Annotated in this window: 53 protein-coding genes (1 of these 53 only partly in view); 35 read left to right on the top strand and 18 right to left on the bottom strand. The window is 71.9% G+C overall.

Going from position 1 to position 56,820, the window contains the following annotated elements; all coding sequences use genetic code 11:
* Positions 1-22: 22 nt before the first annotated feature.
* Positions 23-640 carry an ATP/GTP-binding protein gene (locus ACLWS4_RS13245; RefSeq protein WP_416874262.1) on the top strand — a complete coding sequence of 206 codons (618 nt, stop codon included), beginning with the start codon at positions 23-25 and terminating at the stop codon, positions 638-640.
* Positions 637-1,830, top strand: a complete 1,194-nt coding sequence (locus ACLWS4_RS13250) for a cytochrome P450 (RefSeq protein ID WP_049649594.1) — start codon at positions 637-639, stop codon at positions 1,828-1,830. Before ACLWS4_RS13245 ends, ACLWS4_RS13250 begins: the two co-directional genes overlap by 4 nt.
* Positions 1,831-1,903: 73 nt before the next feature.
* Here the strand turns inward: ACLWS4_RS13250 and msrB are convergent, their stop codons facing one another.
* The 4 genes from msrB to ACLWS4_RS13270 form a co-directional block, all read right to left on the bottom strand.
* Positions 1,904-2,308 carry a peptide-methionine (R)-S-oxide reductase MsrB gene (gene msrB, locus ACLWS4_RS13255; RefSeq protein WP_049649595.1) on the bottom strand — a complete coding sequence of 135 codons (405 nt, stop codon included), beginning with the start codon at positions 2,306-2,308 and terminating at the stop codon, positions 1,904-1,906.
* A 40-nt stretch (positions 2,309-2,348) separates the two neighbouring features.
* The gene (gene murC, locus ACLWS4_RS13260) at positions 2,349-3,758 is read right to left on the bottom strand and encodes a UDP-N-acetylmuramate--L-alanine ligase (RefSeq protein WP_416874214.1); all 1,410 of its coding nucleotides are present in this window, start codon (positions 3,756-3,758) and stop codon (positions 2,349-2,351) included.
* A gap of 120 nt (positions 3,759-3,878) precedes the next feature.
* Positions 3,879-4,340 (bottom strand): indole-3-glycerol phosphate synthase, encoded by a 462-nt coding sequence (locus ACLWS4_RS13265; RefSeq protein WP_107086353.1) that lies wholly within the window; start codon positions 4,338-4,340, stop codon positions 3,879-3,881.
* 57 nt (positions 4,341-4,397) lie between these two features.
* The gene (locus ACLWS4_RS13270; RefSeq protein ID WP_074001682.1) at positions 4,398-5,183 is read right to left on the bottom strand and encodes a pyrimidine reductase family protein; all 786 of its coding nucleotides are present in this window, start codon (positions 5,181-5,183) and stop codon (positions 4,398-4,400) included.
* Between the two features lie 126 nt (positions 5,184-5,309).
* On the opposite strand from ACLWS4_RS13270, the gene zapE reads away from it, so the two are divergent.
* The 6 genes from zapE to ACLWS4_RS13300 all read left to right on the top strand — a co-directional run bounded on the left by zapE (position 5,310) and on the right by ACLWS4_RS13300 (position 11,288).
* On the top strand, positions 5,310-6,356 hold the full coding sequence (zapE, locus tag ACLWS4_RS13275; protein WP_234348208.1) for a cell division protein ZapE: 1,047 nt from the start codon (positions 5,310-5,312) through the stop codon (positions 6,354-6,356).
* 58 nt (positions 6,357-6,414) lie between these two features.
* Positions 6,415-6,792: a type II toxin-antitoxin system RelE/ParE family toxin gene (locus ACLWS4_RS13280; protein ID WP_049649600.1), complete on the top strand. Its 378-nt coding sequence runs from the start codon at positions 6,415-6,417 to the stop codon at positions 6,790-6,792.
* Positions 6,789-7,097 carry a helix-turn-helix domain-containing protein gene (locus ACLWS4_RS13285; protein WP_049649601.1) on the top strand — a complete coding sequence of 103 codons (309 nt, stop codon included), beginning with the start codon at positions 6,789-6,791 and terminating at the stop codon, positions 7,095-7,097. The genes ACLWS4_RS13280 and ACLWS4_RS13285 overlap by 4 nt, the downstream gene beginning before the upstream one ends.
* A 44-nt stretch (positions 7,098-7,141) precedes the next feature.
* A complete protein-coding gene (gene uvrB / locus ACLWS4_RS13290) occupies positions 7,142-9,232 on the top strand; it encodes an excinuclease ABC subunit UvrB (RefSeq protein WP_049649602.1) in 2,091 nt (696 codons plus the stop codon).
* 281 nt (positions 9,233-9,513) lie between these two features.
* On the top strand, positions 9,514-10,092 hold the full coding sequence (locus tag ACLWS4_RS13295; RefSeq protein ID WP_049649603.1) for a TerD family protein: 579 nt from the start codon (positions 9,514-9,516) through the stop codon (positions 10,090-10,092).
* 215 nt (positions 10,093-10,307) lie between these two features.
* Positions 10,308-11,288, top strand: coding sequence for a TerC family protein (locus ACLWS4_RS13300; RefSeq protein WP_049649604.1), 981 nt, complete (start codon positions 10,308-10,310; stop codon positions 11,286-11,288).
* Between the two features lie 110 nt (positions 11,289-11,398).
* On the opposite strand, the gene ACLWS4_RS13305 is transcribed toward ACLWS4_RS13300, so the two are convergent.
* Both ACLWS4_RS13305 and ACLWS4_RS13310 read right to left on the bottom strand, forming a co-directional pair.
* Positions 11,399-12,052, bottom strand: a complete 654-nt coding sequence (locus tag ACLWS4_RS13305; RefSeq protein WP_049649605.1) for an MBL fold metallo-hydrolase — start codon at positions 12,050-12,052, stop codon at positions 11,399-11,401.
* Positions 12,053-12,100: 48 nt separating this feature from the next.
* Positions 12,101-12,829 (bottom strand): maleylpyruvate isomerase family mycothiol-dependent enzyme, encoded by a 729-nt coding sequence (locus ACLWS4_RS13310; protein ID WP_416874215.1) that lies wholly within the window; start codon positions 12,827-12,829, stop codon positions 12,101-12,103.
* Between the two features lie 279 nt (positions 12,830-13,108).
* Here ACLWS4_RS13310 and uvrA point away from each other — a divergent pair, with 279 nt between their 5' ends.
* The 11 genes from uvrA to ACLWS4_RS13365 all read left to right on the top strand — a co-directional run bounded on the left by uvrA (position 13,109) and on the right by ACLWS4_RS13365 (position 26,111).
* Positions 13,109-16,021: an excinuclease ABC subunit UvrA gene (gene uvrA / locus ACLWS4_RS13315; RefSeq protein ID WP_049649607.1), complete on the top strand. Its 2,913-nt coding sequence runs from the start codon at positions 13,109-13,111 to the stop codon at positions 16,019-16,021.
* 107 nt (positions 16,022-16,128) lie between these two features.
* Positions 16,129-16,563: a Rieske (2Fe-2S) protein gene (locus ACLWS4_RS13320; RefSeq protein ID WP_049649608.1), complete on the top strand. Its 435-nt coding sequence runs from the start codon at positions 16,129-16,131 to the stop codon at positions 16,561-16,563.
* An 84-nt stretch (positions 16,564-16,647) separates the two neighbouring features.
* Positions 16,648-18,687 carry an excinuclease ABC subunit UvrC gene (uvrC, locus tag ACLWS4_RS13325; protein ID WP_416874216.1) on the top strand — a complete coding sequence of 680 codons (2,040 nt, stop codon included), beginning with the start codon at positions 16,648-16,650 and terminating at the stop codon, positions 18,685-18,687.
* Positions 18,688-18,805: 118 nt separating this feature from the next.
* On the top strand, positions 18,806-19,690 hold the full coding sequence (rapZ, locus tag ACLWS4_RS13330) for an RNase adapter RapZ (protein WP_234348205.1): 885 nt from the start codon (positions 18,806-18,808) through the stop codon (positions 19,688-19,690).
* Positions 19,691-19,753: 63 nt separating this feature from the next.
* On the top strand, positions 19,754-20,851 hold the full coding sequence (locus tag ACLWS4_RS13335; RefSeq protein WP_079271949.1) for a gluconeogenesis factor YvcK family protein: 1,098 nt from the start codon (positions 19,754-19,756) through the stop codon (positions 20,849-20,851).
* Positions 20,842-21,822 (top strand): DNA-binding protein WhiA, encoded by a 981-nt coding sequence (whiA, locus tag ACLWS4_RS13340; RefSeq protein ID WP_049649611.1) that lies wholly within the window; start codon positions 20,842-20,844, stop codon positions 21,820-21,822. Before ACLWS4_RS13335 ends, whiA begins: the two co-directional genes overlap by 10 nt.
* A 306-nt stretch (positions 21,823-22,128) precedes the next feature.
* A complete protein-coding gene (gap, locus tag ACLWS4_RS13345) occupies positions 22,129-23,136 on the top strand; it encodes a type I glyceraldehyde-3-phosphate dehydrogenase (RefSeq protein WP_049649612.1) in 1,008 nt (335 codons plus the stop codon).
* A gap of 154 nt (positions 23,137-23,290) precedes the next feature.
* Positions 23,291-24,502 carry a phosphoglycerate kinase gene (locus tag ACLWS4_RS13350; protein ID WP_049649613.1) on the top strand — a complete coding sequence of 404 codons (1,212 nt, stop codon included), beginning with the start codon at positions 23,291-23,293 and terminating at the stop codon, positions 24,500-24,502.
* 6 nt (positions 24,503-24,508) lie between these two features.
* Positions 24,509-25,294, top strand: a complete 786-nt coding sequence (gene tpiA, locus ACLWS4_RS13355) for a triose-phosphate isomerase (RefSeq protein WP_049649614.1) — start codon at positions 24,509-24,511, stop codon at positions 25,292-25,294.
* Between the two features lie 87 nt (positions 25,295-25,381).
* Positions 25,382-25,618 carry a preprotein translocase subunit SecG gene (secG, locus tag ACLWS4_RS13360; RefSeq protein WP_049649615.1) on the top strand — a complete coding sequence of 79 codons (237 nt, stop codon included), beginning with the start codon at positions 25,382-25,384 and terminating at the stop codon, positions 25,616-25,618.
* Between the two features lie 205 nt (positions 25,619-25,823).
* On the top strand, positions 25,824-26,111 hold the full coding sequence (locus ACLWS4_RS13365) for an RNA polymerase-binding protein RbpA (RefSeq protein ID WP_030238413.1): 288 nt from the start codon (positions 25,824-25,826) through the stop codon (positions 26,109-26,111).
* A 96-nt stretch (positions 26,112-26,207) separates the two neighbouring features.
* On the opposite strand, the gene pgl is transcribed toward ACLWS4_RS13365, so the two are convergent.
* From pgl to tkt, 5 genes are all read right to left on the bottom strand, one after another.
* Complete coding sequence (pgl, locus tag ACLWS4_RS13370; RefSeq protein ID WP_049649616.1) at positions 26,208-26,996, bottom strand: 6-phosphogluconolactonase; 789 nt, start codon at positions 26,994-26,996, stop codon at positions 26,208-26,210.
* Positions 26,993-28,105 carry a glucose-6-phosphate dehydrogenase assembly protein OpcA gene (gene opcA, locus ACLWS4_RS13375; protein ID WP_049649617.1) on the bottom strand — a complete coding sequence of 371 codons (1,113 nt, stop codon included), beginning with the start codon at positions 28,103-28,105 and terminating at the stop codon, positions 26,993-26,995. The genes pgl and opcA overlap by 4 nt, the downstream gene beginning before the upstream one ends.
* Complete coding sequence (gene zwf, locus ACLWS4_RS13380; RefSeq protein WP_049649618.1) at positions 28,102-29,658, bottom strand: glucose-6-phosphate dehydrogenase; 1,557 nt, start codon at positions 29,656-29,658, stop codon at positions 28,102-28,104. The genes opcA and zwf overlap by 4 nt, the downstream gene beginning before the upstream one ends.
* Before the next feature lie 61 nt (positions 29,659-29,719).
* On the bottom strand, positions 29,720-30,862 hold the full coding sequence (gene tal, locus ACLWS4_RS13385) for a transaldolase (RefSeq protein ID WP_380744584.1): 1,143 nt from the start codon (positions 30,860-30,862) through the stop codon (positions 29,720-29,722).
* An 87-nt stretch (positions 30,863-30,949) separates the two neighbouring features.
* Complete coding sequence (tkt, locus tag ACLWS4_RS13390) at positions 30,950-33,049, bottom strand: transketolase (RefSeq protein ID WP_074001673.1); 2,100 nt, start codon at positions 33,047-33,049, stop codon at positions 30,950-30,952.
* A 462-nt stretch (positions 33,050-33,511) separates the two neighbouring features.
* Here tkt and ACLWS4_RS13395 point away from each other — a divergent pair, with 462 nt between their 5' ends.
* Entirely contained in the window at positions 33,512-34,459 is a 948-nt protein-coding gene (locus ACLWS4_RS13395; protein ID WP_074001672.1) for a heme o synthase, read from the top strand.
* 65 nt (positions 34,460-34,524) lie between these two features.
* Here the strand turns inward: ACLWS4_RS13395 and ACLWS4_RS13400 are convergent, their stop codons facing one another.
* A complete protein-coding gene (locus tag ACLWS4_RS13400; RefSeq protein ID WP_416874217.1) occupies positions 34,525-35,166 on the bottom strand; it encodes a DUF2461 domain-containing protein in 642 nt (213 codons plus the stop codon).
* Positions 35,167-35,239: 73 nt separating this feature from the next.
* Here ACLWS4_RS13400 and ACLWS4_RS13405 point away from each other — a divergent pair, with 73 nt between their 5' ends.
* Positions 35,240-35,566 carry a hypothetical protein gene (locus tag ACLWS4_RS13405; RefSeq protein WP_053111946.1) on the top strand — a complete coding sequence of 109 codons (327 nt, stop codon included), beginning with the start codon at positions 35,240-35,242 and terminating at the stop codon, positions 35,564-35,566.
* A 70-nt stretch (positions 35,567-35,636) separates the two neighbouring features.
* Here ACLWS4_RS13405 and ACLWS4_RS13410 read toward each other — a convergent pair whose 3' ends face one another.
* Complete coding sequence (locus ACLWS4_RS13410; RefSeq protein ID WP_416874263.1) at positions 35,637-36,617, bottom strand: COX15/CtaA family protein; 981 nt, start codon at positions 36,615-36,617, stop codon at positions 35,637-35,639.
* 258 nt (positions 36,618-36,875) lie between these two features.
* On the opposite strand from ACLWS4_RS13410, the gene ACLWS4_RS13415 reads away from it, so the two are divergent.
* Positions 36,876-38,195 carry a choice-of-anchor A family protein gene (locus tag ACLWS4_RS13415; protein WP_416874218.1) on the top strand — a complete coding sequence of 440 codons (1,320 nt, stop codon included), beginning with the start codon at positions 36,876-36,878 and terminating at the stop codon, positions 38,193-38,195.
* 414 nt (positions 38,196-38,609) lie between these two features.
* Positions 38,610-39,284, top strand: coding sequence for an LAETG motif-containing sortase-dependent surface protein (locus tag ACLWS4_RS13420; RefSeq protein ID WP_181970706.1), 675 nt, complete (start codon positions 38,610-38,612; stop codon positions 39,282-39,284).
* 75 nt (positions 39,285-39,359) lie between these two features.
* On the opposite strand, the gene ACLWS4_RS13425 is transcribed toward ACLWS4_RS13420, so the two are convergent.
* Both ACLWS4_RS13425 and ACLWS4_RS13430 read right to left on the bottom strand, forming a co-directional pair.
* Positions 39,360-40,136 (bottom strand): ABC transporter permease, encoded by a 777-nt coding sequence (locus ACLWS4_RS13425; RefSeq protein WP_416874264.1) that lies wholly within the window; start codon positions 40,134-40,136, stop codon positions 39,360-39,362.
* Between the two features lie 20 nt (positions 40,137-40,156).
* On the bottom strand, positions 40,157-41,083 hold the full coding sequence (locus ACLWS4_RS13430; RefSeq protein WP_049650591.1) for an ABC transporter ATP-binding protein: 927 nt from the start codon (positions 41,081-41,083) through the stop codon (positions 40,157-40,159).
* Positions 41,084-41,237: 154 nt separating this feature from the next.
* Here ACLWS4_RS13430 and ACLWS4_RS13435 point away from each other — a divergent pair, with 154 nt between their 5' ends.
* The 9 genes from ACLWS4_RS13435 (at position 41,238) to ACLWS4_RS13475 (ending at position 48,815) form a co-directional block, all read left to right on the top strand.
* Positions 41,238-42,062, top strand: a complete 825-nt coding sequence (locus tag ACLWS4_RS13435) for a helix-turn-helix transcriptional regulator (RefSeq protein ID WP_259316761.1) — start codon at positions 41,238-41,240, stop codon at positions 42,060-42,062.
* 50 nt (positions 42,063-42,112) lie between these two features.
* A complete protein-coding gene (gene sufB / locus ACLWS4_RS13440) occupies positions 42,113-43,528 on the top strand; it encodes a Fe-S cluster assembly protein SufB (protein ID WP_049650590.1) in 1,416 nt (471 codons plus the stop codon).
* A 54-nt stretch (positions 43,529-43,582) separates the two neighbouring features.
* Positions 43,583-44,812 carry a Fe-S cluster assembly protein SufD gene (gene sufD, locus ACLWS4_RS13445; RefSeq protein WP_049650589.1) on the top strand — a complete coding sequence of 410 codons (1,230 nt, stop codon included), beginning with the start codon at positions 43,583-43,585 and terminating at the stop codon, positions 44,810-44,812.
* 5 nt (positions 44,813-44,817) lie between these two features.
* Positions 44,818-45,135, top strand: coding sequence for a bifunctional 3-phenylpropionate/cinnamic acid dioxygenase ferredoxin subunit (locus tag ACLWS4_RS13450; protein WP_049650588.1), 318 nt, complete (start codon positions 44,818-44,820; stop codon positions 45,133-45,135).
* 6 nt (positions 45,136-45,141) lie between these two features.
* On the top strand, positions 45,142-45,906 hold the full coding sequence (gene sufC, locus ACLWS4_RS13455) for a Fe-S cluster assembly ATPase SufC (RefSeq protein ID WP_074001667.1): 765 nt from the start codon (positions 45,142-45,144) through the stop codon (positions 45,904-45,906).
* The gene (locus tag ACLWS4_RS13460; protein ID WP_049650586.1) at positions 45,903-47,162 is read left to right on the top strand and encodes a cysteine desulfurase; all 1,260 of its coding nucleotides are present in this window, start codon (positions 45,903-45,905) and stop codon (positions 47,160-47,162) included. The genes sufC and ACLWS4_RS13460 overlap by 4 nt, the downstream gene beginning before the upstream one ends.
* A 19-nt stretch (positions 47,163-47,181) precedes the next feature.
* Positions 47,182-47,634, top strand: a complete 453-nt coding sequence (gene sufU / locus ACLWS4_RS13465; RefSeq protein ID WP_049650585.1) for a Fe-S cluster assembly sulfur transfer protein SufU — start codon at positions 47,182-47,184, stop codon at positions 47,632-47,634.
* Between the two features lie 21 nt (positions 47,635-47,655).
* Positions 47,656-48,033: a metal-sulfur cluster assembly factor gene (locus tag ACLWS4_RS13470; RefSeq protein WP_259316762.1), complete on the top strand. Its 378-nt coding sequence runs from the start codon at positions 47,656-47,658 to the stop codon at positions 48,031-48,033.
* A 125-nt stretch (positions 48,034-48,158) separates the two neighbouring features.
* A complete protein-coding gene (locus ACLWS4_RS13475; RefSeq protein ID WP_416874219.1) occupies positions 48,159-48,815 on the top strand; it encodes a Uma2 family endonuclease in 657 nt (218 codons plus the stop codon).
* 67 nt (positions 48,816-48,882) lie between these two features.
* Here ACLWS4_RS13475 and ACLWS4_RS13480 read toward each other — a convergent pair whose 3' ends face one another.
* Positions 48,883-50,217, bottom strand: coding sequence for an MFS transporter (locus ACLWS4_RS13480; protein WP_049650576.1), 1,335 nt, complete (start codon positions 50,215-50,217; stop codon positions 48,883-48,885).
* A 361-nt stretch (positions 50,218-50,578) separates the two neighbouring features.
* Between ACLWS4_RS13480 and ACLWS4_RS13485 the strand changes: the two genes are divergently transcribed.
* Entirely contained in the window at positions 50,579-52,195 is a 1,617-nt protein-coding gene (locus ACLWS4_RS13485) for a hypothetical protein (protein ID WP_416874220.1), read from the top strand.
* 26 nt (positions 52,196-52,221) lie between these two features.
* On the opposite strand, the gene ACLWS4_RS13490 is transcribed toward ACLWS4_RS13485, so the two are convergent.
* The gene (locus tag ACLWS4_RS13490; protein WP_049650575.1) at positions 52,222-52,695 is read right to left on the bottom strand and encodes a VOC family protein; all 474 of its coding nucleotides are present in this window, start codon (positions 52,693-52,695) and stop codon (positions 52,222-52,224) included.
* Positions 52,696-52,843: 148 nt separating this feature from the next.
* On the opposite strand from ACLWS4_RS13490, the gene ACLWS4_RS13495 reads away from it, so the two are divergent.
* Both ACLWS4_RS13495 and ACLWS4_RS13500 read left to right on the top strand, forming a co-directional pair.
* The gene (locus ACLWS4_RS13495) at positions 52,844-54,139 is read left to right on the top strand and encodes a hypothetical protein (protein WP_416874221.1); all 1,296 of its coding nucleotides are present in this window, start codon (positions 52,844-52,846) and stop codon (positions 54,137-54,139) included.
* Positions 54,140-54,316: 177 nt separating this feature from the next.
* Positions 54,317-55,807, top strand: a complete 1,491-nt coding sequence (locus ACLWS4_RS13500; RefSeq protein ID WP_049654998.1) for an alkaline phosphatase PhoX — start codon at positions 54,317-54,319, stop codon at positions 55,805-55,807.
* A gap of 36 nt (positions 55,808-55,843) precedes the next feature.
* Here the strand turns inward: ACLWS4_RS13500 and ACLWS4_RS13505 are convergent, their stop codons facing one another.
* Positions 55,844-56,820 carry the 3' portion of a PucR family transcriptional regulator gene (locus ACLWS4_RS13505; RefSeq protein ID WP_241852794.1) on the bottom strand. It continues 625 nt past the right edge of the window, so 977 of the gene's 1,602 nt are visible here — the last part of the coding sequence; its start codon lies off the right edge, out of view; its stop codon occupies positions 55,844-55,846.

Consider the following 56,820-nt stretch of genomic DNA (forward strand, 5'->3'; position numbering starts at 1 on the left):
GCCCGACCAGGACCAGACGCTGATGAAACTGGTGGTGGCCGGCCCGTTCGGGGTCGGCAAGACCACCCTTATCCGGACCCTCTCCGAGATCGCCACCCTGCACACCGAGGAGGCGATGACCGAGACCGGCCGCCCGGTGGACGACCTGGCGGGCGTACCCGGGAAGTCCACCACCACCGTCGCCGTCGACTTCGGCCGGCTCACCCTGCCCGGCAACGTGGTGCTCTACATGTTCGGCACCCCCGGCCAGCGCCGCTTCTTCCCGCTCTGGCAGGACATCGCCCGCGGCGCGGTGGGCGCCCTGGTGCTCGCCGACACCCGCCGGCTGGCCGACTCCTTCGAGATCATGGACATGGTCGAGGAGCAGGGCCTGCCGTACGCCGTCGCCGTCAACCGCTTCCCGGACGCGCCGGACCACCCGGTCGAGGTGCTGCGCACCCACCTGGACCTGCACGCCGCCACCCCGCTGCTGCTCTGCGACGCGCGCGAGCGCGACAGCAGCCTGGACGCGCTGATCGCGCTGGCCGAGCACGTCCTGGAGGCCCTGCCCGTCGCCCCCGCCGGCCCGGACCCCGCCGGCCCGGACCCCGCCGGCCCGGACCCCGTCACCTCGGACCCCGCCACCCCGGAGCAGCCGTGACCGTCGAGTCCCGCCCGACCCCGATCCACGGCCCGGTCTTCGCCGCCGACCCCCAGCTGGTCTACGAGCGGCTGCGGCGGCACGGCGCGGTCGCCCCGGTGGAGATCGCACCCGGCGTCGAGGCCCTGCTGGTCACCGACTACCAGGCCGCGCTGGACCTGCTGCGCGACACCGACACCTTCTCCAAGGACTCCCGGGCCTGGCAGCGGACCGTCCCGCCGGACTCCCCGCTGCTGCCGGTGCTCGGCTACCGCCCGACCGCGCTGTTCAGCGACGGCGAGACCCACGCGCGCTACCGGGCGGTGATCACCGACGCCCTCGCGCTGTTCGAGCCGCACCGGCTCCAGCGCCAGGTCGCCGAGACCGCGCACCGGCTGATCGACCGCTTCGCCGCCGTCGGGCACGCCGACCTGATCGCCGAGTACGCCCGCCGGCTGCCCGCCTTCGCGCTCACCACCTGGTTCGGCGTGCCGCAGGAGCAGCGCGAGGAGGTGGTGGACGCGATCACCGGGCTGATCGAGTCCACCGCCCGGGCCGGCGCCTCGTACGGGAAGCTCCTGGCGGTGGTCACCGCGATGGTCGCCGAGCGCCGCGAGCGCCCCCGGCACGACCTCACCTCGATGTACGTCACCCACCCCGTCGGGCTGGACGACGACGAGGTGATCCGGCAGATCACCCTGACCCTGATCGCCGGGCACGAGCCGACCACCAACCTGATCGGCAACGCCCTGCTGCGCCTGCTCACCGACGCCCGCTACGCCGGCTCGCTGTTCGGCGGGGCGATGACCGCCCACCAGGCGATCGACGAGGTGCTCTGGCACGAGCCGCCGATGGCCAACCTCTCGGCCCACTACCCGCGGTACGACATCACCTTCCACGGCCGCGAGATCAAGGCGGGCACGCTGGTGCTGGTCTCGTACGCGGCCGCCAACTCCCAGGCCGCGCCGCCCACCGACGGCGGCGGGCTGCGCAGCGGCGAGAGCGCCCACCTGGCCTGGGCGGCCGGCCCGCACGCCTGCCCGGCCCGGGACCCGGCCCTGCTGATCGCGATCACCGCCATCGAGCAGCTGGGCAGCCGCCTCAGCGACCTCGAACTGTCCACCCCCGCCGAGGACCTGCTCTGGCGCCCGGGCCCGTTCCACCGGGCCCTGACGCACCTCCCGGTCCGCTTCGCACCGGTCGAGGGGTAGGCCCGGACAGGCCCGTTATAGCGCGGAGGCCCGGACACCGTATGTGTCCGGGCCTCCGCGCGCGGGTCCGGCCCTACTCGGCCGGCTTCAGCGTCAGCGAGACGCTGTTGATGCAGTACCGCTGGTCCGTCGGCGTGCCGTAGCCCTCGCCCTCGAAGACGTGCCCGAGGTGCCCGCCGCAGCGGGCGCAGCGCACCTCGACCCGGCGCATGCCGAGCGAGGTGTCCTCGATGTACTGGACCCGGTCCCCGGCCAGCGGCGCGTAGTAGGACGGCCAGCCGCAGTGGCTGTCGAACTTGGTCTCGGAGCTGAACAGTTCGGCCCCGCAGGCCCGGCAGCCGTAGACGCCGACGGTCTTGGAGTCGGTGTACTCACCGGTGAACGGCCGCTCGGTGCCCGCCTCGCGGAGCACGTGGTACTCCTCGGGGCTGAGCTGGGCGCGCCACTCGGCCTCGGTCTTCTCGATCTCGTAGCTCATCATGGGCTCCCGGTCGCGGTGGACGTCGGACGGACGTACGTCAGACGTTGGAAGCAACGTTCGCGAGGTGCCGCAGGATTTCCGGGCCGAGGTTGGTGACGTCCCCGGCGCCCATGGTGAGCAGCAGGTCGCCCGGGCGGGCGAGGCCGGCCAGCAGGGCGGGGGCGGCGGCGAAGGAGTGCTCCGCGGTGACCTCGGCGTCGGCCCGGCGGGCCGCGTCGATGATCAGCTCGCTGGTCACGCCGGGGATCGGGTCCTCGCGGGCCGGGTAGATGTCCAGCACCACCGAGGCGTCGGCCAGCGCCAGGGCCTGGCCCATCTCCTCGGAGAGCTGCTGGGTGCGGCTGAACAGGTGCGGCTGGAAGACCACCAGCACCCGGCCCCCGCCGGTCAGGCCCTCGCGGATGGCCTCCAGGTCGGCGGTCATCTCGGTGGGGTGGTGGGCGTAGGAGTCGATCACCTGGACCCCGCCGGCCTCGCCCTTGAGCTGGAGGCGGCGGCGCACGCCGGTGTAGGCGCCGAGCGCCTTGGCCAGGTCGGCGGCCGGGACGCCCAGCGCGACGCCGGCGGCCAGCGCGGACACCGCGTTGTGGGCGTAGTGGCGGCCGGGCACCGAGACGGTGAAGCTCAGCTCGGCGCCGTCCAGCAGGACGGTGACCTCGCTGGTCATGCCGTGGGCGACCACCGAGAGCACCCGCAGGTCGGCGTCCTCGGCGGAGCCGACCGTCACCACGTTCAGGCCCTCGCGGCCGGCCACCCGGGAGGTGAGCTCGCGGGCGCCGTCGTGGTCGGCCGAGACCACCAGGGTGCCGCCGGGGACGATCCGGCCGACGAAGGTCTCGAAGGACTCGTAGATCTCCTCGATCGACGCGTAGTTGGCGTGGTGGTCCAGCTCCACGTTGAGCACGATCGCCACCTCGGGCGCGTACTTGTGGAAGCTGCGGTCGCTCTCGTCCGCCTCGGCGACGAAGATCTCGCCGGTGCCGTGGTGGGCGTTGGAGCCGGGCGCGTCGAGGTCGCCGCCGATCGCGTAGGACGGGTCCAGGCCCAGCTCGCCGAGGGCGACGGCGAGCATGCTGGTGGTGGTGGTCTTGCCGTGGGTGCCGGCCACCGCCAGCGCCCGGCGCCCGCCCATCAGCGCCGCCAGCGCGTCGGAGCGGTGCACCACCGGGATGCCGCGCTCGTGGGCGGCCACCAGCTCCGGGTTGTCGGCCCGGATCGCGCTGGAGACGACCACGCTGCTGGTGCCGTCCGGCACGTGCTCGGCGGCGTGGCCGACGTGCACGGTGGCGCCGAGGGCGCGCAGCGCGAGGACGGTCTCGGACTCCTTGGAGTCGCTGCCCGAGACGCTGGCCCCGCGCACGGCGAGGATCTTCGCCAGGCCGGACATCCCGGCGCCGCCGATGCCGATGAAGTGCGGGGCGTGCAGGTCGTGCGCGGCGTCGTTCAAGGCGTGGCTCCGTAGGGGCGGGGGCAGACAGGGCGGGCGGACGGGTCGGGAAGACGGAATCGTCCTCGCGGGCGGACCGCAAGGACGATTCTGCACCACCGGCGTGCCGGGCCGGTCGGGTCAGGAGTCGCTGGCGAAGAGCCTGAGCACGGGGACGCCCACCTTGTGCCGGGCCTGGGAGGCCCAGTCGCGGTGGAAGAACTCCTCCACGAAGTGCGGTGAGGTGAGCACCACGACCTCGTCCGCCCGCTGCTCCCCGACGACCGCGCGCAGCCGCTCCAGCGGCTTCTCCCCGACCAGCTCGCCGACCGCCTCGGCCCCGGCCGAGCGCAGGTGGCGCAGGCTGTGCTCCAGCGACTCGCCGGCCACGGTCGGACCGCTCTCGGACTCGTCGTGCTCGTGCACCACCTTGTCGAGGTGGCCGAGGGCGACGTCGTCGAGCGCCCGCAGCAGTTCGTCCTGCCGGCCGCGCGGCTGCATCAGGACGACGAAGGACACCTTCTCCTCGCCGTGGAGCGTGGTGACGAGCTCCACGTCCGCGTCGGAGAGAGCCTTTTCGATCATCAGTACCGTCTTGAACACGTGAGTCCCTTCCAGTGGCCGGCCCCCGGGCCCCGGCATCCCATAACGGGATCACGATCAGGGGGTCACGGGGTTGTCCGAACCGGGGTGACGCAGGTAGCGGGTGAAGAGGAATCCTTTCTGCTCGATCAATGAGACCAGCCGCATCCGCTGCACGTCCGGCATTCGGGCATCGTGCAGGATGCGCGGCGCGTCGCCGCCGGTGAGCAGCGGAGCCAGCGACAGGCACAGCTCGTCCAGCAGGCCGGCCGCCGCCAGCTGCCCCAGCAGGCGCGGGCCGCCCTCGGTCAGCAGCCTGGTCCAGCCCCGTTCGGCCAGGGCCGCCACGCCCGCCCGCAGGTCCACCGAACCGGTGCCGGCGAGCACCAGGTCGGCCACCCCGGCGACCGCCCGGCGGCGCTCCGCGGGGGCGTCCTCGGTGGTGACGACCACCGTCCTGACCAGCGGCTCGGTGAACAGCGGCGCGGTCAGGTCCAGCTCCAGCGAGCGGCTCACCACGGCGATCGCCGGGGCGGGCGCCTGCCCCGCCGCCGCCCGGGCCGCCGCGAACTCCTTGCGGGCCCGGGCCGGCCGGTAGCCCTCGGCGCGGACCGTCTCCGCGCCCACCACTACCACGTCCGACAGCGCCCGCAGCACCCCGAAGATCCGCTTGTCGGCATCGCCGGAGAGGCCCTCGGACAGCCCGTCCAGCTTGGCCCCGCCGTCCAGGCCGGACACCATGTTGGCGCGCAGCCAGGGGCGCCCCTGATTCACCTGTTCGGGGTACGCGTAGACGGCGGCGAGCGATTCCAGTGCGGCCGGATCGGCGAGCCGCCCGCCCAGCGGGCTGATCAACTGTTGCATGTCCCCAGTCTTCCACCGCGGGCCGTGGGCCGTTCGGGGCCGCGGGTCGTTCGGACGGCGTACGGGGCAGGCGTACCCTCTACTGATGTGCCCGCAGCCTCCCACTCCGCAACCGCGACCGAGCCGATAGCAGCCGCACACGCCTCCGGCTCCCCGATCGCGCTCACCGACCGCCGACCCGTCGTGCCCGCCGAGCGGCTGGTCGCCGAGATGGTCCCGCCGCCCCGGTTCGCCGACGTGAGCTTCGGGACGTACATTCCGGACCCGACCCAGCCGAGCCAGTACGAGGCCGTCCAGGTCCTGGAGCAGTTCGCGGCGACCCTCGGCGGAGGAAACGGTTCCGCGCCCAAGCGCAGCTGGTTCCGCCGCTCCGCCCCCGCACCCGCCGGCCCGGCCGGGGTCTACCTCGACGGCGGCTACGGCGTCGGCAAGACCCACCTGCTCGCCTCGCTCTGGCACGCCGCCCCCGGCCCCAAGGCCTTCGGCACCTTCGTCGAGCTGACCAACCTGGTCGGCGCGCTCGGCTTCCAGCAGGCCGTGCGGACCCTCTCCGGGCACACGCTGCTCTGCATCGACGAGTTCGAGCTCGACGACCCGGGCGACACCGTGCTGGTCTCCACCTTGCTCGGCCGGCTGGTCGACAACGGCGTGAAGCTGTGCGCCACCTCGAACACCCTGCCGGAGAAGCTCGGCGAGGGCCGCTTCGCCGCCGCCGACTTCCTGCGCGAGATCCAGGGCCTGTCCGCGCACTTCCGCCCGATGCGGATCGACGGCCAGGACTACCGCCACCGCGGCCTGCCGGACGCCCCGCCGCCGTACACCGACGAGGCCGTCACGGCCGCCGCGGCCCGCACCCCCGGCGCCTCGCTGGACGACTTCGACGCCCTGCTCGCCCACCTCTCCGCCGTCCACCCCAGCCGCTACGGCGCGCTGCTGGACGACGTCGCCGCGGTCTGCCTGCGCGGCGTCCGCCAGATCGACGACCAGTCCACCGCGCTGCGCCTGGTCGTGCTGGCCGACCGGATGTACGACCGCGAGCTGCCGATCACCGCCTCCGGCCTCCCCTTCGACCAGGTCTTTCCGGAGGAGATGCTGCGCGGCGGCTACCGCAAGAAGTACCTGCGCGCCATCTCCCGCCTGGTCGCCCTCGCCCGGGACAGCGCCAAGGCCTGACCCGTGACCCTCCCCCTCGCCCGGCAGTTGTTCCCACTGCCGAGCGAGGGGGAGAGGCATGACCGGTGACGAGTCCAGGGCGGGCTACGGGATCGAGATCGAGCCCGAGGTGCGGGTGTGGCTCCAGAACTGCCCGACCGTCGAGTACCGGGCGGCCGAACGCGCCGCCGACCGCCTCGCCGAGGACGGCGAGGCGCTGTCGTTCCCGTTGGCGAGCCACCTGGGCGGCCCGCTGCGCGAGTTGCGGATCGGGTCCATGCGCATCACGTACTGGCTCGCGCCGGGGCGGAGGGCTGTGCTGCTGACGGTCTTCCGCAAGACTGGGAACCGCGAGACCGATCAGGTCGAACGGGCGCGCCGCGCGCAGAAGGTCTGCGAGGCGGAGCACGGGCCCGCCGCCGATCACGAGATCTACGACCGGGAGGAGCAGCGATGAGCAGCGGCTACCACACCCGTTGGACCGTGCCGGCGGAGCACCGGGAGAGCGAGGAGTACCGCGCGGCCGGGCGGCGGATGGCGCTGGCCGAGGCCGTGTACGCCCGACGCTCCGCGCTCGGGTGGACACCCGCCGAGCTCGCCGAGCGGGCCGGGCTGGACGAGGAGACCGTCGAGGGCATCGAGGAGAGCGGGGTCGATCCGACCCTTCCGCTGATCGAGCGACTCGCCGCCGCCTTCGACTCCGTCGTGCGGATCGACCCCGCCCGGGAGCCGGCCATGAGCTTCGAGGCCCACGCGGCCTGATCGAACCGGCCTCGCTTGTCGGTGGTGGGTCGTACCGTTGAGTGGTGCGTCCCATCACGAGTATTGAGCGGTCCGTGGCGCCTTTCGAGGTCGTCAGCCCCTTCCAGCCGAACGGTGACCAGCCGGCGGCGATCGCCGAGCTGGAACGGCGGATCAGGGGAGGGGAGAAGGACGTCGTGCTGCTCGGTGCCACCGGCACCGGCAAGTCGGCCACCACGGCCTGGATGATCGAGAAGCTGCAGCGGCCCACCCTGGTGATGGCGCCGAACAAGACGCTGGCCGCGCAGCTGGCGAACGAGTTCCGCGAGCTGCTGCCGAACAACGCGGTCGAGTACTTCGTCTCGTACTACGACTACTACCAGCCCGAGGCGTACGTCCCGCAGACGGACACCTACATCGAGAAGGACTCCTCGATCAACGAGGAGGTCGAGCGGCTGCGCCACTCGGCGACCAACTCGCTGCTCACCCGCCGGGACGTGGTGGTGGTGGCCTCGGTCTCCTGCATCTACGGCCTCGGCACCCCGCAGGAGTACGTGGACCGGATGGTGCGGCTCAAGGTCGGCGAGGAGATCGACCGGGACGAGCTGCTGCGCCGCTTCGTCGACATCCAGTACGCCCGCAACGACGTGGCCTTCACCCGCGGCACCTTCCGGGTCCGCGGCGACACCATCGAGATCTTCCCGGTCTACGAGGAGCTCGCCGTCCGGATCGAGATGTTCGGCGACGAGATCGAGGCGCTGTACACCCTGCACCCGCTCACCGGCGAGATCATCAGCCAGGACGACTCGGTCCACGTCTTCCCCGCCTCGCACTACGTGGCCGGCCCCGAGCGGATGGAGCGCGCGGTCAACGGCATCGAGGCGGAGCTGGCGCTGACGCTCGCGAAGCTGGAGAAGCAGGGCAAGCTGCTGGAGGCCCAGCGGCTGCGGATGCGCACCACCTACGACATCGAGATGCTGCGCCAGATCGGCACCTGCTCCGGCGTCGAGAACTACTCGATGCACTTCGACGGCCGCGAGCCCGGCTCCCCGCCGAACACCCTGCTCGACTACTTCCCGGAGGACTTCCTCCTGGTCATCGACGAGTCGCACGTCACCGTCCCGCAGATCGGCGCGATGTACGAGGGCGACGCCTCGCGCAAGCGCACCCTGGTCGAGCACGGCTTCCGGCTGCCCTCCGCGATGGACAACCGCCCGCTGAAGTGGGAGGAGTTCCTGGAGCGGACGGACCAGACGGTCTACCTGTCGGCGACGCCCGGCCCGTACGAGCTGTCGCGCGGGGACGGCCAGGTCGAGCAGATCATCCGCCCGACCGGCCTGATCGACCCCGAGGTGATCGTCAAGCCGACCGAGGGCCAGATCGACGACCTGGTGCACGAGGTCCGCAAGCGGGTCGAGCGGGACGAGCGCGTCCTGGTCACCACGCTGACCAAGAAGATGGCCGAGGACCTCACCGACTACATGCTCGGCCTGGACATCCGGGTCCGGTACCTGCACAGCGACGTGGACACCCTGCGCCGGGTGGAGCTGCTGCGCGAGCTGCGGGCGGGCCGGTACGACGTGCTGGTCGGCATCAACCTGCTGCGCGAGGGCCTGGACCTGCCCGAGGTGTCGCTGGTGGCGATCCTGGACGCGGACAAGGAGGGCTTCCTGCGCTCCGGCACCTCGCTGATCCAGACGATCGGCCGCGCGGCCCGCAACGTCTCCGGCCAGGTCCACATGTACGCGGACAAGATCACCCCCGCGATGGAGAAGGCCATCGACGAGACCAACCGCCGCCGGGCCGTGCAGCAGGCCTACAACAAGGAGCACGGGATCGACCCGCAGCCGCTGCGCAAGAAGATCGGCGACATCCTGGACACCCTCGCCCGCGAGGACGTGGACACCGACGAGCTGCTCTCCACCGGCTACCGGAACCAGGGCAAGGGCAAGGCCCCGGTCCCGGCGCTGGGGGCGGAGCGCAAGCCGGCCAAGTCCCTGCCGGCCGCCGAACTGGCGGACCTGATCCAGGAGATGACCGACCGGATGCACACGGCCGCCGCCGACCTCCAGTTCGAGGTCGCGGCCCGGCTGCGCGACGAGGTCAAGGAGCTGAAGCGGGAACTGCGGCAGATGCGCGAGGCCGGAGTGGCGTAGCCGCACCCGCGGGGGGCGCACCCGCGGGGCGCACCCGTACCGCGCCGGGCCTGGCCGGAATGACACCGGTCAAGTCCGCGGGTGTCTCAGCCTTGCCACAAACGGGCAGACCCGGGGGAGCCCGGGGTGCCGCAGGCCCTAGGCTGGCCTGCGGCATCGTGCCCTCGGGACGGGGTTTGCGGGCCGTACGCAGAGGGGGCCTCAGCCGGGGGACGGCGACGGGGTGTTCCACCGTGGAGCCGCTCGGCTGTGACCGCGCGGCCGGCAGAGAGGACAACGTCGTGTCGGTGAACCTGGCCAAGGGGCAGCGGGTCAGCCTCCAGAAGGGGCAGGGCGGCGCCCTGACCGTGGTCCGGATGGGCCTCGGCTGGCAGGCCGCCCCCAAGCGCGGGCTGTTCGGCAGCCGCACCCGGAAGATCGACCTGGACGCCTCGGCGCTGCTGTACGCCGAGCGGACCCCGTCCGACGTGGTGTTCTTCTCGCACCTGGAGAGCAACGACGGCTCCGTGCGGCACACCGGCGACAACCTGGAGGGCGGCTCCGGGGCCGAGGACGACGAGGCGATCCTGGTCGACCTGGTGCACGTGCCCGTGAACATCACCCAGGTGGTGTTCACGGTGAGCTCGTACACCGGGCAGACCTTCGCCGAGGTGCAGAGGGCGCACTGCCGGCTGGTGGACGAGGCCACCGGGCTGGAGCTGGCCCGCTACGAGCTGGCGGGCGGCGGGCCGCACACCGGGCAGATCATGGCCAAGGTGGTCCGGGACGGCGACGGCGGCTGGGAGATGCAGGCGATCGGCGCGCCGGCGAAGGGGCGCACCTTCCAGGACCTGCTGCCGGCGATCGAGCCGTTCCTGTAACTCGGTCCAGTAGCCCGCTCCGCACGGTTCTTTACCTTCTTTACCTTCCCTTGGGATTGCTGTTACTCTCGTTGGCAGCGGAGGGGAGTATTCCTCGACAGCCGACCCCGTCATCACGGGTGCCCGTCGTGGCACCCCGGGGCGCTGGCCCGACGGGCGGAAGAGACCTCCGGCAGTGACGATGACTGTCTCGCCTACCTGCCGGAGGAGCAGTAGTGGACGTTTCCGTAACCATGTGGGTTTCCACGATCCTGGTGCTGATCGCACTGGTCGTGGCGGACTTCTTCATCGGAGGGCGCAAGCCGCACGAGGTCTCGATCAAGGAGGCCGGGATCTGGACGGCCGTCTGGGTCGCCCTGGCGGTGCTCTTCGGCGGCTTCCTCTGGTGGCACTCCGGTGGGGAGCCGGCGGGCGAGTTCTTCGCCGGCTACATCACCGAGAAGTCGCTCAGTGTCGACAACCTCTTCGTGTTCATCCTGATCATGGGCAAGTTCGCGGTGCCCAGGATCTACCAGCAGCGCGTGCTGATGTTCGGTGTGATCATCGCGCTGGTGCTCCGGGCGGTGTTCATCGCCGGCGGCGCCGCGCTGGTCGCCGAGTTCTCCTGGGTGTTCTTCATCTTCGGCGCCTTCCTGATCTGGACGGCCTGGAAGCTGATCAAGGAGGCCCGCGCCGAGGACGAGGGCGACGAGGAGTTCGAGGAGAACCGCGTCCTCAAGTCGATCACCCGCCGCTTCCCGGCCACCGAGGACTACCGCGGCACCAAGCTGTTCGTCCGGGAGAACGGCCGCCGGCTGATCACCCCGATGCTGGTCGTCATGCTGGCGATCGGCACCACCGACGTGCTGTTCGCGCTGGACTCGATCCCGGCGATCTTCGGCCTGACCCAGGACCCGTACATCGTCTTCACCGCCAACGCCTTCGCCCTGATGGGGCTGCGCCAGCTGTACTTCCTGATCGGCGGCCTGCTGAAGAAGCTGGTCCACCTGTCGTACGGCCTGTCGGTGATCCTCGGCTTCATCGGCGTGAAGCTGGTGCTGCACGCCGCGCACGAGGCGGGCGCGACCTGGGCCCCGGAGATCGGCATCCCGTTCTCGCTGGGCTTCATCGTGGTCGTCCTGGCGGTCACCACCTTCACCAGCCTGCGGGCCGCGAAGAAGGCCGAGTCCGCCGAGCACGAGAAGCTCGACGCCTGACGCCTGAGGCCTGACGCCTCACGTTCGTGCGCCGCACGGCGCCGGGCACCGCCGAGGCCCCCGCGACCGGAGACGGTCACGGGGGCCTCGGCCGTGCGGCGGGGGAGGGGCTACCAGCCGCGCTCGCGCCACTCGTCGAGGTGCGGGCGCTCGGCGCCGACGGTGGTGTCGGAGCCGTGGCCGGGGTAGACCCAGGCCTCGTCGGGGAGGGCGTCGAAGATCTTCTCGGTGACGTCCCGGTAGAGGGTCCGGAAGGCCTCCGGGTCGCCCCAGGTGTTGCCGACGCCGCCCGGGAAGAGGCAGTCGCCGGTGAAGACGTGCTGGTGGCCCTGCGGGTCGTCGTAGACGAGCACGATGGCGCCCGGGGTGTGGCCGACCAGGTGCCGGACGGTGAGCTCCACCTCGCCGACCCGGAGCGTGTCGCCGTCCGCGAGCAGCAGCTCGGTGGGGACGTCGATGCCCTCGGCGTCGTGCTCGCCGGCGGCCGTCCGGGCACCGGTGGTGGCGACCACCTCGGCCAGCGCGCCCCAGTGGTCGTGGTGGCGGTGGGTGGTGACCACCGTTTCGAGGTCGTCCCCGACGGTCTCCAGCAGCACCGGCGCGTCGGCGGCCGCGTCGATCAGGAGCTGTTCGTCGGTGGCCCGGCAGCGCAGCAGGTAGGCGTTGTTGTCGTACGGGCCGACGGCCACCTTGGTGATGATCAGGTGGGCCAGTTCCCGCACGTCCGGCGGTCCGCCGACCTTGACCGCTCCGTGGTACGTCATCCGTCTGCTCCTCGTCGTGTGGATCTCCCTGGCATCATCCTCGCGCCGTCAGCCCATGGGGGGAAGCGGGGGCAGGGCGGTGTCGGGGGTGCGGTGCAGGGCGTCGCCGGCGGAGCGGCCGGAGAGCCAGGCGGTGAGGGCGCGGACGGGGCCCCGGACGGTGAGGGCGGGCTCGCCGGTGCCGATGACGGCGCGGTCGTCGGTGTCGTCGGCGACCAGCTCGACGGCGGGCAGGCCGGCCTCCCCGGCCAGGCCGGCGGCGAGCTTGCGGAACTGGGCGACGGCGAAGTCCTCCGGCCAGTCCGCCGGGGTGTGGCCGGCGGCCAGGTCGACGTGGTGGTACTCCAGCTCCAGCAGGCGCTTGTGCGGGATCTGGTGGGCCGGGAAGACGTAGCCGAAGCGGTGCTTGACGGACGCCGCCCAGGCGTCGTCGGTCAGCTGCGCGGCGGCGGCCAGGAAGCGCTCGTGGGATGCGCGCAGGTCGGCGAGGTGGGCGTCGAGCGGGCGGGGCGCGTCGCGCTCGATGTCCTGGTCGCGGGCCTCGTGGCTGGCGTACTGCGGGACGTCGGTGCCGGTGCGGGCGCCGGTCAGCAGGTTGACCAGGGAGTCGGCGTTGCGGGCGAGGTGGGCCAGCACGTGGCCCTTCGTCCAGCCGGGGAGGGCGGAGGGCTCGGCGACGGCGTCGGGCTTCAGCTCGGCGACGGTGCGCAGCAGGCGCCCGGTGCTCTCCTCGACCTGGCCGAGCCAGGAGTCGGCGGCGGACCTCGGGTCGGTCATCGAATCTGCCTTCCGTGCGGAACGGGGCGTTGCCCGGAGCGGGCTTCGCTCGTTGACCAGGTGACGCTATCGCCGAATCCGGGCCCTGAGCAGGGGGTTTTCGGGTACGCGCACCGTGCGGGTACGGACGGCCCGGGGGGTGGCCTCACTCGTTCGGGTGGTCCCGGCTGGACAAGGTCGATATTCGAACGTCTGAGCTATAGGCTGGCTGCCGCATCCTGGAAGAAGCAGCACATCCCAACGCAAGCCCTCTCGCCCCGGAGAAAGGCGCCAGAAGCAGTGGCCGACCGCCTCATCGTCCGCGGTGCTCGCGAGCACAACCTCAAGAACGTCTCGCTCGACCTGCCCCGCGACTCCCTCATCGTCTTCACGGGCCTCTCCGGCTCCGGCAAGTCCTCGCTCGCCTTCGACACGATCTTCGCCGAGGGCCAGCGCCGCTACGTCGAGTCGCTGTCCTCCTACGCCCGTCAGTTCCTCGGGCAGATGGACAAGCCCGACGTGGACTTCATCGAGGGCCTCTCCCCGGCCGTCTCGATCGACCAGAAGTCCACCAACCGCAACCCCCGTTCGACCGTCGGCACCATCACCGAGGTCTACGACTACCTGCGCCTGCTGTTCGCCCGGATCGGCAAGCCGCACTGTCCGCACTGCGGCCGCCCGATCGCCAAGCAGTCGCCGCAGGCGATCGTGGACAAGGTGCTGGAGCTCGCCGAGGGCACCCGGTTCCAGGTGCTCAGCCCGGTGGTGCGCGAGCGCAAGGGCGAGTTCGTCGACCTCTTCGCCGACCTCCAGTCCAAGGGCTACTCCCGCGCCCGGGTCGACGGCGGGACGATCCAGCTCGCCGAGCCGCCGAAGCTCAAGAAGCAGGAGAAGCACACCATCGAGGTGGTCATCGACCGCCTGACCGTGAAGGACAGCGCCAAGCGGCGGCTCACCGACTCGGTGGAGACGGCCCTGCGGCTGTCCGGCGGCATGGTCGTGCTCGACTTCGTCGACCTCCCCGAGGACGACCCGGAGCGCGAGCGGATGTACTCCGAGCACCTCTACTGCCCGTACGACGACGTGTCGTTCGAGGAGCTGGAGCCGCGCTCGTTCTCCTTCAACTCGCCGTTCGGCGCCTGCCCGGACTGCTCGGGCCTGGGCAACCGGATGGAGGTCGACCCGGAGCTGGTCGTGCCCGACGTCGAGCGCTCGCTGGACGAGGGCGCGATCCACCCGTGGTCGGCCGGGCACGCCAAGGAGTACTTCCAGCGCCTGATCGACGCGCTGGCCGGGGAGCTCGGCTTCCGCACCGACATCCCCTGGGCCGGGCTGCCCGCCCGCGCGAAGAAGGCGCTGCTGTACGGGCACAAGCACCAGGTGGAGGTCCGCTACCGCAACCGCTTCGGCCGCGAGCGCTCGTACAGCACCGGCTTCGAGGGCGCGATCCCGTTCATCCAGCGCCGGCACACCGAGGCGGAGAGCGACAGCAGCCGCGAGCGCTTCGAGGGCTACATGCGCGAGGTGCCCTGCCCGACGTGCCAGGGCACCCGGCTCAAGCCGGTCGTCCTCGCGGTCACCGTCGAGGGCAGGTCGATCGCCGACGTCTCCTCGATGTCGATCAGCGACTGCTCCGAGTTCCTCGGCGCGATGCGGCTCAACGCCCGGGACAAGCAGATCGCCGAGCGGGTCCTCAAGGAGGTCAACGAGCGGCTGCGCTTCCTGGTCGACGTCGGCCTGGACTACCTCTCGCTCGACCGCGCGGCCGGCACCCTGTCCGGCGGCGAGGCCCAGCGCATCCGGCTGGCCACCCAGATCGGCTCCGGCCTGGTCGGCGTGCTGTACGTGCTGGACGAGCCGTCCATCGGCCTGCACCAGCGGGACAACCACCGGCTGATCGAGACGCTGGTGCGGCTGCGCGACATCGGCAACACCCTGATCGTCGTCGAGCACGACGAGGACACCATCAAGACGGCGGACTGGGTGGTCGACATCGGCCCGGGCGCCGGCGAGCACGGCGGCAAGGTGGTGCACTCCGGTTCGCTGAAGCAGCTGCTCACCAACAAGGAGTCGCTGACCGGCCAGTACCTCTCCGGCAAGCGGTCCATCCCGATCCCGGCCACCCGCCGCGAGCGGGACAAGAAGCGCCAGCTGACGGTCCACGGCGCCCGCGAGCACAACCTCAAGGACGTCACGGTCGGCTTCCCGCTCGGCACCTTCACCGCGATCACCGGCGTCTCCGGCTCCGGCAAGTCGACGCTGGTCAACGACATCCTGTACACCCACCTCGCCCGGGAGCTGAACGGCGCCCGCAGCGTGCCCGGCCGGCACACCCGGATCACCGGCACCGACCAGGTGGACAAGGTGGTGCACGTCGACCAGTCGCCGATCGGCCGCACCCCGCGCTCCAACCCGGCCACCTACACCGGGGTGTTCGACCACGTCCGCCGGCTCTTCGCGGAGACGCAGGAGGCCAAGGTCCGCGGCTACCTGCCCGGCCGGTTCTCCTTCAACGTCAAGGGCGGCCGCTGCGAGAACTGCTCGGGCGACGGCACCATCAAGATCGAGATGAACTTCCTGCCGGACGTCTACGTGCCGTGCGAGGTCTGCCACGGCGCCCGGTACAACCGGGAGACGCTGGAGGTCCACTACAAGGGCAAGTCCATCGCCGAGGTGCTGGACATGCCGATCGAGGAGGCGCTGGGCTTCTTCGAGGCCGTCCCGGCGATCGCCCGGCACCTGCGCACGCTCAACGACGTCGGCCTCGGCTACGTCCGGCTCGGCCAGTCGGCGCCGACGCTCTCCGGCGGCGAGGCGCAGCGCGTCAAGCTCGCCTCGGAGCTCCAGAAGCGCTCCACCGGGCGGACGGTCTACGTGCTGGACGAGCCCACCACCGGCCTGCACTTCGAGGACATCAGCAAGCTGATCAAGGTGCTCAGCGGGCTGGTGGAGAAGGGCAACACGGTGATCGTCATCGAGCACAACCTCGATGTGATCAAGACCGCCGACTGGATCGTCGACATGGGCCCCGAGGGCGGCTCCGGCGGCGGCACGGTGGTCGCCGAGGGCACCCCGGAGCAGATCGCCGCCGTCCCGGAGAGCCACACCGGCAAGTTCCTGCGGGACATCCTGCCGGCCGGTTTCGCGGACGCCCCGGCCGCCGCCCCGGCGAAGAAGGCGCCGCGCAAGCGCGCGGCCGCCGCGAAGAAGTAGCCCCGTCCGCCCACCCCGCCGCACCCGGGGACTCCCGGGAGCGGCGGGGTGGGCGCGACATAGACTTCCGTGGTCCCCGCAACAGCCGTACCCGTAGGAGCGCACCGATGTCCGAGGCCCCCGAGACCAGCCCCACCGCCTCCCGCCGCACCGTGCTCTGCGGGGCCGCGGCCGTCCTGGCGGCCGGCGGCACCGTGGCGGTCACCGGGTGCAGCTCCTCGTCCTCCGGTGGCAGCGCCCCCAAGGGCCCGGTCGACCTCGGCCCGGCCTCGGCCGTGCCGGAGGGCGGCGGCAAGGTCTTCCGCGAGCAGAAGATCGTGGTGACCCAGCCCACCGCCGGCCAGTACAAGGCGTTCAACGCCCGGTGCACCCACGCCGGCTGCCTCGTGGACCAGGTCAAGAACAACCAGATCCAGTGCCCCTGCCACGGGAGCCGGTTCGCCGTCACCGACGGCGCGGTGCAGGACGGACCGGCCTCCTCCCCGCTGCCCGCCTACACCGTCACGGTCGAGGCCGGCAACCTCAAGGTGACCCCGAGCTGACCGAGTTGAGCGCCTCCCGACCGCCACGGTCCCCCCTGACGATCTCCGCCCCGCGGCCCCGGCCCCACTCGGTACGGTGGACCCATGGCTGACCCGAGCACCTACCGCCCGGCGCCCGGTGCGATCCCGACCTCCCCCGGCGTCTACAAGTTCCGCGACGCCCACGGCCGGGTCATCTACGTCGGCAAGGCCAAGAGCCTGCGGCCGCGCCTGTCGTCCTACTTCCAGGACCTGGCCGGCCTGCACCCGCGCACCGCGACCATGGTCACCACCGCCGCCTCGGTGGAGTGGACGGTGGTCGCCACCGAGGTCGAGGCGCTCCAGCTGGAGTACTCCTGGATCAAGGAGTACGACCCGCGGTTCAACGTCAAGTACCGCGACGACAAGAGCTATCCGGAGCTCGCCGTCACCCTGAACGAGGAGTACCCGCGGGTCCAGGTGATGCGCGGGGCGCACAAGAAGGGCGTGCGCTACTTCGGCCCGTACGGGCACGCCTGGGCGATCCGCGAGACGGTCGACCTGCTGCTGCGCGTCTTCCCCGTCCGCACCTGCTCCAACGGCGTCTTCAAGCGCGCCCGCCAGGTCGGCCGGCCCTGCCTGCTCGGCTACATCGGCAAGTGCGCCGCGCCCTGCGTCGGCAAGGTCTCGGCGGACGAACACCGCGCGCTGGCCGAGGACTTCTGCGACTTCATGGCCGGGCGCACCGGCAACTACCTGCGCCGGCTGGAAGACCAGATGCAGGAGGCCGCCGCCGAGCTGGAGTACGAGAAGGCGGCCCGGCTGCGGGACGACATCGGCGCCCTCAAGCGCGCGATGGAGAAGAACGCCATCGTGCTGGCCGACGCCACCGACGCCGACCTGCTGGCCCTGGCCGAGGACGAACTCGAGGCCGCCGTGCAGATCTTCCACGTCCGCGGCGGCCGGGTGCGCGGCCAGCGCGGCTGGGTCACCGACAAGGTCGAGGACGTCGACACCGCGGGCCTGGTCGAGCACGCCCTCCAGCAGCTCTACGGCGGCGGCGAGTCCGTCCCGCGCGAGGTGCTCGTCCCCGCCCTGCCGGAGCCGGCGGAGCCGGTCCGCGAGTGGCTCGGCGGCCTGCGCGGCAGCCAGGTCGACCTGCGCGTGCCCCAGCGCGGGGACAAGAAGGACCTGATGGCCACCGTGCAGCGCAACGCCCAGCAGGCGCTGGCACTGCACAAGACCAAGCGCGCCTCCGACCTCACCACCCGCAGCCGCGCCCTCCAGGAGATCGCCGACGCGCTGGAGCTGGACTCCGTCCCGCTGCGCATCGAGTGCTACGACATCTCCCACCTCCAGGGCGAGGACGTGGTCGCCTCGATGGTCGTCTTCGAGGACGGCCTGGCCCGCAAGAGCGAGTACCGGCGCTTCCAGATCAGGGGCTTCGAGGGCCAGGACGACGTCCGCTCGATGCACGAGGTGATCAGCCGACGCTTCCGCCGCTACCTCCAGGAGCGCGAGCAGACCGGCGAGTGGGCCGTCCCCGAGGAGGACGACCCCGACACCGCCGCCGCCGGCACCCGGGACGAGGAGGGCCGCCCCAAGCGCTTCGCCTACCCGCCCCAGCTGCTGGTCGTCGACGGCGGCCAGCCGCAGGTCGCCGCCGCCAGGCGCGCCCTGGACGAACTCGGCATCGACGACGTCGCGCTGTGCGGCCTGGCCAAGCGCCTGGAGGAGGTCTGGCTGCCCGGCGAGGACGACCCGGTGGTGCTGCCCCGCTCCAGCGAGGGCCTCTACCTGCTCCAGCGGGTCCGCGACGAGGCGCACCGCTTCGCGATCAGCTATCAGCGCAACAAGCGTTCCAAGCGACTCACCGCCGGGGAACTGGACTCCGTCCCGGGCCTCGGCGAGACTCGCCGCCGGGCGCTGCTCAAGCACTTCGGTTCGCTGAAGAAGCTCCGGGCCGCCACCGTGGACGAGCTCTGCGAGGTACCCGGCATCGGACGCCGCACCGCGCAGACTGTTGCGGAGGCGTTGTCGTCCCGTACACCCGCCGCACCCGCGGTCAACACCGCGACCGGCGAGATCATCGAGGACGGGGCCGAGCAGGCCGCCGGGCCGGTGGCCGCAGCACCCCAGACCGCACCATCCCAGGAGACGCCATGACGGCCGACGCCGCCCGTCAGCCGGTGTGCCCCGGCCCCGCCCGCCTGCCCGGGCCGGGGAAGGGCGGCCGAGCCGTACGCGTACTCCCCAGCAGAAAGACCGAGAGCGGGGAACCGAAGTGACCGTGTCAGACGTGGCCGAGAACGCGCCGGAGCTGGTGATCATCTCCGGTATGTCCGGAGCCGGCCGCTCCACCGCCGCCAAGTGCCTGGAGGACCTCGGCTGGTTCGTGGTGGACAACCTGCCGCCGGCCCTGATCCCGACCATGGTCGACCTGGGCGCCCGTTCCCAGGGCAACGTCGCCCGGATCGGCGTGGTCGTGGACGTCCGCGGCCGGCAGTTCTTCGACGACCTGCTCACCTCGCTGGACGAGCTGGAGAAGCGCGGCGTCCGGCTGCGGGTCGTCTTCCTGGACTCCTCCGACGAGGCGCTGGTGCGCCGCTTCGAGAGCGTCCGCCGCCCGCACCCGCTGCAGGCCGACGGCCGGATCGTGGACGGCATCGCCCTGGAGCGCGACCTGCTGCGCGACCTGCGCGGCGAGGCCGACCTGGTGATCGACACCTCCAACCTCAACGTGCACCAGCTGCGCGCCAAGCTGGACGCCCAGTTCGCCGACCACGACGAGCCCGAGCTGCGCGCCACCGTGATGTCCTTCGGCTTCAAGTACGGCCTGCCGGTCGACGCCGACCTCGTGGTGGACTGCCGCTTCCTGCCCAACCCGCACTGGGTGCCCGAACTGCGGGCCCGTACCGGCACCGACGCGGACGTCGCCGGCTACGTCTTCCAGCAGCCCGGAGCCAACGAGTTCCTGGACGGCTACGCCCAGCTGCTGCGCATCATCACCGAGGGATACCGCCGCGAGGGGAAGCGCTACATGACGCTTGCCGTAGGCTGCACCGGTGGCAAGCACCGAAGCGTCGCCATGTCCGAGCGTCTGACCAAGCGTCTCATCGCCGACGGAGTCGAGACGGTGCTCGTCCACCGTGACATGGGACGGGAGTAACCGCCGCCGCCCTGCCGGGCCCGCCGGCGGAGTGGTCGGCGGGCCGAGGAACGCGAGGTGAGTGTGGCGGGATACGTGCCCGGGCGGCAGCCGCAGAGCAGGACCGGTGACCGGGCGGGCAGCCCGGCCCGGCCCACGGCGCCGGGCCGTCCGCGCAGCAGTCCCGCCCGCGCCAACCCGGCCCCGAGGATCACCGCGCTCGGCGGCGGGCAGGGCCTGTCGGCCTCGCTGTCCGCACTTCGCCGGCTCACCAGCGACCTCACCGCCGTGGTCACCGTCGCCGACGACGGCGGCTCCAGCGGCCGGCTGCGCGAGGAGCTGGGCGTGCTGCCCCCGGGCGACCTGCGCAAGGCGCTGGCCGCGCTGTGCGGGGACGACGACTGGGGCCGCACCTGGTCCGAGGTGATCCAGCAGCGCTTCACCGGCAACGGCGAGCTCGGCGGCCACGCCGTCGGCAACCTGCTGATCGTCGCGCTCTGGGAGAAGCTGGGCGACCCGGTCGCCGCGCTGGACTGGGTCGGCCGGCTGCTCAACGTGCAGGGCCGGGTGCTGCCGATGTCGGCGGTGCCGCTGGACATCGAGGCGACCGTCCGCGGCCACGACCCGGCGCGCCCCGGCGAGGTCACGGCCGTCCGCGGCCAGGCCGACGTCGCGGTCACCCCGGGCACCGTGCAGTCGATCCGGCTGCTGCCGGACGAGCCGCCCGCCGTCCCGGAGGCGGTCACCGCCGTCCGGGAGGCGGACTGGGTGGTGCTCGGCCCCGGCTCCTGGTTCACCAGCGTGCTGCCGCACCTGCTGGTGCCCGAGCTGGCCGCGGCGCTCACCGAGACCCGCGCCCGCCGCCTGCTCACCCTGAACCTGGCCCCCCAGCCCGGGGAGACCGAGGGCTTCACCCCGCAGCGCCACCTGGAGGTCATCGCCGACCACGCTCCGAACCTCGCGGTGGATGCGATCCTGGTGGACGAGCGCGCCGTCACCGGCGGGGCCTTCGGCCAGGCCGACCTGGACGGCCTGGCGAAGGCCGCCGAACGGATGGGCGCGGCTCTGGTGCTCGGCTCGGTGGCCCGCACCGACGGGACGCCGCGACACGACCCCGAGCTGTTGGCGGCAGCGTACGACCGGATTTTCCGGACACATGGAAGGATCGGGCCATGGCGATGACTCCAGCGGTGAAGGACGAGATCAGCCGGCTCCCGGTCACCCGGGCCTGCTGTCGCAAGGCGGAGGTGTCGGCGATCCTGCGGTTCGCGGGCGGGCTGCACATCGTGAGCGGCCGCATCGTGATCGAGGCGGAGCTCGACACCGGAGCGGCGGCACGGCGGCTGCGCAAGGACCTGCTGGAGATCTTCGGGCACTCCTCCGACCTGGTGGTGATGGCCCCCGGCGGGCTGCGCCGCGGCAGCCGCTTCGTGGTCCGGGTCGTCAAGGACGGCGAGCTGCTCGCGCGCCAGACCGGGCTCGTGGACGGCCGCGGACGCCCGATCCGGGGCCTGCCCCCGGCAGTCGTCTCCGGGGCCACCTGCGACGCCGAGGCGGCCTGGCGCGGGGCCTTCCTGGCGCACGGCTCGCTCACCGAGCCGGGCCGCTCCTCCTCGCTGGAGATCACCTGCCCCGGCTCCGAGGCCGCCCTCGCCCTGGTCGGCGCCGCCCGTCGGCTCGGCATCCCGGCCAAGGCCCGCGAGGTGCGCGGCGTGGACCGGGTGGTGATCCGCGACGGCGACGCGATCGGCGCCCTGCTGACCCGGCTCGGCGCGCACGAGTCGGTGCTCGCCTGGGAGGAGCGCCGGATGCGGCGCGAGGTGCGCGCCACCGCCAACCGGCTGGCCAACTTCGACGACGCCAACCTGCGCCGCTCGGCCCGCGCCGCGGTGGCGGCCGGCGCCCGGGTGGCCCGCGCGCTGGAGATCCTCGGCGACGAGGTGCCCGAGCACCTGGCCGCGGCCGGCCAGCTGCGGATGCAGCACAAGCAGGCCTCGTTGGAGGAGCTGGGCGCGCTCGCCGACCCGCCGCTGACCAAGGACGCGGTGGCCGGCCGGATCCGCCGCCTGCTGGCGATGGCCGACAAGCGGGCCTCCGAGCTGGGCCTGCCCAGCACCGAGGCGAGCCTCACCGACGAGATGGCGATGAACTGACGCCCACGGTCACACCCCGTGATCACGAAGGCCGGTGCCCGGACCCCCGGGCGCCGGCCGCGGTCGTTTCCGGACAGCCGCGACACTCCCGAATTGGTAGAGACCACTGAGCTGGGACCAACTGCCCGGCGGGCCAGGGCCGGACGGCCTGAAATGGGGTTTGGGGCACGCCACGCCCGGTCTCACCAGGCGGCGCGATGTGCCGTCCCAGGCCCCGGAGGGGTAGGGTCGTAGGCGGTCGGGGACTTCCCAAATCTCACCCCCGCCGGGCCTCGCGCCCGGCGTACCTAACGAGGAGATCGGTTCGTGACGATCCGGGTAGGCATCAACGGCTTCGGCCGCATCGGCCGCAACTTCTTCCGCGCGGTCAAGGCTCAGGGCGCGGACATCGAGATCGTCGGTGTCAACGACCTCACCGACACGAAGACCCTGGCTCACCTGCTCAAGTACGACACCACCCTGGGCACCCTCCAGGCCGAGGTCTCGCACACCGAGGACAGCATCACCGTCGACGGCCACACCTTCAAGGTGACCGCCGAGCGTGACCCCGCGAACCTCCCGTGGGCCGCCCTGGGCGCCGACATCGTCGTCGAGTCCACCGGCATCTTCACCAAGGCCGAGGCCGCGAAGAAGCACCTCGCCGCCGGCGCGAAGAAGGTCATCATCTCGGCGCCCGCCACCGACGAGGACGTCACCATCGTCCTGGGTGTCAACGACGAGAAGTACGACGCCGCCAACCACCACGTCATCTCCAACGCCTCGTGCACCACCAACTGCGTGGCGCCGATGGCGAAGGTCCTGAACGAGAGCTTCGGCATCGTCAAGGGTCTGATGACCACCGTCCACGCGTTCACCAACGACCAGGTGACCCTGGACTTCCCGCACAAGGACCTGCGCCGTGCTCGTGCGGCCTCGCAGAACATCATCCCGACCTCGACCGGTGCCGCCAAGGCGACCGCCCTGGTCCTGCCGGAGCTGAAGGGCAAGCTGGACGGCACCTCGCTGCGCGTCCCGGTCCCGACCGGCTCCATCACCGACCTGGTCGTGACCCTCGAGCGCGAGGTCACCAAGGACGAGGTCAACGCGGCCTTCCAGAAGGCCGCCCAGGAGGGCCCGCTCAAGGGCATCCTGGCCTACACCGAGGACCCGATCGTCTCCTCGGACATCGTGAACGACCCGCACTCCTGCATCTTCGACTCGCAGCTGACCATGGTCCAGGGCAACCAGGTCAAGGTGCTCGGCTGGTACGACAACGAGTGGGGCTACTCGAACCGCGTGGTCGACCTGGTCGGCCTCGTCGGCGGGCAGCTCTGACCTCGCGGGAGCTGACGTGATGTAGGGGCGAGGGCCTGGTCGGCGTACGGTGCCGACCGGGCCCTCGTTCCGCGCTCAAGGACTTCTCAGGCGGCCCCTGCGCCGTGCCGCCTCACTGCGCATCAACCATCTCCCCAGGAGAATCCGAATCCCCGTGAAGACCATCGAAGAGCTCATCGAAGCCGGTGTCGAAGGCAAGCGCGTCTTCGTGCGCGCCGACCTGAACGTGCCGCTGGACGGCCGCACGATCACCGACGACGGCCGCATCCGCGCCGTCGCGCCGACCATCGCCAAGCTGGCCGCGGCCGGCGCGAAGGTGGTCGTCGCCTCGCACCTCGGCCGTCCCAAGGGCGCGCCGGACCCGCAGTTCTCGCTCGCCCCGGCGGCCGAGCGCCTCGGCGAGATCCTCGGCAAGGGCGTCGCCTTCGCCACCGACACCGTCGGTGACAGCGCCGCGGCCACCGTCGCCGCGCTGGCGGACGGCGAGGTCGCGCTGCTGGAGAACCTGCGCTTCAACGCGGGCGAGACCAGCAAGGACGACGCCGAGCGCAAGGCCTTCGCCGAGCAGCTGGCCGCGCTGGCCGACCTGTACGTGGGCGACGGCTTCGGCGCCGTGCACCGCAAGCACGCCTCGGTCTTCGACCTGCCGGCCCTGCTGCCGCACGCCGCGGGCGACCTGATCGCCACCGAGGTCGGCGTGCTGAAGAAGCTCACCGAGGACGTGGCCCGCCCGTACGTGGTGGTGCTCGGCGGCGCCAAGGTCTCCGACAAGCTCGGCGTGATCGACAACCTGCTGGAGAAGGCCGACCGGATCCTGATCGGCGGCGGCATGGCGTACACCTTCCTCAAGGCCAAGGGCCACGAGGTCGGCATCTCGCTGCTCCAGGCGGACCAGATCCCGACCGTCCTGGAGTACCTGGCCCGGGCCGAGGCGCGCGGCGTCGAGTTCGTGCTGCCGGTCGACGTCCTGGTCTCCGCCGAGTTCCCGGACCTCAAGACCAAGGCCCCGGCGAACCCCTCGACCGTCGCCGCGGACGCCATCCCGGCCGACCAGGAGGGCCTGGACATCGGCCCCGGGACCCGCGAGCTGTACGCGGCCAAGCTGGCCGACGCGGGCACCGTGTTCTGGAACGGCCCGATGGGCGTCTTCGAGCACCCGGACTACGCGAACGGCACCAAGGCCGTCGCGCAGGCCCTGCTCGACAGCGACGCGTTCACCGTGGTCGGCGGCGGCGACTCCGCCGCGGCCGTCCGCATCCTGGGCTTCGACGAGACGAAGTTCGGGCACATTTCGACCGGCGGCGGCGCCAGCCTCGAGTACCTGGAGGGCAAGACCCTCCCCGGTCTCGCCGCTCTGGAGGACTGACAGCACATGACCGACCGTCTCCCGCTGATGGCGGGCAACTGGAAGATGAACCTCAACCACCTTGAGGCCATCCAGCACACCCAGAAGCTGGCCTTCGCGCTGGCCGACAAGGACTACGCGGCCGTCGAGGTCGCCGTCCTGGTGCCGTTCACCGACCTGCGCTCGGTGCAGACCCTGGTCTTCGGCGACAAGCTGAAGATCAAGTACGGCTCGCAGGACATCTCGCAGCACGACGGCGGGGCCTACACCGGCGAGGTCTCCGGCCCGATGCTGGCCAAGCTCCAGTGCACCTACGCGGTGATCGGCCACTCCGAGCGCCGCCAGTACCACGGCGAGAACGAGGAGATCGTCAACGCCAAGGTGAAGGCCGCCTACCGCGCCGGGGTCACCCCGATCCTGTGCGTCGGCGAGCCGCTGGAGATCCGCAAGGCCGGCACCCACGTCGAGTACACCCTGGCCCAGCTGGACGGCGGCCTGGCCGACGTCCCGGCCCACCAGGCCGAGTCGATCGTGGTCGCCTACGAGCCGGTCTGGGCGATCGGCACCGGCGAGGTGGCCACCCCGGAGGACGCGCAGGAGGTCTGCGCCGCCATCCGCGGGCGGATCGCCGAGCTGTACGACGCCGAGCTGGCCGGCAAGGTCCGGGTGCTGTACGGCGGTTCGGTGAAGTCGTCGAGCGCGGCCGGCCTGATGGCCAAGCCCGACATCGACGGCGGCCTGGTCGGCGGTGCCTCGCTGGACGCCGACGAGTTCGTCAAGATCGTGCGCTACCGTGAGCAGGCAGTAGGCTAACGCCGCCGCAGCAACGTAGGCTTTGGGGCCGGACCGCCGTACGCGGCCCGGCCCCTTCGCCGAAGATACGAGAGAGTTGGTCCCGTCGTGGTTCTCGGGTTCTCGATTGCCCTGATCATCTTCAGTCTGCTGATGATCCTTCTGGTGCTGCTGCACAAGGGGAAGGGCGGCGGCCTGTCCGACATGTTCGGCGGTGGCTCGATGTCCACCGGCGGCGGTTCGGCGGTGGCCGAGCGCAACCTGGACCGCATCACCATCGTGGTCGGCCTGGGCTGGTTCGCCTCCATCATCGTCCTCGGCCTGCTGATGAAGTCCTCGGTCTGACGTAACCCTGACGCCCCGTCGCCCGAGCGCCTATCCTGGGACGGTCGGGTGCGGAGGCGGTGGTGGCGGAGGCTTAACTCCTGCTTACACTAGGACGACTTTCGCCACCGACGCGCACCGCGGCGGGTCGGCGCACCAGTACGCAGGGAGTCAGACCGTGGCAAGTGGCAATGCCATCCGTGGCAGCAGGGTCGGGGCCGGCCCGATGGGCGAGGCGGAGCGCGGCGAGTCCGCCCCGCGCAACCGGATCTCCTTCTGGTGCGCGAACAAGCACGAGACCCGTCCCAGCTTCGCGGCCGAAGCGGCGATCCCGGACACCTGGGACTGCCCGCGCTGCGGTTTCCCGGCCGGCCAGGACCAGCACAACCCGCCGGCGCCCTCGCGCAACGAGCCGTACAAGACCCACCTCGCCTACGTCCGCGAGCGGCGCACCGACGCCGACGGCGAGGCGATCCTGGCCGAGGCGCTGGCGAAGCTCCGCGGCGAGATCTGAGCGGAGCGCCGGAGCGGAACGCAGCGGTCCGGACAGAACAGCGCGAAGGGCGCCCCCGTCGGTGACGGTGGCGCCCTTCGGCGTTGCCGGATCCGGTCAGGCCGAGGCCGGCGGGTAGAGCTGCGGCGGGATCCGCTCCGCGGCGGCGCGGTCCAGCAGCCACAGGGTGCGGCTGCGGCCGTACGCGCCGGAGGCGGGCGCCTGGAGCTCGCCGGGGCCGGACAGGGCCAGCGCGACCGCGCCCGCCTTGTCCTCGCCGGCGGCCAGCAGCCAGACCTCGCGGGCGGTGCGGATCGCCGGGAGGGTGAGCGAGACCCGGGTCGGCGGGGGCTTGGGGGCCCCGCGCACGCCGACCACGGTCAGCTCGGTCTCCCGGACGCCCGGGTGCTCGGGGAAGAGCGAGGCGACGTGGGTGTCCGGGCCGACGCCGAGCAGCAGCACGTCGAAGGCCGGGACGCCGAGCCGGTCGCCCGGCCCGGCCGCCTTCGCCAGCTCCTCGGCGTAGCGGGCGGCGGCGGCCTCCACGTCCGAGCCGTCCACGCCGTCCGAGGCGGGCATCTCGTGCACCCGCGCCGGGTCGAGCGGGACGGCGTCCAGCAGCTCGGCGCGGGCCTGGACGGCGTTGCGCTCCGGGTCGGCGGCGGGCAGGAAGCGCTCGTCGCCCCACCAGAGGTCCAGCCGGCCCCAGTCGACCGCGTCGCGCGCCGGGGAGGCGGCGATCGCGGCCAGCAGGGCGTTGCCGTTGCGCCCGCCGGTGAGCACCACCGAGGCGCTGCCGCGGGCGGCCTGGGCGTCCACGATCCGGGTGATCAGCCGGGCCGCGGCCGCCTGGGCCATCAGCTCCTTGTCCCGGTGGACGACCAGCTGCGGGGTCGCGTTGGTCATGCGCCGTCCTTGCCGGTGCGCTTGCCGGCGGCCTTGCGGGCGGGCTTCTTCTCCGCCGTCCCGGCGGTCACCCGCTCGGGGTTGGCCACGGCCTGCTCCACGGCCGCCTCGGCGGCCTCCTCGACGGCCTCCTCCGCGACCTCGCGGGCGACCTGCTCGGCCGCCGCGGTCTCGGCGTTGGACGGCTCGTGCAGCCGGTCGACGGGCGTGCGCACGGCCGTCGCGTAGATGTCGTCCGGGTCCAGGCGGCGCAGTTCCTCGGCGATCAGCTCCGAGGTCTCGCGCCGCTTGAGCGCCACCTGGCGGTCCGGCGAGCCGGGCATGGAGAGCGTGCCCAGCAGGCCGTCCGGGCGGTCCAGGGTGATGTCCCCGTCCTTGGTGCGCAGGTGCACCGCGGTGATGCCGGGGCCGTTGGTGACGACCCGCTCGACGGGCACCTGGAGCCGGTTGGTCAGCCAGAGGCCGAGCAGCTCGACGCTGGGGTTGTAGGACTCGCCCTCGACCACCGCGGAGACGATCGTGGACGGCCGCTGGTCCAGCGCGGCGGCCAGCATCGAGCGCCAGCCGGTGACCCGGGTCCAGGCCAGGTCGGTGTCGCCCGGGGTGTAGCTCTGCGCGCGCTGGGCGAGCTGGCCGACCGGGGACTCGGCGGTGACGGCGTCGGTGATCCGGCGCTGGGCGATCGAGCCCAGCGGGTCCTGCGCCGGGTGGTGCGGAGCGTTGTCCGGCCACCAGACGACGGTCGGGGCGTCCGGCAGCAGCAGCGGCAGGACCACCGACTGGGCGTGCGCGGCGAGTTCGCCGTGCATCCGCAGGACGACCGTCTCGCCGGAGCCGGCGTCGGAGCCGACCAGGATCTCGGCGTCCAGCCGGGTCTCGGCGCGGGCCCGGGGCGAGCGCCCGGCGCGCTTGATCACCGCGAGGGTGCGCATCGGGTGCTCGCGGGAGGCGTCGTTGGCGGCCTTGAGGGCGTCGTAGGCGCTGCCCTCGTCGGTCACGATCACCAGGGTGAGCACCATGCCGGCGGCGCCCGAGCCGCGGGCCCGGCGCGCCTCCATCAGCGCGGCGTTGATCTTGCTGGACGTCGTGTTGGTGAGGTCGATCTTCATGGCCGGCGCCAGCTCCTGCCGTCTCGTGCGAGCATCTCGTCCGCCTCGACGGGACCCCAGGTCCCCGCCGCGTACTGGGCGGGCTTGCCGTGGGTGTCCCAGTACTTCTCGATCGGGTCGAGGATCTGCCAGGAGAGCTCGACCTCCTGGTGGCGCGGGAACAGGTTGGCGTCGCCGAGCAGCACGTCGAGGATGAGCCGCTCGTACGCCTCCGGGCTGGACTCGGTGAAGGACTCGCCGTAGGCGAAGTCCATCGTGACGTCCCGCACCTCGAAGGAGGTGCCCGGCACCTTGGAGCCGAACCGCACCGTCACGCCCTCGTCCGGCTGGACCCGGATGACCAGGGCGTTCTGCCCCAGCTCCTCGGTCGCGTAGGAGTCGAAGGGCAGGTACGGGGCGCGCTGGAAGACGACCGCGATCTCGGTCACCCGGCGGCCCAGGCGCTTGCCGGTGCGCAGGTAGAACGGGACGCCCGCCCAACGGCGGTTGTTGATCTCCAGCTTGATGGCCGCGTAGGTGTCGGTCTTGGAGTCGGGGTCGATGCCGTCCTCGTCCAGGTAGCCGACGACCTCCTCGCCGCCCTGCCAGCCGGCCGCGTACTGGCCGCGCACGGTGTGCCGGCCGAGGTCGGCCGGGAGCTTGACGGCGCTGAGCACCTTGAGCTTCTCGGCCACCAGCGCCTTCGGGTGGAAGGAGGCGGGCTCCTCGATGGCGGTGAGCGCCATCAGCTGGAGCAGGTGGTTCTGGATCACGTCACGGGCGGAGCCGATGCCGTCGTAGTAGCCGGCCCGGCCGCCGATGCCGATGTCCTCGGCCATGGTGATCTGCACGTGGTCGACGTACGACCGGTTCCAGATCGGCTCGAACATCTGGTTGGCGAAGCGCAGCGCCAGGATGTTCTGGACCGTCTCCTTGCCCAGGTAGTGGTCGATCCGGAAGACCTCGTCCCGGGGGAAGACCTCGTGGACGACCTTGTTGAGCTCCTGAGCGCTCTCCAGGTCGTGGCCGAAGGGCTTCTCGATGACCGCGCGGCGCCAGGAGCCCTGCGGCGGGTCGGCCAGGCCGTGCTTCTTGAGCTGCTGGACGACGGTGGGGAAGAACTTCGGCGGGACGGACAGGTAGAAGGCGAAGTTGCCGCCGGTGCCCTGGGCCTTGTCCAGCTCCTCGATGGTCTCGCGCAGCTTGTCGAAGGCCTCGTCGTCGTCGAAGGTTCCGTGGACGAACCGCATGCCCTTGGCGAGCTGCTGCCAGACCTCCTCCCGGAACGGGGTGCGGGCGTGGTCCCGGACGGCGTCGTGGACCTCCTTGGCGAAGTCCTCGTCGTCCCACTCGCGGCGGGCGAAGCCGACGAGGGAGAAGCCCGGCGGAAGCAGACCGCGGTTGGCCAGGTCGTAGATGGCCGGCATCAGCTTCTTGCGGGACAGGTCGCCGGTGACCCCGAAGATGACCAGACCGGACGGCCCCGCGATGCGCGGGAGCCGTCGGTCGGAGGGGTCACGAAGCGGGTTGACGGGGGCGGGCGGGAGGTCGTCCGCGTCCGATTCCGGAGTCAACTCGGGGAAATCAGTGCTCACTTGATGGGCTCCGCTTTCGTGCGCTGGCTGTGAGCAGGGGTCACTTCTCGTCGGCGAAGGAGGCGAGCGAGGCGGTGACGGTGTCGAGCAGCTCGTTCCAGGACTGCTCGAACTTCTCGACGCCCTCGTCCTCCAGGAGCTGGACGACGTCGTCGTAGTCCACGCCGGCGGCGGCGATCGCGTCCAGCACGGCCTTGGCGTCGGCGTAGTTGGGGACGATCGTGTTGCCGGTGACCACGCCGTGGTCGCCGGTGGCCTCCAGGGTGGCCTCGGGCATCGTGTTGACGGTGCCGGGGGCGACCAGCTCGGTGACGTACAGGGTGTCCGGCAGGGCCGGGTCCTTGACGCCGGTGGAGGCCCACAGCGGGCGCTGCGGCTTGGCGCCGGCGGCCTCCAGGGCGGACCAGCGGGCGCTGCCGGCGGTCTTGCCGTCGACGCTGCCGAAGACCTCCTCGTACGCCTGGTAGGCGAGGCGGGCGTTGGCCAGCGCGGCCTTGGAGCGCAGGTCCTTCGCCTCGCCGCCGATCTTGTCCAGGCGCTTGTCGATCTCGGTGTCCACGCGGGAGACGAAGAAGGAGGCGACCGACTCGATCTGGGAGAGGTCCAGGCCCTTGGCCTTGGCGGTCTCCAGGCCGGTCAGGTAGGCGTCGATGACGGCCTTGTAGCGCTCCAGCGAGAAGATCAGCGTGACGTTGACGCTGATGCCCTTGCCGATGACCTCGGCGATCGCGGGCAGGCCGGCCTTGGTGGCGGGGATCTTGATGAAGACGTTCGGGCGGTCGACCAGCCACCACAGCTGCTTGGCCTCGGCCACGGTGGTGGCGGTCTCGTGCGCCAGGCGCGGGTCGACCTCGATGGAGACCCGGCCGTCGCGGCCGTTGGAGGCGTCGTAGACCGGGCGCAGCACGTCGGCCGCGTCGCGCACGTCCGAGGTGGTGATCATGCGGATCGCCTCGTCGGTGGTGACCTTGCGGACGGCGAGGTCGCGCAGCTGGCCGTCGTAGGAGTCGTCGCCGGAGCCGGCGATGGCCTTCTGGAAGATGGTCGGGTTGGTGGTCACGCCCACCACGTGCTTGTTCTGCACCAGTTCGGCCAGGTTGCCGGAGTTCAGCCGCTTGCGGCTGAGGTCGTCCAGCCAGATCGCAACGCCTTCGTCGCTGAGGCGCTTCAGTGCGTCAGTCATGGTGCTTCAGTCCCTTGTTCTTGCTTCGTGGGGTGGTCGGGAGGGGCCGCGTGCCCGCGTGCGGGCGGGCACGCGGCCCGGGGGCCGCTAGCGGTTGACGGCCTCGAGGGAGCGCAGGGCGTTGTGGGCCTCGGCCACCACGCGCTCGGTGGTGATGCCGAACTCCTCGAACAGCACCTTGTAGTCGGCGGAGGCGCCGAAGTGCTCCAGCGAGACGATCCGGCCGTGGTCGCCGACCAGCTCGCGCCAGCCCTGGGCGATGCCGGCCTCGACCGAGACGCGTGCCTTGACCGACGGCGGCAGCACGCTGTCGCGGTAGGCCTGGTCCTGCTCCTGGAACCACTCGAAGGACGGCAGCGAGACCACCCGGGTGGCGATGCCCTCGGCCTCCAGCGCCTCACGGGCCTGGACGGCCAGCTGGACCTCGGAGCCGGTGCCGAGCAGGATCACCTGCGGGTCGCCGGTGGAGGCCTCGGCCAGGATGTAGCCGCCCTTCGCGGTGCCCTCGGCGGAGCCGAAGACCTCGCGGTCGAAGGTCGGGACGCCCTGGCGGGTCAGCGCCAGGCCGACCGGGCCGGGGTGGCTGGTGTGGCGCTCGACGATGGTGCGCCAGGCGACGGCGGTCTCGTTGGCGTCGGCCGGGCGGACCATGGCCAGGCCCGGGATGGCGCGCAGCGAGGCCATGTGCTCGACCGGCTGGTGGGTCGGGCCGTCCTCGCCGAGGCCGATCGAGTCGTGCGTCCAGACGTAGGTGACCGGCAGCTTCATCAGCGCGGCCAGGCGGACGGCCGGGCGCATGTAGTCGGCGAAGACCAGGAAGGTGCCGCCGTAGACCCGGGTCTTCCCGTGCAGGGCGATGCCGTTCATGGTCGAGCCCATGGCGTGCTCGCGGATGCCGAAGTGGATCGTCCGGCCGTACGGGCTCGCCGACTTCAGCGGGTTGCCCTCGGGCAGGAAGGAGCTGTCCTCGTCGATGGTGGTGAGGTTGGACTCGGCGAGGTCGGCCGAGCCGCCCCACAGCTCCGGGATCACCGCGCCGATCGCCTTGAGGGTGTCGCCGGAGGCCTTGCGGGTGGCGACGTCCTTGCCGGCCGGGAAGGACGGGACGGCCTTCTTCCAGCCCTCGGGCAGCTCGCCGGCCTCGATGCGGTCGAACTCGGCCGCGCGGTGCGGGTTGGCGGCGCGCCAGGCCTCGAAGCCCTGCTGCCACTGGTCGCGGGCGGCCTTGCCGCGCTTGATGACCTGGCGGGCGTGCCCGATGACCTGGTCGCTGACCTCGAAGGTCTTCTCCGGGTCGAAGCCCAGGACCTTCTTGGTGGCGGCGATCTCGGCGGCGCCGAGCGCGGAGCCGTGGGCCTTGGCGGTGTTCTGGGCGTCCGGGGCCGGCCAGGCGATGATCGTCCGCATCGCGATCATCGACGGGCGGGAGGTCTCGGCCTTGGCCGCGGCCAGCGCCTCGGCCAGGGCGGCCACGTCGATGTCGCCGTTGGACTTCGGGGTGACGCGCTGGACGTGCCAGCCGTACGCCTCGTAGCGCTTGAGGACGTCCTCGGAGAAGGCGGTCTCGGTGTCGCCCTCGATCGAGATGTGGTTGTCGTCGTAGACGGCGACCAGGTTGCCCAGCTTCTGGTGGCCCGCCAGCGACGAGGCCTCGGCGGAGATGCCCTCCTCCAGGTCGCCGTCGGAGACGATCGCCCAGACCGTGTGGTCGAAGGGGGACTCGCCGGCCGGGGCCTCCGGGTCGAACAGGCCGCGCTCGTAGCGGGCGGCCATCGCCATGCCGACCGCGTTGGCGATGCCCTGGCCCAGCGGGCCGGTGGTGGTCTCCACACCCGCGGTGTGGCCGTGCTCGGGGTGGCCGGGGGTACGGCTGCCCGCGACGCGGAAGGCCTTCAGGTCGTCCAGCTCCAGGCCGTAGCCGGCGAGGTAGAGCTGGGTGTAGAGCGTCAGGCTGGTGTGGCCGGGGGAGAGGACGAAGCGGTCGCGCCCGACCCAGGACGGGTCGGTCGGGTCGTGGCGCAGGAACCGCTGGAAGATCAGGTACGCGGCCGGGGCCAGCGACATGGCCGTCCCGGGGTGTCCGTTACCGACCTTCTGGACAGCGTCCATGGCCAGGACGCGCGCCGTGTCAACGGTGCGCTCATCCAGATCGGTCCACTCGAATGCGTTCGTCGGCGCAGTGCTCACCCTGTCTCAGGGCTCCTTCCATTGTGAAGAGTGACCCCGTGAATGGGGACCGGGTCGGCCACGGCGCTGTGGTCCCGACGCTGGGTGGTGCCGGTCACGGAGGGTAGATCCCGCTTCTGTCCGCGAGCCTACCGTCCGGGGTGCGGCTCACCCTCCGTGCTGGGACAACCGGCAATTCCGCATGCAGATTCCCACTGGAGCGGTGCGGATGGATTTGTCCCAGACTCTCCCGGTTCGCGCCGTCGCGCCGCTCCGGTGGTCAGGACGGGCTAGCGGACCCGCCGGAGGCGCTCGACGGCCCCGCCCGGGCGGTTCACCCGGGGGTGTGCGTTCCGCCTCGCCGGGGGACCCCGGAGCCGGATGGGATATATGGAACGTCTATGGTGTCGTGGTACGCGCAGAGCGGACGATTCGGGACCCTTCGTTCCTGTGGACGCCTGCGAAGATTCATCTTCAGTTGGGGTGTTAGTGACCGCCGTCGAAACCCGTCCCGCCGGGGTCACCGGGGCGACTCCTGCGCACCGGCCGTTCGGGGCCCGTGTCGGCGCGTTCGTCGCATTGACCAAGCCGCGGATCATCGAGCTGCTGCTGATGAGCACCGTGCCGGTGATGTTCCTGGCCCAGCAGGGCGTGCCGAACATGCTGTTGGTGCTGAAGGTCGTCGTCGGCGGCTACCTCTCGGCCGGCGGCGCCAACGCCCTCAACATGTACATCGACCGCGACATCGACGCGGTCATGTCGCGCACCGAGCGGCGTCCGATCGTCACCGGGATGGTGTCGCCGCGCGAGGCGCTGGTGTTCGGCATCGTCCTCGCCGTCGTCTCGACGCTTCTGCTGGGCTTCGGGGTCAACTGGCTGTCGGCCTGGCTGGCGCTCGGCGCGCTGCTGTTCTACGTGTTCGTCTACACGCTGGGGCTCAAGCGGCGCACCTCGCAGAACATCGTCTGGGGCGGCATCGCCGGCTGCATGCCCGTCCTGATCGGCTGGTCCTCGGTGACCAACTCGGTGTCCTGGGCCGCGGTGATGCTGTTCCTGGTCGTGTTCTTCTGGACGCCGCCGCACACCTGGGTGCTGTCGATGAAGGTCCGCGACGACTACGAGCGGGCCGGCGTGCCGATGCTGCCGGTCGTCAAGGGCAACGTGGCCGTCGGCAAGCAGGTCGTCGCCTACTCCTGGGTGATGGTGGCGGTCTCGCTGGCGGTCTGGCCACTGGGCCACATGAGCTGGCTGTACCCGGTCGCCGCGGTGCTGCTGGGCGGGGCCTGGCTGCGCGAGGCGCACGCGCTGTACGGGCGGGCCAAGGCCGGGATCGTGGGCGCGAAGCTCAAGGAGATGCGGCTGTTCCACTGGTCGATCACCTACCTGTCGCTGCTGATGGTGGTCTGCGCGATCGACCCGTTCGTCAAGTAGAGGCTTACGAAGTAGAGGCTTACGCGAAGAGCCCCGGTCCGGGCGGACCGGGGCTCTTCGCGTTCTCAGCGGGCGGGCAGCTCGGAGGGGCCGACGTGGCCGTCCAGCCAGTCCCGCAGCGGCTGGGAGGCGTGCAGGAAGCCGGTGATCCGGGTGTGGGCGGCGCGGGTGCCCAGCCACTTCGCGGGCTCCCACTCCTGCCAGGCCACCAGGCCCTTGTGGCGCAGCAGCCCGATCCGGGGGTGGTCCTTGGGGTAGCCGCGCGGGGCCGACTTGAGGGAGTCCCGGCCCACGACCAGCGGGCCCTGCTGCTCCACCCGGGCGATCACGCGCTCCAGCTCCGCGCCGGTGACGTCCTCCGCGACGGCGGCGCGGTAGCGCTCCAGCTGGTCGGGGGCGAGCTGGTAGAGGCCGTTGCCGCAGGCCAGTCCGTCGGCGGAGAGCTGGATGTAGCCGCCGCTCTCCAGATGGGCGCCGATGTGGGTCTTGTACGGGGACTTGTCGGCGCTGAACCGGACGTCGCGGTTGGGCCGGAAGATCTTCCCCGGCCCGAACTCCGGCTCCAGCTCGGCGAGCAGCAGCTCCATCGGGGCCCGGACGACGCCGTCGTAGACGTCCTTGTGGGCCTGCCAGAAGGTCTTGGAGTTGTCGGCTTCCAGGTGCTCGTAGAAGTCGAGCGCCTCGGCCGGCCAGCCGGAGAAGGTCACCCCTCCAGTATGTGGCCCGGTGCACAGGGCGCTCCCGTCGCCAGCGGCGCTACCGGTGGGTAGCATGCGGGACATGAGCAGCGCAGAGACCGCCACCGCCGCGCCGGACGCCCGCACCGAGCGCCGCGCCAAGCGCATCGCCAAGCACCTCACCAGCTTCGCCCGCGAGCACGGGGGCGGCGACGCCGTCGTCGAGTACGTCGGCTCCGTGGCCACCCGCATCGTGGTCGTCGGCGCGGACGGCGCCTGGGGCGACCAGGTCGCCCCCAGCTACGCCGTGGGCAAGCGCGCCGCCGAGCTGGCCGGGCTGACCCTGCACGACGACTTCGAGGGCGAGCTGGGCCTCAAGGTCAAGACCGGCGCGTACGAGTGGAAGCGGATGGCCGGCATCCAGATCTGACCGCGTCCCGGTACGACGAACGGCCCGGTCCCCCCACGCGGGGGAGCCGGGCCGTTCGTCGTGTGCGCGGTCAGACCGAGGCGGGCTGCGGGGTCTGGGCGGGGAGCTGGTCGGCGACCGCCTCGGCGCCGCGGGTGCGCAGGGCGAGGGGGACGCGCAGGGCGGCGATCCAGGTCAGTGCCGCGAGGAGCATGTGGAGGCCGACCATCAGCTCGGGGGCGTCGGTGAAGTACTGGATGAAGCCCAGGACGCCCTGGAGGAGGAGGACGGCCAGCAGCTCCTTGGTGCGGGACCTGGCCGCCTGGGGGGCCTTCACGGCGGCGAGGACGAAGATCACCGCGATGGCCAGGCCCACGGACACGAACGCGAAGTCGGCGTGGAACTGGGCGAGGCGGTCGTAGTCGATCGGGATGCGCGGGACGATCTTGTTGTCCTTGGGCGTGCCGGGGTGGTGGCCGGCGCCGGTCACCAGGGTGCCGGCCGCGACGAGCAGGCCGATCACGGTGACCAGGACGTAGGACAGCTGGTGGACCGGGCGGGGCACCACGAGCGTCGGCGGGCCGTCGCCCTCCTTGGACCGCTCCCACATCAGCAGCGCGACCCAGACCAGGGCCATCGCGGCGATCATGTGCAGCGCCACGGTGTACGGGTTGAGGCCGGTCAGCACGGTGATGCCGCCGAGCACGGCGTTGCTCATCACCAGCCAGAACTGGGCCCAGCCGAGCCGGGTCATGCTGTGCCGCCAGGGCCGGTGGCAGCGGGCGGCCAGGATGGCCCAGCCGACGGCGGCGCTCAGCACGTAGGTGAGCATCCGGTTGGTGAACTCGACGATGCCGTGGAAGCCCATCTCGGCGGTGGGCGTCAGGCTCTCGTCGGTGCACCGGGGCCAGGTCGTACAGCCGAGGCCGGAGGCGGTGAGGCGGACGGCGCCGCCGGTGACGACGATCACCACGCTCATCACCAGCGCGGCGAACGTGGCACGCCGGACCATCTCGGCGGATGGCTGCCAGCGCTCGGCGAGCAGGGAGAAGGGATTAGGCACGCGGTCAATCGTAGGCGGCCTTACAGGCGATCTTGGGGCGGGGCACGGGCCGCGCGGCGGTGTGGCGCGGGTGGTGCGGCGGGAGGCGGCGGAGCCGGCGGGCGGCGACACGCTGGGGTGCGACACGCGGACAAACCGGGGTGGTTCGGTCAAGGAGGTTATTGGTCTTGACCAATCACCCGTTTGGCCGAAAGAGTGCGGATTGGTCCATACCTTTTTGAGGACCCCTCCCCCCATCTACGCCCGCACGCAAGCGGAGACCTGCACATGCGCATACCCATTTCCGCCGCCGCGCTCGCGGTAGGCGGCTCGCTCGCACTGGCCGGGCTCGTCGCGCCGGCCGCCCAGGCCGTCGGCACCGACCAGGAGTGCCGCAGCCTCGGGGTCGCCAACCTCTACGGCGAGTTCATCGAGGGCGACGACACCCACACCCCCGACGCCGAGGGCGCGGTCGCGGTCGGCGGCAACGCCGACTTCACCGGCGGCTTCTCGGTCGGCCAGGAGCTCACCCAGGCCCAGGTCGACGCGCTGCCGGGCAAGAACGCCCTGGTCGTGGCCGGCAAGCTCACCGGCCACAACACCCAGGTGATGAAGGGCAACGGCGTCTTCGGCTCCAAGGCCGACGGCGCGGTGGCCCAGGCCCACGCCGGCACCGTCAACCAGGGCCCCTCGCCGATCGACTTCAAGGCCGAGTTCGCCAAGCTGCGCGCCGCCGCCACCTCGCTGGCCGCCGTCCCGCAGACCGCCGGCGCCACCGTCCAGGCCGAGGGCGCCAAGCTCACGCTCACCGGCGGCGACGCGAAGTACAACAGCTTCACCGTCGACGCGGCGAAGCTGCAGGGCGCCAAGGACGTCTACCTCAAGGTGCCGGCCGGCTCGGTGACGGTGGTCAACGTCACCGGCGGCTCGTACGACATGGCGGCGGCCGGGACCACCGGCTTCCACCTGTGGGACGAGGGCAAGAAGGCCTTCGTGCTGGACGACAAGCTCCAGAGCGCCGCGGGCGGGGCGATCCGGTCCAGGCTGCTCTGGAACTTCCCGACCGCCACCAAGGTGGTCAAGAACAGCCAGGCCGCCTGGGCCGGCACCGTGCTCGCGCCGAACGCCGCCTTCGACCTCGGCAGCGGCGGCCCGGTCAACGGCTCGGTGATCGCCGCCTCGCTGACCGGCAAGGGCGGCGCCGAGACGCACCACTACCCCTTCACCGGCTGCCTGCCGGGCACCACCGTCCCGACGCCGTCCGGCACCCCGACGGTGCCGCCGACCGTCCCGCCGACCGTGCCGAGCGGCTCGCCGTCGGCCACGCCGAGCGCGTCGACCGCCCCGAGCGGTTCGGCGAGCCCCTCGGGCGGCCCGTCCGCGTCGACGAGCGGCAAGCCCGGCGCGAGCGGCAGCCCGTCGGCCGGCGGCTCGACGGCCGCTCCGACGGCCTCGGGCAGCCCGTCCGCCCAGCCGGACGCCGGGGGCAACCTGGCGCACACCGGCTCCGGTCCGGTGCTGCCGCTGGCGATCGGCGGCGCGGTCGTGCTCGCGGCCGGCGGCGCGATCGTGGTGGCCGCCCGGCGCAAGGCGGCCCGGAAGGCCTGAACCGGCTGAGCCCGCCGATCCGGCCGGGAACGCCGGGAACGCGGGCGCGTCGGAGGCACGGGAGTGTCGGAAAGAAGGGGAAGGTCGGAAACGACGGAAAGGCCGGAATGGCCCGGCGTTCGTCGGCTGACCGAATCGGAGCCCTCGGTGATTGAACCTGATCACCGAGGGCTTCGTTCTTCCCTGAAGTGGCGAAGTCCATTCAGGTTTGCCGAATCCGCGTTCTGCGAGGTGACGGCTGTGATGGGCTGGCCCAAGCACATCGGAAGACGGACGGACAGTCGATATCCGGTCGTGCGGCGGGGTGTGGCGGGGTGCGGGAGTGCCGGTAGAGTCCCCCGGACAGTCGTAGCGGGCCACCGCGTACCACTCAACACGCCTGCTGCGCACGACCGTTCGGAGGGGAACAAAGTAATGGCGCGACAGCAGCGGCACTTCGCGATCGGCGCGACGGCACTCGCCGGCACGGCTGCGGCCGGTTTTCTCCTGCCTCTGGCACTGGCCACCAATGCCTCGGCGCACGTGCCGAGTTGGTCGGTGACCTGCGACAAGATCGTGATCGATCTGATCAACTACAGCCCCAAGGCCGACGTGAAGAACACCGTCAGCCTCACCATCGACGGCGAGAAGGTCCTGGACGCCAAGGCCTTCCCCGCGGAGTTCCACGGCTCCTTCCCGGTGAAGGACCACGATGCCCCGATCAAGGCGAACCTGGTGGTCACCACCACGGAGAACCCGAACGAGAAGGGCTGGAACATCAACGAGACCAAGACCATCGAGCCGTGCCACACGCCGACTCCGACCCCGACCCCCACCAAGACCCCGACCCCGACTCCCACCCCGACGCCGACCGTGACCCCGAGCACCCCGCCGCCGGTCACGACGCCCCCGGCCACCCCGACCCCGTCGGTGACCCACACCCCGAGCAAGACCCCGACCCCGTCGCCCTCCGCCAGCGCGCCGGCGCTCGCCCAGACCGGTAGCAGCGACGCGACCCCGATGATCGCGGCGGCCGGCGGCGGCGTGCTGCTGGTCGGCGGCGCGCTCGTGCTGCTCGCCCGCAAGCGCCGTGGCGGCAGCGAGAGCTGACGCCCGGTCAGTCGACAACGGCAACGCCCCCCGGCCGCCAAGTGGCCGGGGGGCGTTGTGCGTTGCCGTCGCCGGTCACTCCCAGCGGAAGAAGCGGGCGGCCGCGGCCAGGCCGAGCACCGACCAGCCGGCCAGGATGCCGAGGTCCGCCCACGGCACCCCGGCGCCGGCCTGGAGCACCGACCGCAGGCCGTCCGAGAGCGCCGAGATCGGCAGCAGCTCCAGCACCGGGCGCACCGCGTCGGGGAACCTGCCCAGCGGCACGATCACCCCGCCGGCGAGCAGCAGCAGGATGAACACCAGGTTGGCGCCGGCCAGGGTGGCCTCGGCCTTCAGGGTGCCGGCCATCAGCAGGCCGAGCCCGGAGAAGGCGGCGGTGCCGAGGACCAGCAGCGCGGCGACCGTCAGGGGGTTTCCGTGCGGGGACCAGCCGAGGGCCAGGGCGATCACCGACAGCAGCGCGACCTGCAGCGCCTCCGTCACCAGGACGCAGCCGGTCTTGGCGGTCAGCAGCGCCCAGCGCGGCAGCGGGCTGGCGCCGAGCCGCTTCAGCACGCCGTAGCGGCGCTCGAAGCCGGTGGCGATGGCCTGGCCGGTGAAGGCGGTGGACATCACGGCCAGCGCGAGCAGGCCGGGGGCCAGGAAGTCGACCCGCTTGCCGGGGCCCTCGACCGCGACGATGTCCACGGCGGAGAACAGCACCAGCAGCACGGTCGGGATGACCACGGTGAGCAGCAGCTGCTCGCCGTTGCGCAGCAGCATTCGGGTCTCGAACGCGGTCTGGGCGAGCAGCATCCGGCCGACGGGCGCGGGGCCCGGCTGGGGGGAGTAGTCCGTCGTGGCGGCGCTCACGGTTCCCTCACTGCGTTCGCTCATGAGCGGAGCTCCCGTCCGGTCAGGTCGAGGAAGACGTCCTCCAGGCTGCGGCGCTGGACGGACAGCCGTTCGGGCAGGATGCCGGAGGCCGCGCACCAGCCGGTGACGGCGGCCACCAGCTGCGGATCGACGGGCGCCTCGACGCGGTAGTTGCCGGGGGCGGTCTCGGTGGCGGTGGCGCCCTCGGGCAGCTCCTTGAGCAGCGGGCCGAGGTCGAGCCCGGGCGGGCCGTCGAAGTGCAGCGCGCCCTCGGCGCCGCCGCGGCACAGCTCCTCGGTGGTGCCGTCGGCGATCACCTTGCCGCGGTCGACGATGGCGACCCGGTCGGCGAGCTGCTCGGCCTCGTCCATGTGGTGGGTGGTGACGACCACGGTGACGCCGTCCCGGCGCAGGTCGCGCACCAGCTCCCAGGTGGCCCGGCGGGCCTGCGGGTCGAGGCCGGCGGTGGGCTCGTCCAGGAAGACCAGCTCGGGGCGGCCGACCACGGCCATCGCCAGGGCGAGCCGCTGCTGCTGGCCGCCGGACAGCCGGCGGTAGGTGGTGCGGCCGCAGGAGCCGAGGCCGAGGCGTTCGACCAGGGCGTCCACGTCCAGCGGGTGGGCGTGCAGCTTGGCGGTGTGCCGCAGCATCTCGACGGCGCGCGCGCCCGCGTACACGCCGCCGGACTGCAACATGACGCCGATCCGGGGCCGGAGCGCGGCGCCCTGGGTGACCGGGTCGAGGCCGAGGACGCGGACGGTGCCGCCGTCCGGACGGCGGTACCCCTCGCAGGTCTCGATGGTGGTGGTCTTGCCGGCGCCGTTGGGGCCGAGGACGGCGGTGATCGCGCCGGCCGGGATGGTGAGGTCGAGGCCGTCCACCGCGAGCTTGTCGTCGTAGCGTTTGACCAGCCCGGCGATCTGGACCGCGGGTTCGGAGTGCATACCGGCGAGTGTAAGAGGGCCTGACGCGCCGGCCGGACGGCGGCTCGGTGATCGTTTTCCCAGGTCAGGTAAGGCTAACCTGCGTGACAGATGACACCGGTGAGGCCTGGGTCACGGCTTGTCCCGGCGGAAGTAATTACGCAACACTGGTGTTGTGAAAAACATGCGCGAGCACGCTCAGCAGCGGGAGGCCGAGTCGGCCTCCTCCTGTGACGTGCCCGTGACGGCGGCCGAGGTGCTGCTGGAGGGCCACCGGGCCACCCGGGACCGGGTCGCGCGGTCGATCCTGGACCACGGCCCGTCCTCCGCCGCCGACCTGGCGAACCGGCTCGGCCTCACCGCCGCCGCCGTCCGCCGCCACCTCGACGGCCTGGTCGCCACCGGTCTGGTCGAGTCCCGCGAACAGCGGGTCTACGGCAGCCGCGGCCGGGGCCGTCCGGCCAAGGTCTTCGCCCTCACCGACGCCGGCCGGGACGCCTTCTACCAGGCGTACGACCAGCTCGCCGCCGACGCGCTGCGCTGGATCGCGGACTCGGTGGGCGGCGGCAAGGCGGGCGAGGAGGCGGTCGCCGCCTTCGCCCGCGCCCGGTTCGGCAAGCAGGCCGAGAAGTACCTGGAGGCCCTGCGCCTGGCCGCCGCCGGAGAGCGCCCCGAGGCGCTGGCCCAGGCGCTCAGCGCGGACGGGTACGCTGCCACGGTGCGGCGTGTCCCGTCGGCCGCGGCCAAGGCCCCGGCGGGCGCCCAGCTCTGCCAGCACCACTGCCCGGTCGCGCACATCGCCGAGCAGTTCCCGCAGCTCTGCGAGGCGGAGACCGAGGTCTTCTCCCAGCTCCTGGGCACCCATGTGCAACGGCTGGCCACGATCGCCCACGGCGACGGGGTCTGCACCACCTATGTGCCGGCACCCGGTGCCGCATCGTCGTCCGCCCAGCCCCCGGCGGGACGCGGCTCCGATGCGATGCCGACTGCCAGTACATGAAAAATTCCGTGTCCACCGAAGATTCAGCGTCCGCGCGTTAGGAAGCTCGCATGACTGACACCGTTTCGCACCCCGAGCTCGAAGGCCTCGGCAATTACGAGTACGGCTGGGCCGACCCGGACACCGCCGGTGCCGCGGCCAAGCGCGGGCTCAGCGAGGACGTCGTCCGCGACATCTCGGCGAAGAAGAACGAGTCCGAGTGGATGCTGAACCTGCGGCTCAAGGGCCTGAAGCTGTTCGGCAAGAAGCCCATGCCGACCTGGGGCTCCGACCTCACCGGCATCGACTTCGACAACATCAAGTACTTCGTCCGCTCCACCGAGAAGCAGGCCGAGTCCTGGGAGGACCTGCCGGCGGACATCAAGGCGACGTACGACAAGCTCGGCATCCCGGAGGCGGAGAAGCAGCGCCTGGTCGCCGGCGTCGCCGCCCAGTACGAGTCCGAGGTCGTCTACCACCAGATCCGCGAGGACCTGGAGGAGCAGGGCGTCATCTTCCTGGACACCGACACCGCGCTGCGCGAGCACCCGGAGATCTTCAAGGAGTACTTCGGCACGGTGATCCCGGCCGGCGACAACAAGTTCGCCGCGCTGAACACCGCCGTGTGGTCCGGCGGCTCGTTCATCTACGTGCCGAAGGGCGTGCACGTCGACATCCCGCTGCAGGCCTACTTCCGGATCAACACCGAGAACATGGGCCAGTTCGAGCGGACGCTGATCATCGTCGACGAGGACGCCTACGTCCACTACGTCGAGGGCTGCACCGCCCCGATCTACTCCTCCGACTCGCTGCACTCGGCGGTCGTGGAGATCATCGTCAAGAAGGGCGGCCGCTGCCGCTACACGACCATCCAGAACTGGTCGAACAACGTCTACAACCTGGTCACCAAGCGTGCCGTGGCGTACGAGGGCGCGACCATGGAGTGGGTCGACGGCAACATCGGCTCCAAGGTCACCATGAAGTACCCGGCCGTCTACCTGATGGGCGAGCACGCCAAGGGCGAGACCCTCTCGATCGCCTTCGCGGGCGAGGGCCAGCACCAGGACGCCGGCGCCAAGATGGTGCACATGGCGCCGAACACCTCCTCCAACATCGTCTCCAAGTCGGTGGCGCGCGGCGGCGGCCGGACCTCCTACCGCGGTCTGATCGAGATCGGCGAGGGCTCCAAGGGCGCCAAGTCCAACGTGCTGTGCGACGCGCTGCTGGTGGACACCATCTCCCGCTCGGACACCTACCCGTACGTGGACGTCCGCGAGGACGACGTGTCCATGGGCCACGAGGCGACCGTCTCCAAGGTCAGCGAGGACCAGCTCTTCTACCTGATGAGCCGCGGCATGACCGAGTTCGAGGCGATGGCGATGATCGTCCGTGGCTTCGTCGAGCCGATCGCGCGCGAGCTGCCGATGGAGTACGCGCTGGAGCTCAACCGGCTGATCGAGCTGCAGATGGAGGGCGCGGTCGGCTGACCTCCGGCCGCCGCCGTCCACTCATTTCCGAGGAAGAGAGCACTACGAACAGCCATGGCTGAGCAGAACACCACCGGCTCCACCACCGCCGGTTCGATCGAGGTCGGCACGGCCGGCGCGGGCGCGCAGCTCGCCGGCCCCGGCACCGGCCGCACCACGGTCCAGCAGCCGATCGACGCGCGCGTCGCGGTCAAGCCGTCCTTCGACGTGAACGACTTCCCGGTGCCCACCGGCCGCGAGGAGGACTGGCGGTTCACCCCGCTGCACCGCCTCGGCGGGCTGCACGACGGCACCGCCGCCGCTGCCGAGCGCGGCGAGGACAAGGTCGAGTTCACGCTGCCGGACGGCGTCACCGCCGAGACCGTCGGCCGGGACGACGCCCGCCTGGGCAAGGCCGGCACGCCGGTCGACCGGGTCGCCGCGCAGGCGTTCAGCGCCTTCGACCAGGCCCTGGTCGTCACCGTCCCCAAGGAGTCGGTGCTGGCCGAGCCGGTCCGGATCGACGTGCGCGGCGAGGGCGGGGTCCGCTTCGCCCACGTGGTGATCGACGTCAAGCCGTTCGCCGAGGCCGTCGTGGTGCTCAACCACGCGGGCACCGGGACCCGGGCCGCCAACGTCGAGCTGCTGGTCGGCGAGGGCGCCAAGCTCACCTTCGTCTCCGTCCAGGACTGGGACCGCGACGCCGTCCACGTCGCCCAGCACAACGCGCTGGTCGGCCGGGACGCCTCCTACAAGTCCGTGGTCGTCACCTTCGGCGGCGACCTGGTCCGGCTGCACCCGCGGGTCAACTACGCCGGCCCCGGCGGCGAGGCCGAGCTGTTCGGCCTCTACTTCGCCGACGCCGGCCAGCACCTGGAGCACCGCCTGGTCGTCGACCACGACACGCCGCACTGCCGGTCGAACGTGGCGTACAAGGGCGCGCTCCAGGGCCAGGACGCCCACGCGGTCTGGGTCGGCGACGTGCTGATCCGCGCCGCCGCGCTCGGCACCGACACCTACGAGCTCAACCGGAACCTGGTGCTCACCGACGGCGCCCGGGTCGACTCGATCCCGAACCTGGAGATCGAGACCGGCGAGATCGTCGGCGCCGGCCACGCCTCGGCGACCGGCCGCTTCGACGACGAGCAGCTGTTCTACCTGCAGGCCCGCGGCATCCCGGCCGACGAGGCCCGCCGCCTGGTGGTGCGCGGCTTCTTCGCCGAGCTGCTCCAGCAGATCGGCGTGGCAGAGGTCCAGGAGCAGCTCATGGAGAAGATCGACGCCGAGCTGGAATCGGCGGTCTGAGCCCGATGACCTTCCTCCGTGCCTGCGCGCTGAACGACCTCCAGGAGGACGTTCCCAAGCGCGTGGACCTCAACGGCGTGCCGGTCTCCGTCGTCCGCACCGACGAGGGGGTGTTCGCGATCAACGACACCTGCTCGCACGCGAACGTCTCGCTCTCCGAGGGCGAGGTCGAGGACTGCATGATCGAGTGCTGGCTGCACGGCTCCAGCTTCGACCTGCGCACCGGCAAGCCGTCCGGCCTGCCCGCCACCAAGCCGGTCGCTGTCTACCCCGTAAAGATCGAAGGGGACGATGTGCTCGTCTCCGTCAACCAGGAGTCCTGAGTACACATGGCAACCCTTGAAATCCGCGACCTGCACGTCTCCGTGGACGCCGAGAACGGCCCGCGCGAGATCCTGAAGGGCGTGGACCTGACCGTGAAGCAGGGCGAGACCCACGCCATCATGGGTCCGAACGGATCGGGCAAGTCCACCCTCGCCTACTCGCTGGCCGGCCACCCCAAGTACACCGTCACCGGCGGCTCGGTGCTGCTCGACGGCGAGGACGTCCTGGAGATGTCCGTCGACGAGCGCGCCAAGGCCGGCGTCTTCCTGGCCATGCAGTACCCCGTCGAGGTCCCGGGCGTCTCGGTCTCCAACTTCCTGCGCACCGCCGCCACCGCCGTCCGCGGCGAGGCCCCCAAGCTGCGGCTGTGGGTGAAGGAGGTCAAGGAGGCGATGGCCGCCCTCCAGATGGACCCGGCCTTCGCCGAGCGCAACGTCAACGAGGGCTTCTCCGGCGGTGAGAAGAAGCGCCACGAGATCCTCCAGCTCGAGCTGCTCAAGCCGAAGATCGCGATCCTCGACGAGACCGACTCCGGCCTGGACGTCGACGCGCTGCGGATCGTCTCCGAGGGCATCAACCGGGTCCGCTCGACCGGCGAGGTCGGCACCCTGCTGGTGACCCACTACACCCGCATCCTGCGGTACATCAAGCCCGACCACGTCCACGTCTTCGCGGGCGGCCGCATCGTCGAGTCCGGCGGCGCCGAGCTCGCCGACAAGCTGGAGAACGAGGGCTACGAGGCGTATGTGAAGGGGGGCGCGTCCGAGTGACGCATCCGTTCGCGGGACTGCTCGACACCGACGCGATCCGCAAGGACTTCCCGGTCCTCCAGCGGGTGCTGCACGACGACAAGCCGCTGGTCTACCTGGACAACGCGGCGACCTCGCAGAAGCCGCGCCAGGTGCTGGAGGCGCTGAACGCCTACTACGAGCGGCACAACGCCAACGTCCACCGCGGCGTGCACGTGCTCGCCGAGGAGGCCACGGCGCTGTACGAGGGCGCCCGGGACAAGGTCGCGGCGTTCGTCAACGCGCCGAGCCGCAACGAGGTGATCTTCACCAAGAACGCCTCGGAGTCGCTCAACCTCGTTGCCAACATGCTGGCCTGGGCCGACGAGCCGTACCGGGTGGACGCCGACTCCGAGATCGTCATCACGGAGATGGAGCACCACTCCAACATCGTCCCGTGGCAGCTGCTCTCGCAGCGCAGCGGTGCGAAGCTCAAGTGGTTCGGGCTGACCGACGAGGGCCGGCTCGACCTGTCGAACATCGACGAGCTGATCACCGAGAAGACCAAGGTGGTCTCCTTCACCCTGGTCTCCAACCTGCTCGGCACCGTCAACCCGGTCGAGACGATCGTCCGCAAGGCCCAGTCGGTCGGCGCGCTGGTCGTCATCGACGCCTCGCAGGCCGCGCCGCACATGGTGCTCGACGTGCAGGCGCTGGAAGCCGACTTCGTCGCCTTCACCGGGCACAAGATGCTGGCCCCGACCGGCATCGGCGTGCTCTGGGGCCGCCAGGAGCTGCTGGAGGACCTCCCGCCGTTCCTCGGCGGCGGCGAGATGATCGAGACCGTCACCATGGGCTCGTCCACCTACGCCCCGGCGCCCCACAAGTTCGAGGCCGGCACCCCGCCGATCGCCCAGGCGGTCGGGCTCGGCGCGGCCATCGACTACCTCCAGGGCATCGGCATGGAGAAGATCGCGGCGCACGAGCACGCGATCACCGAGTACGCCGTCGAGCGGCTGCTGGAGGTCCCGGACCTGCGGATCATCGGCCCGCGCACGGCCGTGGACCGCGGCGCCGCGATCTCCTTCACCCTCGGCGACATCCACCCGCACGACGTGGGCCAGGTGCTGGACGAGCAGGGCATCGCCGTGCGCGTCGGCCACCACTGCGCGCGGCCGGTGTGCCTGCGGTACGGAATTCCGGCGACCACGCGGGCGTCGTTCTATCTGTACTCGACGCCGGGCGAGGTCGACGCGCTGATCGACGGCCTGCACCACGTCCGGAACTTCTTCGGCTGAGGGACGGGGCAGGACGACCATGAAGCTCGACTCGATGTACCAGGACATCATCCTGGACCACTACCGCAACCCGAAGGGCAAGGGGCTGCGGGACGGCGACGCCGAGGTGCACCACGTCAACCCGACGTGTGGCGACGAGATCACCCTGCGGGTGAAGCTCGACGGTGCCAAGGTCACCGACGTCTCGTACGAGTCCCAGGGCTGTTCGATCAGCCAGGCCAGCGCCTCGGTGCTGAACGAGCTGGTGGTCGGCAAGACCGTCGGCGAGGCGCAGGCCGTCCAGGAGGCCTTCCTGGAGCTGATGCAGAGCAAGGGCCAGGGCGAGGGCGACGAGGAGGTGCTGGAGGACGCGGTCGCGTTCGCCGGCGTCTCCAAGTACCCGGCCCGGGTCAAGTGCGCGCTGCTCAGCTGGATGGCCTGGAAGGACGCCACCGCCCAGGCGCTCGCCAAGAACCCCGCCGTGAACGACTGACCCGCAGAGGAGGACAAGACCATGAGTGACGAAACCCCCTCCACTGCGGAGGAGCAGACCGGCACCGTCATCGTCGGCACCACCGCCGGCACCGTCTCGGTCGAGGACCTGACCGAGGCCCTGATGGACGTCGTCGACCCCGAACTGGGCATCGACGTCGTCAACCTGGGCCTGATCTACGGCATCCACATCGACGAGTCCGACGTGGCCACCATCGACATGACGCTCACCTCGGCGGCCTGCCCGCTGACCGACGTCATCGAGGACCAGGCCAAGACGGCCACCGACGGCCTGGTGCAGGACCTGCGCATCAACTGGGTCTGGATGCCGCCGTGGGGCCCCGACAAGATCACCGACGACGGCCGCGACCAGCTCCGCGCCCTCGGCTTCAACGTCTGAGGACGGGCTAGTTCGTCAACCTGCTGCCGTACAAACCTCCCCTTCGAGGGAAAGGTTTGTACGGCAGTGGTATATCTGCGACCGGGCGGCCAGGCTGGAGCCGCGACCGTGGAGGGAGCGACGTAATGGCTGTGGAAGCAACCGGGCACTGGACGTTGCCCGACTCGCCGTACGCCATGTGGGTCCGGGGCGAGCTTGAGCAGTATCTGCGGATTCCGGACGATGGCACGCGGGTCGAGGTCATTGGAGGGGATTTCGTCGTGTCACCGGCGCCGGCAGTTACGCATGCGGTGTTCCTCTCGCACATCGAGCGACGGTTCACGCTGGCCTTGGGTTCGGATCCGGCCTTCCCGTGGAGGGCACTGCAGACGGTCAACCTGGACCTGGTGGAGATCGGTGACGGCTACATCCCGGATCTCGTCATCGTGGGAACCGAGGTTGAGGAGCGGGCTCTGAACGGAGACGTCTCCCGCCTCCACCCGGACCACATCGGCATGGCGGTCGAGGTGACCTCCCCGTCCAATGCCCGCTATGACCGCCGCCCGATGTTCGGGCGGCAGATCAGGTCCACCAAGTGGAACGGGTATGCCCGGGGCGGGGTGCCGTACTACCTGCTGGTGGACCGCGACCCGCGGCTGTCCGGTGTCACCCTGTTCGGGGAGCCGAACCGGGGCGAGGGGACGTACGAGGTGCTGGGCGAGTGGAAGTTCGGTGAGACCGTCCGGCTGCCGAAGCCCTTTGACGTCGAGATCGATACCGGCAAGTGGAAGCCCTGGGAGTAGGGGCGGAAGCGCCGCTGCCCGGGACTTCTTCGGAAGTCCCGGGCAGCGGCGTTCTGTGTGTGGGCCGTCAGGCCGTGGGCTTGGGTTTGCGGGCGACGGCGATGGCGAGGGCGGTGCAGGCGAGGGCGGCGAGGGCGGCGAAGCCGCTGACGGAGGGGAGGAGGCCGTAGGTCTGGACGAGGGCGCCGAGGGCGATGATGGGGGCGGAGCTGCCGAGGTAGACGATGACCCAGAGGGCGCTCAGTTCGGAGCCGCGGCGTTCCGGGTTCATCGCGGTGACGGCGCTGGTGAACAGGGAGCGGAAGGCGACGCCCTGGGAGACGCCGCCGAGGACGCTGCCGATGAAGAGCAGTGCCGGGGTGCCGGTGTACTGGGCGGCGACGACCAGGCCGAGGCCGGTGGCCAGGCCGGTCATGCCGAGGGCGGTCACCACGCGGTCGGAGGTCGGCGGGACGAGCAGCTGGGTGGCGGCGGAGGAGCCGAGCAGGAGGGCGGCCACGATCGCGCCGACCAGCTTGGAGTCGGTGTGCAGCAGCTTGGCGGCGAAGGCCGGGGCCAGGCTGAGGTAGACGCCGAACACCGCGTAGGAGATGAAGCCGGCGGTGGCGGCGAGCAGGAACTCGCGGCGCCCGGTGCGCGGCAGCCGCAGGCGCTGGGGGCGCAGGTGGGCCGGGGTGGTGATGCGGGGCGGGGAGGCCGGCGGGCGGCTGCGGCCGGGCATCCGGGGGTGGAGGAGGGCCAGCGGCACGCAGAGCGCGAGCAGGGCGATGGCGTGCAGCAGGAAGGGGGTCAGCAGCGGGTCGGAGCCGCCGGCCAGCAGGGCGCCGACCACCGGGCCGAGGGCGACGCCGCCCGCGGAACAGGCCAGGGTGATCTTGGCGGCCAGGGTCGGGTGGTCGGGCAGCAGGTCGCCGAGGGCGGCCCCGGCGGCGCCGGTGGACAGGCCGACGGCGATGCCCTGGACGGCCCGGCCGGCGGCGAGCTGCCAGAAGCTGTCGGAGGTGGCGAACACGACGTCGCCGACGGCGGACAGCGCGACGGCGGGCAGGATCAGGGCGCGGCGGCCGAGGTGGTCGGACCAGTGGCCGACCACGGCCAGGACCGGGACCAGCGCCAGCACGTAGATCGCGAACAGGACGGTGGTGTCGAGCGCGGTGAGGTGCAGCCGCTGCTGGAGGAGCGAGTAGATCGGCGTGGCCAGGTTGGCGCCGATCAGCATCAGCAGCAGGGCGGCGGCCACCAGGCCGACGCGGACGCCGCGCAGCGCGTTCCAGCGGCTGATCGCGGCGAGCCGGAGCTGGGCGCGCGGCGCGAGCTCCGGGGGAAGCAGGGCCTCCGACAGTCGGCGTCCGTCGAGCTGCGCGGTGCGCAGGCCGGAGCCGGCGGGGGAGAGGTCCGCCATGGCAGGGGTCTCCTGTGGCCGGGCACCACCGGGGTCGGCGGGGTGTGCCGGCGCGCCCGTCCGGAGGCGCTGTGGTGGTGGCCGAGGGTACGGGCTCCCTGGTGGGGCGAGGTGAGCTGAAGAGGGCCCCTCCGGCCCGGGGTCGGGCGGAGGGCGGTTGGGCTTCGTTGCCCCGGTGGCACGCGCGGGGTGTGCGCGGTACCAGACCGAAGGATAAGGGGTGGGCGTACGCCCATGGCGCGCGCCCCTGGGTGCGCCCCGTACGGCCGGGCGTCGGGGGTGCCCGGCCTATACGCTGAGGTGATGGATCGGTACGCGGCGCTGTTGGGCTGACCGCTGGGCTGAGGGAGAGCGCACAACGATGGCCGGACGACGTCGCAAGAACACCGGGGCTTCGACGGGTGAGGGCGCGGCCGAGGCGGTGCTGCCCGCCGACCTGGAGCTCCAGGACCTCTACGGGGCGTTCGCCGCGCACGGGCTGGACGACGAGGACCTGGACGACGCGGCCGTCCTGGTCCCGCCGGTGAAGCTGCCCGCCGAGCGCGAGCTGGCCGAGCAGGCGAAGGCCGTACCGATGTTCGGGTACGCGCTGGCGCTGGCCCGCTGGTCCGCCCCGCACCGGGAGGTGGACGAGTTCGGCGACCTGGTCGAGGCGGACCGGGCGCCCGCGGCCCGGCTGCTGGGCCTGGCCCCGGCCGAGGGCGAGGTGCCCGAGGAGGCCGAGATCGAGGCGCTGCGGGCCTGGTCGCTGGCCTGCGACCTGGACCTGGTGGAGCTCGGTACGACCGCGGAGGGCGAGCACGTCGCCGTCCCCGGCCCGGACCTGGAGCCCGCCGAGCAGGGCGACCCGGAGACCGTCCTGGAGCTGTGGCTGACCGCCGCCGGGATCGTCCGGGAGCTGGCCGTCGAGGCGGACTCCGGCCCGGAGGAGGGCGCCGAGGAGGCCGGGGCCGGGGAGGGCGAGGAGGACGAGGACGCGCTCTCCGAGGTCGAGGAGGCCCGTGACGAGGCCGCCGAGCTGCTGGACGAGGCCCTGCAGGTGCTCTACGAGACCACCGCCTTCGCCGAGCCCGGCAACGAGACCGTGCCGCTGGGCGTGCTGGCCGCGCTGCTGGTCGTCCCGGAGGGCGAGGAGCCCAGCGAGGAACTGCTCGGCGACATCACGGACGTGATGGTCGCGCTGGACCCGATGCTGGGCGACCTCGCCGAGCTCGGCCTGCTGGACTACCGCCCGATCGACCCCGAGCTGTTCGACGAGGAGGACGGCGAGGAGCCCGCCGTGGTCGGCGAGGAGCCGCTGGACGAGGAGGAGTCGGCCCGCTTCGGGCTGGTCCGGCTCACCCCGCTCGGCCAGTACGGCATCCGGCAGTGGCTGCTGGAGGACGGCTACGACGCGCCGCTGGTCGGCGACCTGGCCAAGGGGGACGCGGCCGAGCTGCTGCGCGGCGTGTGCGAGTCGGCCAACGTGCTGCCGGAGGAGGAGCTGCGGGCGTGGACCGCCGACCGGGAGCCGGTGGCGGCGGCGCGCGAGCTGCTCGCGGCGGCGCGCGGCTCCGACGGCTACGGCCCGCTGCGCCGGATGCTCGGCGTCTCGGCGCTCAACCTGCTCGGGCCGGGCGCGGAGCCGGCCGCCCGGGAGGTCATGGACGACCCGGAGCTGGGCGGTGCGGTGCGGGCCTGGCTGACCGCGCAGGGGGCGACGGACGTCCCGGTGCCGGACCGGGCGATGGCGCTGTGGACGGTGGTCGACACCTTCGCCGCCCAGCTGCTGGACAACGGCGGGGACGCCGAGCTGCTGGGCGAGCTGGTCGCCGACCTGCCGGTGAACGGCGATCCGGCGGGGTGGTTCGGCGAGCTGTGGCGGGTCGACCACCCGTACACGGCGGACGTCCTGGAGGCGATCGGGGAGCTGCACCCGGACCGGGCGCTGGCCAAGGAGGCGCGCAAGGCGGCGTTCAAGGCGCGCTCCAGGAGCTGAGCCCTCCGAGCGCACCGTACGGCGGTCTAGGGGAGGTCCAGTGAGCCGTCCTCGGTGAAGGGGAAGAACGGGTTGTGGGCCAGCTCCCAGAGGTGGCCGTCCGGGTCCTCGAAGTAGCCGGAGTAGCCGCCCCAGTCGGTCGGGACCGGCGGCTTGACCACCACGGCGCCGGCCTCGACCGCCGTCCGCAGCGCGGCGTCCACCAGCGCGGGGGACTCCAGGTTCACCGCGAGGGTGACGCCGCGGAAGGAGGGCTCCCCGGTGGCGGGCACGCCCGCGTCGGCGGCCAGCTCGTCGGTGGGGAAGAGGCCGAGCACCGAGTCGGCGGTGCGGAACCAGACGATCTCCGGGCTGGAGGCGGTGGAGCGCTTCCAGCCGAGCGCCTCGTAGAAGCGGGCGCTCTCGTCGAGGTCGGTCACCCCGAGGGTGACGATGCTGATCCGGGCGGGGAAGGCGCCCTGCCCGGTGCGGTCCTGTGCTGCGTCGTTCTGAGCTGTCATGCCGCCAGGTTAGGGAGGGCGGCTGACAACCGGGCGCCCTGACACGGCCACCACCCCCGTCCGGGGGCCGAGCTGATGACCCGGCAGCTGCGGCCACGTAAGGTGGCGTCAGCGGTGCGGGTGCGAGGTCTCGGGGGTGCGGCACAGGATGATGCGGGAGAGCGGCGGCAGGCACCAGAAGCGGGACGCCGGGTCCTCGGGGTCCGCCCCGGCCCCGGACCGGCCGGTCCGGGAGGACCGTTTCGCCGGGCGGCCCGCGGACCGGTCACTGGACCGGTCGGCCGAGCAGGGTGCCGGACGGCCTGCGGGCAGGCCCGTCGACCGGTTCGCCGACCAGGAGGAGTTCTCCCGCCGGACCCTGGCGGCGGCCGACTTCCCGGTGTACGGCGTGGCCGCGGGGCAGGCCCCCGCGGGCGGGACGATGACGGCCGACGGGGCGTTGGCCGGTGAGGCGCTGGCCGCCTTCGAGACCTCCGGCGGCGAGCTGCGCTGGGTCGAGGTCCAGTGCGGCGACTGGCGCTCGGCGGCCGGCCCGTACGTGACCGTGCGCACCTACCGGCCGGGGGCCGAACCGGGCGAGCGGCTGCCCGAGCTGGAGGACCTGGTCGAGGACGAACGGGACCGCGTCTACGAGCAGTTGGGCGTCGACGAGGGCGACGGGCCGGGCCGGGTACGGGCGTTGCGCGCGTGGATCACGGTGGACGGCGAGCCCTGCGCGGTGGAGGTGCACGAGGACCGGCCGGTGCCGGAGCCCGGCGCCCCGGCGGCGGACGGTCCGGAGCCGGTGTGGGCCGGGCGGCTGCGGGTCGGCGGACTGACCGTGACGGTGTGCGCGCGCGGGGTGGCCCCCGGCGCGGTGGAGCTCGGCGCGATCGGCGACTTCGAGGGCTGCCTGCGCGGCCGCACCGAGCTGCTGCGCGACCTGGCCGCCCGGCGGGCCCGCCGGGTGCCGGTCGAGGAGCGTGAACTGCCGCCCGCCGTCGGGATGGAGGCGCACCGGGCGCTGATCGCGCAGAGCGTCGCCGAGTCCGCCGCGATCGAGGCGCAGGTGCGGGTGGGGCGCACGCCGAGGCTGCCGCGCGGGCTGCGCGGGGAGGTCGGCGCGGTGCGCTGGGAGGCGGCGGTGCGCCAGCAGATGCGGCTGGCCACCGAGACCCGGGAGGAGGCCGCGGCGGCGGTGACCTCGATGGTGAACCACCTCAACCGGCTGTCCCAGCAGACGCACTGGCTGGTCGGCACGGCGGAGGGGGAGGCGGCCGTCGAGGAGGTCGTCCGGTACACGGTGTTCGCGAGCGAGGTGGCGAGCCTGCCGGCACAGCGGGCCTGGGCGCAGCTGTGGCGGGAGCGGCCGGGCGGCGGCGGGGCGGGGGTCTGGGAGGAGCAGCGGCTGGCCGAGCAGCTGTGGCTGTCGGCCTGGGAGCAGTGGCGGGCGGCGCGGCGCTGACGGGTCGGGCGGGCCGGCGGGGGCCTCAGTAAAGCACAGGTCATGTGACGGTCATCAGTCGGCAAATGGCCGCCTGGGCGTGAGGTGGGCGTCATGCCGGGTTCACCCGCCCGGCGGAGCCTGCTGGGCGTCGGCATCCCGCACCGGCGCCCCCGCTCATCCTCAGGAGTTGCTGCCATGTCGCTGTCCCGTCGGGACTTCGTCAACCGTTCCACCCTCGTCGGGGCCGGCGTGCTGATCGCCGGCGGCGCCGAGGCGCTGGCCAGCGCCCCGGGCGCGATCGCCGCCCCGGTCGGCGGCGAGGCCCCGGTCGCCGCGGCCGCCGGGACCAACTCGGCCGGCGGCACCGCCGTCGGCTACGGCCAGCTGGTCCAGGACCCGGCCGGCCTGCTCTCCCTGCCGAAGGGCTTCTCGTACAAGGTCCTCAACCGGGCCGGCGTCACCAAGCTGCGCACCGGCGAGTTCACCCCGAGCAACCACGACGGCACCTCCGCCTTCGAGGACGAGCGCGGCGGCAACCTGATGGTCGTCAACCACGAGCTGGCCGGCGCCCGCGCCAACTGGCCGCACCCGGTGCCGCTGACCGAGGGCCACGTCTACGACCCGGGCGCGGCCGGCGGCTGCACCATCGTGCACGCCAAGCGGGACGGCTCGGTCGAGCAGTGGGTCGGCATCGCCGGCACCGCCACCAACTGCGCGGGCGGCGTGACCCCGTGGGGCACCTGGCTGTCCGGCGAGGAGACCGAGGACAAGGCCGGCAAGAACGGCTTCACCAAGGACCACGGCTACATCTTCGAGGTCGACCCCTTCGACGACGACTACAACCGGGACCCGCAGCCGGTGAAGGCCTTCGGCCGCTACGCGCACGAGGCCGTGGTCGTGGACCCGAAGCGCGGCCAGGTCTACCTGACCGAGGACGCCTCGAACCCGAACGGCCTGCTGTTCCGCTGGACCCCGCCGGCCGGCTTCAAGCACGGCCGCTACCAGCTGCGCAAGCTCGCCGCCGACGCCGGTGTGCTGGAGGCCTTCAAGGTCTTCGACGCCCAGGGCAAGTTCGTCGACGACCTCTCCCGCGCCACCAAGGTCGGCACCACCTACGGCGTGGACTGGGTCAAGGTCCAGGACCGCGACGCCAGGACCGTCTCGGTGCGCAAGCAGTTCAAGGACGGCGAGGTCAGCCGCGCCCGCAAGCTGGAGGGCATGTGGTGGGGTGACGGCGGCTTCTACTTCGTCTCCAGCTTCGCCCGTTCGGAGAGCCCGCTCCAGCACGACGGCCAGGTCTGGTTCTACAACCCGGCCCGCCGCACCATCACCCTGAAGGTGCTGCTGGGCGTCAACACCGACGTCTGGGGCGACCACGACAACTTCGACGGCCCGGACAACATCACCGTCTCGCCGTACGGCGGCATCGTGATCTGCGAGGACGGCGAGGGCGTCTCGCACCTGTTCGGCGCCACCGAGGACGGGCTGGTCTACCCGATCGCCCGCAACGAGCTGAACATCGGCACCGCCGAGAAGCCCGAGTTCAGCGAGTTCACCGGGGTGACCTTCTCGGACGACGGCAAGACCCTGTTCGCCAACATCCAGACCCCGGGCATCCAGCTGGCGATCAGCGGCCCGTGGCGCCGGCTGAACGAGCACAAGCGCGGCCAGGGCTACGGCGAGTGACGAACCGTCAGGAATGACCGTGCGGCTGCCCGCGGACTACTCGTCCGCGGGCAGCCGCAGTTGCAGCATCGCCAGCAGCCGCTGCTGCGGCTGGGCGAGGTCGATGCCGGTCAACTGCTCGGCGCGGCGCACCCGGTAGCGCAGGGTGTTGGGGTGGATGTGCAGGGCGTCCGCGGCCACCCGGACCTCGCCGAGCGCGTCCAGCCAGGCCAGCACCGACTCGGCGAGTCGGGTGCCGTGCCGCCGGTCGTACGCGGTGAGCGCGGTCAGCCGCGGGTCGCGCAGGCCGGTGCGCTCCTGGAGCAGCGCGAGCATCTCGCTGACCAGCACCTCCGCCTGGACGTCGATCAGCGCCGCGACGTCGAGGTCCACGCCGCCGCGGCCCATCGCGTCCAGGATGCGGTCCGCCTGGGCGCGGGAGTCGGGGACCTGGGCCAGGCCGTCGACGGTCGAGCCGATCGCGGCGCGCAGCGGGACGCCCAGGTGCTCCCGGGCGGCTGCCACCACCTCGAAGGCCCAGTCGCGCACGGTGGTCATCGGCAGGCCGGGCGGCAGCTCGGGCAGCAGCACGTACACCCGGGACTCGATCGGGGCGAGCAGCGCGGTGCGGTGCCGGGCGGCGGTGTGCACCGAGATCAGGCCGGTGACGTCGGAGCGGTGCAGCACGTCGGTGGTGTGCGCGCTGTAGGCCAGCACGGTGGCCGGGCGGCGCAGGTCCAGGCCGAGGTGGGTGGCGAGCGACTGGGGGCCGGTGGAGCCCTCCAGCAGGCCGGTCAGCAGCGTCTGGGTGAGCCGGACGTCGGCGGACAGCTCCCGGCGGCGGCGCACCAGCTGGGCGGCCGCTACCCGGGCGGCGCCGACCAGGGACTGCTCGGCCAGCGGGGCCAGCGGCTGGGCACCCTCCTGCACCCAGATGGTGCCGAGCGGCTGCGCCCCGGCCCGGATGCCGACCGCGAGGCGGCGGCGCAGGCCCAGCTCGGGGTGCGGCTCGACCGCGATCGGGGTGTCCGAGC

The sequence above is a fragment of the Kitasatospora sp. SC0581 genome (assembly GCF_048159585.1).
In the GTDB taxonomy this organism is placed as follows: Bacteria; Actinomycetota; Actinomycetes; order Streptomycetales; family Streptomycetaceae; genus Kitasatospora.

Coding starts and splice junctions, on each gene's coding strand:
- ACLWS4_RS13500 (WP_049654998.1), top strand. CDS start 54,317: ATGTCGCTGTCCCGTCGGGACTTCGTCAACCGTTCCACCCTCGTCGGG.
- sufD (WP_049650589.1), top strand. CDS start 43,583: ATGGCTGAGCAGAACACCACCGGCTCCACCACCGCCGGTTCGATCGAG.
- pgl (WP_049649616.1), bottom strand. CDS start 26,996: ATGACCAACGCGACCCCGCAGCTGGTCGTCCACCGGGACAAGGAGCTG.
- ACLWS4_RS13320 (WP_049649608.1), top strand. CDS start 16,129: ATGTCCGAGGCCCCCGAGACCAGCCCCACCGCCTCCCGCCGCACCGTG.
- whiA (WP_049649611.1), top strand. CDS start 20,842: ATGGCGATGACTCCAGCGGTGAAGGACGAGATCAGCCGGCTCCCGGTC.
- ACLWS4_RS13470 (WP_259316762.1), top strand. CDS start 47,656: ATGAGTGACGAAACCCCCTCCACTGCGGAGGAGCAGACCGGCACCGTC.
- ACLWS4_RS13430 (WP_049650591.1), bottom strand. CDS start 41,083: ATGCACTCCGAACCCGCGGTCCAGATCGCCGGGCTGGTCAAACGCTAC.
- sufB (WP_049650590.1), top strand. CDS start 42,113: ATGACTGACACCGTTTCGCACCCCGAGCTCGAAGGCCTCGGCAATTAC.
- opcA (WP_049649617.1), bottom strand. CDS start 28,105: ATGAAGATCGACCTCACCAACACGACGTCCAGCAAGATCAACGCCGCG.
- ACLWS4_RS13415 (WP_416874218.1), top strand. CDS start 36,876: ATGCGCATACCCATTTCCGCCGCCGCGCTCGCGGTAGGCGGCTCGCTC.
- ACLWS4_RS13365 (WP_030238413.1), top strand. CDS start 25,824: ATGGGCGAGGCGGAGCGCGGCGAGTCCGCCCCGCGCAACCGGATCTCC.
- ACLWS4_RS13450 (WP_049650588.1), top strand. CDS start 44,818: ATGACCTTCCTCCGTGCCTGCGCGCTGAACGACCTCCAGGAGGACGTT.
- sufC (WP_074001667.1), top strand. CDS start 45,142: ATGGCAACCCTTGAAATCCGCGACCTGCACGTCTCCGTGGACGCCGAG.
- msrB (WP_049649595.1), bottom strand. CDS start 2,308: ATGAGCTACGAGATCGAGAAGACCGAGGCCGAGTGGCGCGCCCAGCTC.
- ACLWS4_RS13270 (WP_074001682.1), bottom strand. CDS start 5,183: ATGCAACAGTTGATCAGCCCGCTGGGCGGGCGGCTCGCCGATCCGGCC.
- ACLWS4_RS13245 (WP_416874262.1), top strand. CDS start 23: ATGAAACTGGTGGTGGCCGGCCCGTTCGGGGTCGGCAAGACCACCCTT.
- ACLWS4_RS13285 (WP_049649601.1), top strand. CDS start 6,789: ATGAGCAGCGGCTACCACACCCGTTGGACCGTGCCGGCGGAGCACCGG.
- ACLWS4_RS13475 (WP_416874219.1), top strand. CDS start 48,159: ATGGCTGTGGAAGCAACCGGGCACTGGACGTTGCCCGACTCGCCGTAC.
- ACLWS4_RS13495 (WP_416874221.1), top strand. CDS start 52,844: ATGATGCGGGAGAGCGGCGGCAGGCACCAGAAGCGGGACGCCGGGTCC.
- ACLWS4_RS13490 (WP_049650575.1), bottom strand. CDS start 52,695: ATGACAGCTCAGAACGACGCAGCACAGGACCGCACCGGGCAGGGCGCC.
- ACLWS4_RS13405 (WP_053111946.1), top strand. CDS start 35,240: ATGAGCAGCGCAGAGACCGCCACCGCCGCGCCGGACGCCCGCACCGAG.
- ACLWS4_RS13280 (WP_049649600.1), top strand. CDS start 6,415: ATGACCGGTGACGAGTCCAGGGCGGGCTACGGGATCGAGATCGAGCCC.
- ACLWS4_RS13310 (WP_416874215.1), bottom strand. CDS start 12,829: ATGACCGACCCGAGGTCCGCCGCCGACTCCTGGCTCGGCCAGGTCGAG.
- uvrC (WP_416874216.1), top strand. CDS start 16,648: ATGGCTGACCCGAGCACCTACCGCCCGGCGCCCGGTGCGATCCCGACC.
- tpiA (WP_049649614.1), top strand. CDS start 24,509: ATGACCGACCGTCTCCCGCTGATGGCGGGCAACTGGAAGATGAACCTC.
- sufU (WP_049650585.1), top strand. CDS start 47,182: ATGAAGCTCGACTCGATGTACCAGGACATCATCCTGGACCACTACCGC.
- ACLWS4_RS13485 (WP_416874220.1), top strand. CDS start 50,579: ATGGCCGGACGACGTCGCAAGAACACCGGGGCTTCGACGGGTGAGGGC.
- ACLWS4_RS13420 (WP_181970706.1), top strand. CDS start 38,610: ATGGCGCGACAGCAGCGGCACTTCGCGATCGGCGCGACGGCACTCGCC.
- tal (WP_380744584.1), bottom strand. CDS start 30,862: ATGACTGACGCACTGAAGCGCCTCAGCGACGAAGGCGTTGCGATCTGG.
- ACLWS4_RS13480 (WP_049650576.1), bottom strand. CDS start 50,217: ATGGCGGACCTCTCCCCCGCCGGCTCCGGCCTGCGCACCGCGCAGCTC.
- ACLWS4_RS13305 (WP_049649605.1), bottom strand. CDS start 12,052: ATGACGTACCACGGAGCGGTCAAGGTCGGCGGACCGCCGGACGTGCGG.